This is a genomic window from Candidatus Burkholderia verschuerenii, assembly GCF_001189365.1.
Taxonomy (GTDB): domain Bacteria; phylum Pseudomonadota; class Gammaproteobacteria; order Burkholderiales; family Burkholderiaceae; genus Caballeronia; species Caballeronia verschuerenii.
The window spans coordinates 1-47,028 of the sequence record NZ_LFJJ01000176.1 but is presented as its reverse complement, the minus strand read 5'-3'; the positions used below and the strand labels follow the sequence as shown (position 1 = coordinate 47,028).

38 protein-coding genes and 9 pseudogenes are annotated in these 47,028 nt (G+C 62.9%); 25 read left to right on the top strand and 22 right to left on the bottom strand.

The window, feature by feature from the left end; translation table 11 throughout:
* Together BVER_RS23200 and BVER_RS23195 are read left to right on the top strand one after the other, a co-directional pair.
* Nucleotides 1–1,829: dipeptide ABC transporter ATP-binding protein (locus BVER_RS23200; RefSeq protein WP_050455284.1), on the top strand; the 1,829-nt coding region annotated here is incomplete at its 5' end.
* A 70-nt stretch (nucleotides 1,830–1,899) separates the two neighbouring features.
* A complete protein-coding gene (locus tag BVER_RS23195; RefSeq protein ID WP_050455283.1) occupies nucleotides 1,900–2,298 on the top strand; it encodes a hypothetical protein in 399 nt (132 codons plus the stop codon).
* A 567-nt stretch (nucleotides 2,299–2,865) separates the two neighbouring features.
* Here the strand turns inward: BVER_RS23195 and alaE are convergent.
* From alaE to aspT (BVER_RS35780), 4 genes and pseudogenes are all read right to left on the bottom strand, one after another.
* Nucleotides 2,866–3,330 carry an L-alanine exporter AlaE gene (gene alaE, locus BVER_RS23190; protein WP_050455282.1) on the bottom strand — a complete coding sequence of 155 codons (465 nt, stop codon included), beginning with the start codon at nucleotides 3,328–3,330 and terminating at the stop codon, nucleotides 2,866–2,868.
* Between the two features lie 585 nt (nucleotides 3,331–3,915).
* The gene (locus tag BVER_RS23185) at nucleotides 3,916–4,761 is read right to left on the bottom strand and encodes an aldo/keto reductase (protein WP_050455281.1); all 846 of its coding nucleotides are present in this window, start codon (nucleotides 4,759–4,761) and stop codon (nucleotides 3,916–3,918) included.
* 67 nt (nucleotides 4,762–4,828) lie between these two features.
* Nucleotides 4,829–6,513 (bottom strand): annotated as a pseudogene (gene aspT / locus BVER_RS23180) (aspartate-alanine antiporter).
* A gap of 19 nt (nucleotides 6,514–6,532) precedes the next feature.
* Nucleotides 6,533–8,207: pseudogene (gene aspT / locus BVER_RS35780) on the bottom strand (aspartate-alanine antiporter).
* A gap of 503 nt (nucleotides 8,208–8,710) precedes the next feature.
* Between aspT (BVER_RS35780) and BVER_RS23170 the strand changes: the two are divergent.
* Both BVER_RS23170 and BVER_RS23165 read left to right on the top strand, forming a co-directional pair.
* The gene (locus BVER_RS23170) at nucleotides 8,711–9,709 is read left to right on the top strand and encodes a LysR family transcriptional regulator (protein WP_050455286.1); all 999 of its coding nucleotides are present in this window, start codon (nucleotides 8,711–8,713) and stop codon (nucleotides 9,707–9,709) included.
* Nucleotides 9,710–9,785: 76 nt separating this feature from the next.
* On the top strand, nucleotides 9,786–10,736 hold the full coding sequence (locus BVER_RS23165; RefSeq protein WP_050455280.1) for a 2-hydroxyacid dehydrogenase: 951 nt from the start codon (nucleotides 9,786–9,788) through the stop codon (nucleotides 10,734–10,736).
* A gap of 3 nt (nucleotides 10,737–10,739) precedes the next feature.
* Here BVER_RS23165 and BVER_RS23160 read toward each other — a convergent pair whose 3' ends face one another.
* The gene (locus BVER_RS23160) at nucleotides 10,740–11,249 is read right to left on the bottom strand and encodes a plasmid fertility inhibition factor family protein (protein WP_050455279.1); all 510 of its coding nucleotides are present in this window, start codon (nucleotides 11,247–11,249) and stop codon (nucleotides 10,740–10,742) included.
* Between the two features lie 210 nt (nucleotides 11,250–11,459).
* Here BVER_RS23160 and BVER_RS30520 point away from each other — a divergent pair.
* From BVER_RS30520 to pdeM, 4 genes and pseudogenes are all read left to right on the top strand, one after another.
* Nucleotides 11,460–12,467, top strand: a pseudogene (locus tag BVER_RS30520) (ligase-associated DNA damage response exonuclease); the annotation flags it as partial.
* 40 nt (nucleotides 12,468–12,507) lie between these two features.
* Nucleotides 12,508–14,163, top strand: a complete 1,656-nt coding sequence (locus tag BVER_RS23150) for an ATP-dependent DNA ligase (protein WP_050455277.1) — start codon at nucleotides 12,508–12,510, stop codon at nucleotides 14,161–14,163.
* Complete coding sequence (locus BVER_RS23145) at nucleotides 14,160–16,787, top strand: ligase-associated DNA damage response DEXH box helicase (protein WP_050455276.1); 2,628 nt, start codon at nucleotides 14,160–14,162, stop codon at nucleotides 16,785–16,787. Before BVER_RS23150 ends, BVER_RS23145 begins: the two co-directional genes overlap by 4 nt.
* Before the next feature lie 7 nt (nucleotides 16,788–16,794).
* Nucleotides 16,795–17,460 carry a ligase-associated DNA damage response endonuclease PdeM gene (gene pdeM / locus BVER_RS23140; protein WP_050455275.1) on the top strand — a complete coding sequence of 222 codons (666 nt, stop codon included), beginning with the start codon at nucleotides 16,795–16,797 and terminating at the stop codon, nucleotides 17,458–17,460.
* 19 nt (nucleotides 17,461–17,479) lie between these two features.
* Here pdeM and BVER_RS23135 read toward each other — a convergent pair whose 3' ends face one another.
* A complete protein-coding gene (locus tag BVER_RS23135; protein ID WP_050455274.1) occupies nucleotides 17,480–17,911 on the bottom strand; it encodes a hypothetical protein in 432 nt (143 codons plus the stop codon).
* A gap of 330 nt (nucleotides 17,912–18,241) precedes the next feature.
* On the opposite strand from BVER_RS23135, the gene BVER_RS23130 reads away from it, so the two are divergent.
* Together BVER_RS23130 and BVER_RS23125 are read left to right on the top strand one after the other, a co-directional pair.
* On the top strand, nucleotides 18,242–19,402 hold the full coding sequence (locus BVER_RS23130) for an MFS transporter (RefSeq protein ID WP_050455273.1): 1,161 nt from the start codon (nucleotides 18,242–18,244) through the stop codon (nucleotides 19,400–19,402).
* A gap of 43 nt (nucleotides 19,403–19,445) precedes the next feature.
* Complete coding sequence (locus BVER_RS23125) at nucleotides 19,446–20,606, top strand: MFS transporter (protein WP_050455272.1); 1,161 nt, start codon at nucleotides 19,446–19,448, stop codon at nucleotides 20,604–20,606.
* Nucleotides 20,607–20,610: 4 nt separating this feature from the next.
* On the opposite strand, the pseudogene BVER_RS23120 reads toward BVER_RS23125, so the two are convergent.
* Nucleotides 20,611–21,333 (bottom strand): annotated as a pseudogene (locus tag BVER_RS23120) (MFS transporter); the annotation flags it as partial.
* Between BVER_RS23120 and BVER_RS23115 the strand changes: the two are divergent.
* A complete protein-coding gene (locus tag BVER_RS23115) occupies nucleotides 21,326–21,970 on the top strand; it encodes a M26 family metallopeptidase (protein WP_232316720.1) in 645 nt (214 codons plus the stop codon). The pseudogene BVER_RS23120 and the gene BVER_RS23115 sit on opposite strands and share 8 nt — an antisense overlap.
* A 173-nt stretch (nucleotides 21,971–22,143) precedes the next feature.
* Here BVER_RS23115 and BVER_RS23110 read toward each other — a convergent pair whose 3' ends face one another.
* From BVER_RS23110 to BVER_RS23090, 5 genes and pseudogenes are all read right to left on the bottom strand, one after another.
* Nucleotides 22,144–24,330 carry a two-partner secretion domain-containing protein gene (locus BVER_RS23110; RefSeq protein ID WP_050455270.1) on the bottom strand — a complete coding sequence of 729 codons (2,187 nt, stop codon included), beginning with the start codon at nucleotides 24,328–24,330 and terminating at the stop codon, nucleotides 22,144–22,146.
* A 160-nt stretch (nucleotides 24,331–24,490) separates the two neighbouring features.
* Nucleotides 24,491–25,261, bottom strand: coding sequence for an ABC transporter substrate-binding protein (locus tag BVER_RS23105; RefSeq protein WP_050455269.1), 771 nt, complete (start codon nucleotides 25,259–25,261; stop codon nucleotides 24,491–24,493).
* A 43-nt stretch (nucleotides 25,262–25,304) separates the two neighbouring features.
* Nucleotides 25,305–26,101 (bottom strand): annotated as a pseudogene (locus BVER_RS23100) (ABC transporter ATP-binding protein).
* A complete protein-coding gene (locus BVER_RS23095; protein ID WP_050455268.1) occupies nucleotides 26,094–26,807 on the bottom strand; it encodes an ABC transporter permease in 714 nt (237 codons plus the stop codon). Before BVER_RS23095 ends, BVER_RS23100 begins: the two are co-directional and overlap by 8 nt.
* Nucleotides 26,804–27,499 (bottom strand): ABC transporter permease, encoded by a 696-nt coding sequence (locus tag BVER_RS23090; RefSeq protein WP_050455267.1) that lies wholly within the window; start codon nucleotides 27,497–27,499, stop codon nucleotides 26,804–26,806. Before BVER_RS23090 ends, BVER_RS23095 begins: the two co-directional genes overlap by 4 nt.
* A gap of 195 nt (nucleotides 27,500–27,694) precedes the next feature.
* On the opposite strand from BVER_RS23090, the gene BVER_RS23085 reads away from it, so the two are divergent.
* Nucleotides 27,695–28,777: a M14 family metallopeptidase gene (locus tag BVER_RS23085; RefSeq protein ID WP_157056182.1), complete on the top strand. Its 1,083-nt coding sequence runs from the start codon at nucleotides 27,695–27,697 to the stop codon at nucleotides 28,775–28,777.
* Here BVER_RS23085 and BVER_RS23080 read toward each other — a convergent pair whose 3' ends face one another.
* On the bottom strand, nucleotides 28,778–29,635 hold the full coding sequence (locus BVER_RS23080; protein WP_050455265.1) for an IclR family transcriptional regulator: 858 nt from the start codon (nucleotides 29,633–29,635) through the stop codon (nucleotides 28,778–28,780). It abuts the gene before it with no gap.
* A gap of 265 nt (nucleotides 29,636–29,900) precedes the next feature.
* Between BVER_RS23080 and BVER_RS23075 the strand changes: the two are divergent.
* Nucleotides 29,901–31,067: pseudogene (locus tag BVER_RS23075) on the top strand (aminotransferase class V-fold PLP-dependent enzyme).
* 110 nt (nucleotides 31,068–31,177) lie between these two features.
* Here the strand turns inward: BVER_RS23075 and BVER_RS23070 are convergent.
* Entirely contained in the window at nucleotides 31,178–31,657 is a 480-nt protein-coding gene (locus BVER_RS23070) for a GNAT family N-acetyltransferase (protein WP_050455264.1), read from the bottom strand.
* Nucleotides 31,657–31,944, bottom strand: coding sequence for a hypothetical protein (locus BVER_RS23065; RefSeq protein WP_157056181.1), 288 nt, complete (start codon nucleotides 31,942–31,944; stop codon nucleotides 31,657–31,659). Before BVER_RS23065 ends, BVER_RS23070 begins: the two co-directional genes overlap by 1 nt.
* A gap of 200 nt (nucleotides 31,945–32,144) precedes the next feature.
* On the opposite strand from BVER_RS23065, the gene BVER_RS34430 reads away from it, so the two are divergent.
* From BVER_RS34430 to BVER_RS23060, 3 genes are all read left to right on the top strand, one after another.
* Nucleotides 32,145–32,297: a hypothetical protein gene (locus BVER_RS34430; RefSeq protein WP_157056180.1), complete on the top strand. Its 153-nt coding sequence runs from the start codon at nucleotides 32,145–32,147 to the stop codon at nucleotides 32,295–32,297.
* Nucleotides 32,294–32,482, top strand: coding sequence for a hypothetical protein (locus BVER_RS34425; RefSeq protein WP_157056179.1), 189 nt, complete (start codon nucleotides 32,294–32,296; stop codon nucleotides 32,480–32,482). The genes BVER_RS34430 and BVER_RS34425 overlap by 4 nt, the downstream gene beginning before the upstream one ends.
* Nucleotides 32,483–32,563: 81 nt before the next feature.
* On the top strand, nucleotides 32,564–32,851 hold the full coding sequence (locus tag BVER_RS23060) for a hypothetical protein (protein WP_050455262.1): 288 nt from the start codon (nucleotides 32,564–32,566) through the stop codon (nucleotides 32,849–32,851).
* A gap of 188 nt (nucleotides 32,852–33,039) precedes the next feature.
* Here the strand turns inward: BVER_RS23060 and BVER_RS36555 are convergent, their stop codons facing one another.
* From BVER_RS36555 to BVER_RS23025, 6 genes and pseudogenes are all read right to left on the bottom strand, one after another.
* On the bottom strand, nucleotides 33,040–34,662 hold the full coding sequence (locus BVER_RS36555) for a M20/M25/M40 family metallo-hydrolase (protein WP_440588105.1): 1,623 nt from the start codon (nucleotides 34,660–34,662) through the stop codon (nucleotides 33,040–33,042).
* A 10-nt stretch (nucleotides 34,663–34,672) separates the two neighbouring features.
* Nucleotides 34,673–35,407, bottom strand: coding sequence for an amino acid ABC transporter ATP-binding protein (locus BVER_RS23045; RefSeq protein ID WP_050455260.1), 735 nt, complete (start codon nucleotides 35,405–35,407; stop codon nucleotides 34,673–34,675).
* Nucleotides 35,388–36,036, bottom strand: a pseudogene (locus BVER_RS23040) (amino acid ABC transporter permease). The gene BVER_RS23045 and the pseudogene BVER_RS23040 overlap by 20 nt, the downstream one beginning before the upstream one ends.
* Before the next feature lie 5 nt (nucleotides 36,037–36,041).
* Nucleotides 36,042–36,776, bottom strand: coding sequence for an amino acid ABC transporter permease (locus BVER_RS23035; RefSeq protein ID WP_083452309.1), 735 nt, complete (start codon nucleotides 36,774–36,776; stop codon nucleotides 36,042–36,044).
* An 85-nt stretch (nucleotides 36,777–36,861) separates the two neighbouring features.
* Nucleotides 36,862–37,668, bottom strand: a complete 807-nt coding sequence (locus BVER_RS23030) for a transporter substrate-binding domain-containing protein (protein ID WP_083452308.1) — start codon at nucleotides 37,666–37,668, stop codon at nucleotides 36,862–36,864.
* On the bottom strand, nucleotides 37,665–38,444 hold the full coding sequence (locus BVER_RS23025) for an alpha/beta fold hydrolase (RefSeq protein WP_050455259.1): 780 nt from the start codon (nucleotides 38,442–38,444) through the stop codon (nucleotides 37,665–37,667). Before BVER_RS23025 ends, BVER_RS23030 begins: the two co-directional genes overlap by 4 nt.
* A 135-nt stretch (nucleotides 38,445–38,579) precedes the next feature.
* Here BVER_RS23025 and BVER_RS23020 point away from each other — a divergent pair, with 135 nt between their 5' ends.
* From BVER_RS23020 to BVER_RS23005, 4 genes are all read left to right on the top strand, one after another.
* Nucleotides 38,580–39,449, top strand: coding sequence for a helix-turn-helix domain-containing protein (locus BVER_RS23020; protein WP_050455258.1), 870 nt, complete (start codon nucleotides 38,580–38,582; stop codon nucleotides 39,447–39,449).
* 102 nt (nucleotides 39,450–39,551) lie between these two features.
* Nucleotides 39,552–39,914 (top strand): hypothetical protein, encoded by a 363-nt coding sequence (locus tag BVER_RS23015; protein WP_050455257.1) that lies wholly within the window; start codon nucleotides 39,552–39,554, stop codon nucleotides 39,912–39,914.
* A 54-nt stretch (nucleotides 39,915–39,968) separates the two neighbouring features.
* On the top strand, nucleotides 39,969–40,661 hold the full coding sequence (locus BVER_RS23010) for a DUF3027 domain-containing protein (protein WP_157056177.1): 693 nt from the start codon (nucleotides 39,969–39,971) through the stop codon (nucleotides 40,659–40,661).
* A 162-nt stretch (nucleotides 40,662–40,823) separates the two neighbouring features.
* Nucleotides 40,824–41,132: a hypothetical protein gene (locus tag BVER_RS23005; RefSeq protein WP_157056176.1), complete on the top strand. Its 309-nt coding sequence runs from the start codon at nucleotides 40,824–40,826 to the stop codon at nucleotides 41,130–41,132.
* A 358-nt stretch (nucleotides 41,133–41,490) separates the two neighbouring features.
* On the opposite strand, the gene BVER_RS23000 is transcribed toward BVER_RS23005, so the two are convergent.
* Nucleotides 41,491–42,201, bottom strand: a complete 711-nt coding sequence (locus tag BVER_RS23000; RefSeq protein ID WP_050455254.1) for an IclR family transcriptional regulator — start codon at nucleotides 42,199–42,201, stop codon at nucleotides 41,491–41,493.
* Between the two features lie 167 nt (nucleotides 42,202–42,368).
* On the opposite strand from BVER_RS23000, the gene BVER_RS22995 reads away from it, so the two are divergent.
* From BVER_RS22995 to BVER_RS22975, 5 genes and pseudogenes are all read left to right on the top strand, one after another.
* On the top strand, nucleotides 42,369–43,070 hold the full coding sequence (locus BVER_RS22995; RefSeq protein ID WP_050455253.1) for an RraA family protein: 702 nt from the start codon (nucleotides 42,369–42,371) through the stop codon (nucleotides 43,068–43,070).
* A pseudogene (locus tag BVER_RS22990) lies at nucleotides 43,070–44,018 on the top strand (NAD(P)-dependent oxidoreductase). Before BVER_RS22995 ends, BVER_RS22990 begins: the two are co-directional and overlap by 1 nt.
* A gap of 29 nt (nucleotides 44,019–44,047) precedes the next feature.
* Entirely contained in the window at nucleotides 44,048–44,977 is a 930-nt protein-coding gene (locus tag BVER_RS22985) for an SMP-30/gluconolactonase/LRE family protein (protein WP_050455252.1), read from the top strand.
* A gap of 57 nt (nucleotides 44,978–45,034) precedes the next feature.
* Nucleotides 45,035–46,411 carry an MFS transporter gene (locus tag BVER_RS22980; protein ID WP_050455251.1) on the top strand — a complete coding sequence of 459 codons (1,377 nt, stop codon included), beginning with the start codon at nucleotides 45,035–45,037 and terminating at the stop codon, nucleotides 46,409–46,411.
* 78 nt (nucleotides 46,412–46,489) lie between these two features.
* A pseudogene (locus tag BVER_RS22975) lies at nucleotides 46,490–46,906 on the top strand (porin); the annotation flags it as partial.
* Between the last annotated feature and the right edge of the window lie 122 nt (nucleotides 46,907–47,028).

Genomic DNA, 47,028 nt, shown 5'->3' with positions numbered 1-47,028 from the left:
GCGGCAAGTCGACCGCCGCGCTCGCCGTGCTGCGCTATTTGCCGCGAAACGGACGCGTGAAGGCGGGCAAGATCGCCATCGGCGAGCGCGACGTTGCCTCGCTCGATGCCGACGCGCTGCGCGACATGCGCGCGAACGCCGTCTCGATGGTCTATCAGGATCCGGGCCGCGCGCTGAATCCGTCGCTGACGATCGCGCGGCAGGTGTCGGAGGCGTTCGAGGCATCGGGCGCATCGGCGCAGGACGCGCTCGCCCGCACCGCCGATATCTTGAAGCGCGTGCGGATCGCATCGCCGGAACGGGTGATGGACAGTTATCCGCATCAGTTGTCGGGCGGCATGCAGCAGCGCGTCGCCATCGCCATGGCGCTCGCGTGCAATCCCGGACTTCTGATTCTCGACGAACCGACCACCGGGCTCGATGCCACTGTCGAAGCCGAAGTGCTCGATCTGATCGCGCAACTGCGCGCCGAACTCGGCACCGCGGTGCTGTTCATCAGCCACAACCTCGCGGTGATCGGGCGCATGTGCGATCGCGTCGGCGTGCTGTACGCGGGCAAACTCGTGGAAGAAGGCACGACCGCCGATGTGTTCGCCAAGCCCCGTCATCCTTACACGGTCGGCCTGCTGCGCTGCCTGCCGCGCGAAGGTCGCGCGAAGGAAACCGGCCGTCTCGACACGATTCCCGGCTCCTTGCCGCTGCCGGGTTCCGTGACGCAGGGCTGCATTTTCGCGGCGCGCTGCAAACTCGCTGACGAGCGATGCCAGAAGGATGCGCCGCCGCCCTATCGCATTGCGGCGGCGCACGGCGATCAGATGTCGCGCTGTCACTATCACGAGCGCGCCGAGAGTCTGCCGCGCGCGACCGACGAAGCGCCCGTGCCCGTCGCCCCGCTCGATGCACCGGCGCTCGCGCTATCGGCGCGCAATCTGTCGAAGACCTTCCGCGTCGGCGATGAAGACGTGCGCGCGGTGCACGATGTATCGCTCGATCTGGTGCAGGGCGAAACGCTCGGGCTCGTCGCGCCGGACAAGGGCGCGATGCTCAAACTCGACGGCAAAAGTTTGCCGGAGCGCGTGACGCATCGCAGCGAGGAGCAGGTGAAGTCGCTGCAGATCGTGTTCCAGAATCCCGATTCGGCGCTGAACCGCGCGCATTCGGTGCGCCAACTGATCGCGCGATCGCTGACGAAGCTGGCCGCGCTGCACAGCGACGCGAAGGAACAGCGTCTGCAGAAGCTGACCGAAGCGGTGCGTTTGCCGGAGCGTTATCTGAGCCAGCGCACGCGTCAGTTGTCGGGCGGGTTGAAGCAGCGCGTCGCGATTGCACGCGCCTTCGCGGGCGATCCGCGCGTGGTCGTGTGCGACGAACCGACCTCCGCGCTCGACGTCTCCGTGCAGGCCGCGATTCTCAATCTGCTTGCGGATTTGCAGCGCGAGCGGCGCGTCAGTTACGTGTTCATTTCGCACGATCTGCATGTGGTGCGCTATCTGTCGGATCGCATCGCGGTGCTGTATCTCGGGCGCATCATGGAACTGGGTGCGGCCGCCGATGTGTTCGACGGGCCGCAGCATCCGTACACCGAAACGTTACTGTCGTCGGTGCCATCGATCGACGGGACGCATGCGAAGCGCATCCGTTTGTCGGGCGAATTGCCGAGCGCGTCGAATCCGCCATCGGGATGCGTGTTCCATACGCGCTGTCCGCGCAAGATCGGCGAGATTTGCGAAACCAAGACGCCGCCGTGCCGCGATGCGGGCAACGGCCACGCGATCCATTGCCACATTCCCGTCGATGAGCTTCGCGTTTTGCAGACGCAGACCGCGTGAAGTTTTGAACCAATGGAAGCTTAAATCGCTCTCATCGATTCATGTTCCGTTAGACGAGGATTCAATCGCGATGAAACTGTCTCTTGCTCTCGTTGCGTCGCTGGCGCTTGGGGTTACGTTGAGCGCGCAGGCTCAGAATGCGCCCGCTACCGATCCTTCCTTTTCCGCTTATTCGCTTGCGCAGCAATGCAGCCAGAAGTCGGATAACACGGCGCAGGGGCAATGTGTCGGAGCGGTGCGCGGGATCGTGCGCGGGTATCAGTATGGGGTGCTCTTTTTGTCGCAGCGGGCTTCGTTGTCGGATGCCGAGACTAAGCGTGTTTCTCTATGTCTCACCGATACGCAGGTGTCTTCTATTGTTGATGATTTTCTTGCCGATGCTAAGCAGGTTAGTGAGGCGGATCTTAAGCGGACGCCGGCGGAGGTGGCTGTGTTGGGGTCGGTGCATGGGCATCATGCTTGTAGTTGAGGTTATCGTGGCTTTTTATTCTGTAGCCGCCTTCCCGGCGGGGGGTTACTTTCTTTGCGGCGGCAAAGAAAGTAACCAAAGAAAGCCGCTTGCCGATCCTGAGCACCTTCTTGAGCGGCCCCGGCACAGGAATTTAGACTTGGCACGGCAGTAGCGAGTGGCTTCATTGTCTGTCCGGGCGCTGGTTCCCATGCGATCAGCGCTTTCTCGCCCACCTCGGTAACGATCCCCTTCGGCTTACTCCGGCCCGCTCGCGCGGCCGGTTTTGGACCGTACGGGCAACCGGCAGGTGATCAGCGAAACGACCTTACAGGCGGCATCGGTTTGATCGTTATTCGGCCCTACCTTGGTCAGGACTTCTGCTTTGCAGTATCAATCTCGCCGTTGGTCGGGCCCTACCTTGGTTTGCACTTCTGCTGCGAGGCGACGGTTTTTTCGTTTTTCGGCTCTACCTTGGTCAGGGCTTCTATGAAGATTTGCTTGCTCTCGGGGCGTGTGCTCTGATTTCGTCGCGTGTTTGAGTCGTGTCGTTTTGTTTGGGTTCTTGCCGGACCTTCGCTTGCTTCCCTAGCTATTCAGGCTCATCGGGCGTGCGCCGCCGGGTGGTAGGCCGAAGAGTTTTCGGACCGCGTTGAGAAAAGCGCCGTACGGACGTCCCAGTACGAGCATCATGACCGTTGCGCCGACGACACCTCGCCACAGGCCGCTTCCGCGCGCGCCGCTGACCACGATTATCACCGCGTAGATGGGAACCTGAAAACTCACGAGCGCGACGCTATCCCAGAAGAGTTGCGATACGTGTCCAGAACCCGCGCGGCGCATAACGAAGTCACGCCAGATTCCATACGGACGTCCGACCGGAACCATCAGAATCGCGCCCAATATGCGCGCGTGCAGAACCTGATCCCAGCTCATCCCCGCGATGAAGCGCTCATTGATCACGCCCGTCGTGGTGAAGAAAAGAATCAGCGCCGCCGTATCCGCAACAAACGCGCGCCGACGATAAGACCGGTCAGAGTAGAGGTCAGACATATCGCAAGGAAAAGCAATGGAAGCTAAACCATACCGGCAAGCGCGAATGCGCGCTGACGACTAAGCAAACTCAACAATGAGCCAGGTAACGCGCGTCAAATGACCGAGCCAAGCAACGTAGCAAAGCAACCGTCGGCTGCGCCCGCACGACCCGAGCACAGTACAAGATGGTTGCGAAGAGCTTGCGCGACGCCACCAAAAGCGCGTGAAGCATCGAAGCCCAACCCAAGGTAGGGCCGAATAACGAAGAAACCGATGGCATATTCGAGGTCGTTTCGCTGAACATCTGCCGGTGGCCCAAACGGCCCTAAACCGGCCGCGCAGCGAGGCCGGAGTAAGCCGAAGGGGACCGTTACCGAGGTAGGCGAGAAAGCGCGGATCGCATGGGACCCATTAACGGGACAAACCGCGAGAACACTCGCTACTGCTGTGCCAAATAGAAAGTCCTGTGCCGGGGCCGCTCAAGAAGGTGCTTAGGATCGGACAAGCGGCTTTCTTTGGTTACTTTCTTTGCCGCCGCAAAGAAAGTGCCCCCCGCCGGGGAGGCGGCTACTGAACATCCCAACCGAAAAACAAAGAAAGACATCAGAGCATCTCAAGCCCCCTCTTCCGCGTAGGCCCCCGAAACTCCCGATCAACCTGCGCCAGCTCATCAGCAGAAAGCGCTAAGGAAAGAGCAGCAAAATTCTCCCGAACATGCCGAACATCGGAAGCTTTAGGAATAGCAAACACGGCATCCTGCTGAAGAACCCAGGCGAGCGCGACCTGAAAAAAAGAAACGCCCCGCGCCAAAGCAATAGCCTCCAAAACGCCGCCACGCGGCAACCGTGCATGATCGACCGGACTATAAGCCATCGCCGGCATCCGCCACTCCCGCATCCAAGGCAGCAAATCAAACTCCGGCCCACGCCGCGCGACGTTATAAAGAATCTGATCCGTCGCGCAAGCATCGCCGCCATCGAGCGCGAAGAGTTCCTCGAGATCGTCGACATCGAAATTGCTCACGCCCCAGTGACGAATCTTGCCATCGCGCCGCAGCTTCTCGAACCCCGCGACGACGCCCGGCAAATCCTCCCCGCCACGCCAGTGCAGCAAATAAAGATCGATGCGATCCGTCTGCAGCCGCCGCAAACTGCGCTCGCACGCCGCGACCACGCCGCGCTCGCTGCCGTTATGCGGATACACCTTGCTGACGATAAACAACTCGTCGCGCCGATCGCCCAGCGCTTCGGCGATGAGTTTCTCGCTCTCGCCATCGCCGTACATTTCGGCGGTATCGATGAGCGTCATCCCGAGGTCGACGCCCTCGCGCAGCGCCGCGATTTCGGCCTCGCGCGCGTTCGGGCGTTCGCCCATTTCCCAGGTGCCCTGGCCGAGCTTCGGAATGGTTTCGCCGTCGGGCAAGGTGACGGTGGATTTTGCATTCGTCATGAGTAGCCTCCTTGTTCGTCCGCCGATTATGGCGCAAGGAGCTAACGCAAGGAACACGCCAGAACGATCACACCAGCCCGACGACCAGCGGCCCGAGCAAGGTCAGCAGCACGTTCGCGAGCGCATAGGTGACGGCGAACGCGGCCGTCGGCACCGCGCTGTCGGCGCGATCGAGCACGCCGCCGAACGCGGGATTCGCACTGCGCGAGCCCGACAGCGCGCCCGCGAAAATCGCCGCGTTGTCGTAGCGCAGCACGTAGCGGCCGAACAGCATCGTCAGCAGCAAGGGGAACAGCGTGACGAAGACACCGAGCAGAAAGATCGTCAGTCCGCTCTGCTTGACCGTGACGACCGCCTGCAGGCCCGAATTCAATCCGACCACAGCGACGAACGCGGCCAACCCCAGATCCTTCAGCAACTGCGACGCGGCGGGCGGCATCACGCCGTACATCGGATGCTTGCCGCGCATCCAGCCGAATACGAGGCCCACCAGCAGACAGCCGCCGCCCGAGCCGAGCGTGATCGGAATGCCGCCCACGCGCACGACGATCAGACCGAGCAGCAAGCCGATCACGATCCCCACGCCCATATAGATGAAGTCGGTCTTGTTCGAATACGGCAGCTCGTAACCGGCGGCATCGACGGCGCGCTTCGTATCCTGCGGCGAACCGAAGAAGGTCAGCACGTCGCCGTGTTCGAGTTGCGTTTCGGGCAGCACCGGCAAGGGCATGCCGACGCGCGAAATCTCCTGCAGATACACGCCGTGCCGTATGTCGCGATCGACCGTCGCGCGCACGGCGGCAATCGTCGTGTGATTCATCCCGCGTTTAGTGAACACGCCCTGCCGCTTCTGCATGACGAGGCTCATGCCGTCGGAATCGGCGACTTCCTGGCCGAGCTGCGCCGCCGCGCCGACCATCACCTCGCGACGTCCCACCACCAGCACGATATCGTCCGGCTCCAGCATGATGTCCGGACGCGGCTCCAGCGGCCGCCCCGCGCGCCGGATGCGCTCGACCGTGATCATGTCCTGCTCGGCGATCTCGCCGATGGTCCGTCCCGCCGCGCTCACGCCAATCCGATACGCCCGCCCGACCAGCGACGGCAGCGCCGACACCTGTCCCGCCGACGGCCCCGCCGCGCTGCCCGCCAGCGTCTTCTCCGCCTCGATCAACGCTTCGCGCAAGCCCTGCCCCATGAACTTCGGCAGGATATTGACGCACACGATGATCGCGCCGAGCGAGCCGAACACGTACGTCACCGCGTATGCGATCGCCACGTCGGCCTGCAGCGCCTTGGTCTCCTGCGCCCCGACAGGCCGAGCCGCGCGATCGCGTCGCCCGCCGTGCCGATGATCGCCGATTGCGTCAGCGCGCCGCCCGCCAATCCCGCCGCGAGTCCCTTGTTGAGCCGGAATACGCGCGCGCAGACGATCACCGTGACGAGCGCCGACACCGCGAGAAACACGGCCATCGCGATTTCGCGCAAGGTCCGGCGATTCAGCGAATTGAAGAACTACGGCCCCGAGTCGTAGCCGACCGCGTAGATGAACACTGCGAACATCACCGATTTCACGCCGTTGTCGATCTGCACGCCCACCTGACTCACGACGACCGCCGCCAGCAGCGATCCGCCGACGCCGCCCAGCTGAAACTTGCCGAAGTTGATCTGCCCGATCAGATAACCCACCGCGAGCGACAGAAACAGCGCGGTTTCAGGCGTCTTCTGGAAAATCTGGTGCAACCAGTCCATGACGTCCCCTTGTCACGTCTCATCCGATCTTCGCGACGAGCCCGACCACCAGCGGCCCGAGCAACGGCAGCAACACGTTCGACAGCGCATACGTGATGGTGTAGCCGATGACCGGCGTCGCATTGCCCGTCACGCCCGACAACGCGCTGATGGCGGGCGTGCTGCACTGCTGGCCGGCGATCGCGCCGAGCAGCATCGGCACGTCGAGTTTGAGCAGCACGCGCTCGACGAACAGCGACGCCAGCGCCGGCCCCAGCGTGATGACGATGCCCGCCACCGGCAGCGCGACGCCGTACTCGCGATCAGCCGCAGCGCATCCGCGCCCGCCGACAAACCGACCGCCGCGATAAACGTGCACAGCCCGAAATCCTTGATGATCTGCGCGGCCGCCGACGGCAGCGAGCCGATCAGCGGATGACGCGAGCGAATCCAGCCAAACAGCAGTCCCGCGAGCAGACAGCCGCCGCCCGTGCCGAGCGTGAGCTCGACGCCGCCCACGTTCGCCGACAGCCTTCCGATGCCGATGCCAATCAGCACGCCGAGCCTGAGAAACACGAAATCGGTCTTCTGCGTCGCGCGGATGATGTAACCGAGCCGCGCCGCGCGCGACGTCCTCCTTGTTGCCGACCAGCGTCAGCACGTCGCCGCGATGCACCTGCGTGTTCGGCAGCGCGGGAATCGTGCTGTCGAGCCGCGTCACCGCCGCGACGAACACGCCGCGTCCTTCGGCGGGCGTCGCGCGGGCGCGCGCCTGAGCGAGCGTGAGACCGTGCATCTCGCGGCGCGTCAGCATCACATCGGCTTTTTGACGAACACATCCGACACGCCGCCGTTGAACACTTCCTCGCCGATGACGGGAATCGCCTCGATCACCGCCTCGCGCCGCCGCCGATCACGATGCGATCGCCTTCCTTCAGCACGACCGTCGGTTGCGCCTTGATGACGGAGCGGTCGCGCAGCACGCGCTGCACGCTGATGTTGTTGCCGAAGCGCTTTTCCAGATCGCCGATACTTTCGCCAGACGCCATCGTCACCTTGAGCTCGCGGCCGGCGAGCGGCGGCATCGCGAGCGACTGGCCTTCGGCGAGCGCGCCGTCGCCGCCGAGCTTGCGCCAGACGCGTTCGGCTTCGTCGCGCAGATTCACGCGCAGGATCAGCGGCGCGATCTGGCTGCAAAACAGCACGATCGTGACCAGCCCGAACAGATAGCTGACGCTGTACGCCGTGACGATGTTGGCCTGCAAACGCGCGGTCTGCGCCGCGTCCAGCCCGAGCCGGCCGATCGCCTCCGACGCCGTGCCGATCACGGCCGATTCCGTCGCGCCGCCCGCAAGCAAGCCGGCGGCGGTGCCCGCATCGAGCCTGAGCAGCGTGGCGGCCGCGAGCACCAGCGCGACCACCACGACGACTTCGACCAGCGACAGCGCGCCGTAACGCCATCCGCGGCCGATATTGGCGAAGAATTGCGGGCCGCCCGTAAATCCGAGCGCGAATATGAACAGTGCGAAGGAAATATTCTTGAGATCCGGCGAGATGCGCGCGCCGCTTTGCTCGAGAATCAGCGCGACGATCAGCGTGCCGCATACGCCGCCGAGCTGAATGGGACCGAATTTGAACGATCCGATGAAGAAGCCTATCGCGAGACTCGCGAATAGCGCGATTTCTGGTTGCGTCGCAAGCAAATGCCATAGCATGATTTCGCGCCTTTCCAAAAATATATTTCGCCGCCGTTATTCCATCCTATATACAACGTGAAATGCATTTATATCGAATTCAAATATCTCGAACAGTAGGACGATTGATTTCTCTTTTTCAAGTTAATTATTGCTGCTGATATATTACGTACGGCCCCAGCACGATCAACCAAATTAAGCAAATCCTCAACTTTCATAATAACAATTTATCGTCCGCGGTTTGTATTTATAAATGGTGGTTTAACATACATCGGAACCGATGACAGAATCCTTTCTTCCTCGCCGCCCCGCCGCAAAAGTGATTTCTTCTCACCGACCCCAACATCGCAATAATCTGCTCTTTCGGTAACTTTTGCTCTTTTCGAGGCATGTTGATTCTGATATTGCAATATCGTCAGGGTGTCAATATTATCCGCTACACGAGCTTTTCAAAAAGTCGACACGCCCGTCATACAGGGCCCAAGTCGATGACCGAAGATGGCACAAACCGAGAGGGCAACAAGATGAACCAGATCCACGCAATGCGCGTCTTCGTTCGCGTCGCGGACACTGAAAGTTTTCGTCGCGCCGCGCAACAACTCGATGTCTCCAATGCGCTGGTAACCCGGGCAATTGCCATGCTCGAAGCGCATTTGAGAACCCGCCTGATTAATCGCACCACTCGCAACCTGTCCTTGACGGAAGCAGGCACGCGTTATCTGGAAGGCTGCCGTGCATTACTCGAAGAATTGGATCATCTCGAATCGACTGTCACGCATACGGAGGGTGAACCGAGCGGCACCCTGCGCGTGGTCGCTTCAAGCGCACTATCGTTACTGACACTCACGCCATTAATCGATGGATTCAGAAAACAGTATCCAAAAGTTAATGTCCGGCTCACGCTCGCTGAAAGACATGTCGATTTAGTCGAGGACGGATATGACGTCGAAATCGTCACGGCATTCATGGTGACGAGCACCGCGCTGGTCGAACGTCCGATCGGGCTGAACGCGCTGGTGCCGGTCGCCACGCCCACGTTCATCGCCGAACACGGGCTGCCGGCCGCGCCCGCCGATCTGCAGAACATGCCCACGGTCGGCCTGCCCAACGACATCCGCAGTTCGTCCTGGCACTTCCGCCACAAACACGGCTCGTCGGATCAGGTCACGCTCACGCCGGTCTATTCGGTCAACAGCGCGCTGATGGTACGGCTCGCCACGCTGCGCGACATGGGCGTGTCGATCCTGCCGGAAGGCATCGTGGCGGGCGACCTCAAGGACGGCACGCTGGTGCGCCTGCTGCCCGAGTACTCCATCGACGATCCGGAAATGAAAGTGTCGATTGTGTACCCCGGCCGTCAATATCTGCCCGCCAAGACCCGGTTCTTCATCGACTATGCTCTGGAAAAGCTGACGCAGGAAATCAACACCGCCGCCGCGAAGCCCGACGAAGTGTTCCGGCAGCCGCCGCCTCCGTTCAATTCGGCGACGAATTCCAGCGCGGCGCAAGCCATTGCTCACTGATCGCGCGTCACTGGCCGCGTAGCGGTTCAGGTTGGCCAGTACACGTCACTCGACCCGACCGGACTGGCCAACCAACATGACCGCCTCGAATCCCACCCGGCTGATTCTCTTCAGCGCACGTCAGTACGATGCCGACACCTTCGCGCAGGCGAACACGTCGTTCGGCATCGAGCTGGATTTTCAGGAAGCGCATCTGGACGCCGAGACGGCCATCCTCGCGAGAGGATTCACGGCCGTCTGTCCGTTCGTCAAAGACAGCGTCGACGAGGCCGTGCTCGAACGTCTGCACGAAGGCGGCACGCGCGTGATCGCGCTGCGTTCGGCGGGCTTCAATCACGTCGATCTGAATGCGGCGAAACGGCTCGGCATGATCGTCACGCTCAACCGGCGGCTGCATCGCGCGGTGGCGCGCACCCGCGAAGGCGATTTCTCGCTCAACGGACTGCTCGGTTTCGATCTGCACGGCAAGACCGTGGGCGTGATCGGCACGGGCATCATCGGGCGCGTGTTCGGCAACATCATGGCGGGCTTCGGCATGCAGCTGCTTTGCTACGATCCCGGCAAACCCGCCGACGATCTGCTCGCGCGCGGCGCGCGTTATGTCGAACTCGACGAACTGCTCGCCAATTCGGATGTCGTCTCGCTGCACTGTCCGCTGTTGCCGTCGACCTATCACCTGATCAACGAGCACGCGCTCAACCGCATGAAGCGCGGCGCGATGCTCATCAACACCGGCCGCGGCGGACTGGTCGAAAGCCGTGCGCTGATCGGCGCGCTCAAGAGCGGCCAGCTCGGGCATCTCGGACTCGATGTGTATGAAGAAGAAGGCGGCCTGTTCTTCGAGGATCACTCGGATCATCTGCTGCAGGACGACGTGCTCGCGCGTCTGCTGATGTTCCCGAACGTGATCGTCACCGCGCATCAGGCGTTTTTCACGCGCGAGGCGCTCATCGAGATCGCGACAACCACGCTCGGCAACGTGCAGGCGTGGGTCTCGGGCGCGCCGCGCAACATCGTCGACGCCTGACTCTTAAACGAGTTCGCCGTATTCCGCGTCCGAGCTATCGGGCGCGGAGCACATCTCTCGAAGCAGATCCGCTTCGCGCTCGTGCACTTCCACCGGCATGCATAACGCGCCCGCGTGCGCCATGTAGCGCGCGCGATGCTGCCCGTTGCGAAACGCGACCACGCCTTCCCGATGCACGCCGATCAGGCCGAGCAAACCGCCCGACCGTCGCGCGGTGATGGTCACGTAAGGCATTTCCGGCACGCGGGGATTATCCGGATCGAGGAACTCGCGGATGCCGCGCACCTTCCCGGCATGCCAGTCGTCGACGCCTTTTAGCACGTAGTCGGTGTCGTCGCGATCGGCGCACGCGAGCAGCTTGCGCACATCGACGAGCACGACCTGATGACGTGCTCCCACCTCGGGAAATACCCGCTTCAGGCGCACGAAGTCATACTGGGGATGGCTTTGGAGCCTGACGATCCAGACCGCTTCTGCGGCGGTCGGCGCAACCATCGTGTCCATGTTCGGCATCTAAAGAGAACTGCGGTTCGCGCGCCCCGTGCGCGCTCGACTCGCGTACAGCCTCACTAAACAGAAGCTAAGGCCAATTAAACTTTTACACCCTAGCCGTCAAACGTGAAAGAGCCATGACGGGCACGTCACATGCTTTTGTTGCCCGAAACGAACACAGCAACAACGCCCGCAGGCTCAGGCTTCACGCGGCTGTCACGCAAACGATAAGTGGACAACTCTTCTGACCTCATCGTCGCGCGTCCCGAAGGGCTTTACTGTCCGCCGGGCCGCTTTTATATCGATCCCTGGCGGCCCGTCGAGCGCGCCGTCATCACGCATGCGCACGCGGATCACGCGCGTTTCGGTCACGCACATTACTTGTGCGCCGAACCGGGACGCGGCGTGCTGCTTTCGCGTCTGCCCGATATCGACGTGCAAGGTCTGCCATACGGTGTAGCAATCGACGTGAACGGTGTGCGCGTATCGCTGCATCCGGCCGGTCACGTGCTCGGCTCGGCGCAGGTTCGCGTCGAGCACGGCGGGCGCGTGTGGGTCGCATCGGGCGATTACAAGGTCGAGCCCGATCCGACCTGCGCGCCCTTCGAACCGGTGCGCTGCGACACCTTCATCACCGAATCGACCTTCGGCCTGCCGATCTATCGATGGGATCCGTCGCAAGTCGTGTTCGACGGCGTCGACACATGGTGGCGGCATAACGCGGCGCAAGGACGCGCGTCGGTGCTGTTCTGCTATTCGTTCGGCAAGGCGCAGCGCGTGCTCGCCAGCGTCGATGCGGGCATCGGTCCGATCTTCTGTCACGGCGCGGTCGAGCCGTTGAATCGCGCGTATCGCGAAGCGGGCGTGGCCTTGCCCGACACGCGGCCGGTCAGCGATATCGCCGCGAAAGACAAGGCCGCGTTCAAGGGCGCGCTGATCGTCGCACCGCCGTCCGCGCAAGGCAGCACGTGGATGCGACGCTTCGGCGATTACAGCGACGCCTTCGCCTCGGGCTGGATGCGGCTGCGCGGCACGCGGCGTCGCAAGGGCGTCGATCGCGGCTTCGTGCTGTCGGATCATGCGGACTGGCCGGGACTGCAACTGGCGATCGGCGCGACGCAGGCGGAACGCGTGATCGTCACGCACGGCCAGATCGAGCCGATGGTGCGATGGCTGCGCGAGCAAGGACTCGACGCGAGCGCGTTCCAGACCGAATACGGCGACGATGTCGTCGAAGCCCCGATGCATCGCCCGCGGAAACCACGGAGCGCCCGACGACATGAAACGCTTCGCCGCGCTCTATACCGCGCTCGACGCCACGACGTCGACCAACGAAAAGCTCGAAGCGCTGATCGCGTATTTCTCCGCCGCCGAACCGGAAGACGCGGCGTGGGCATCGTACTTTCTGGCGGGTGGCAAACCGCGCCAGTCGGTGCCGACGCGTCTGATGATCGGCTTCGCGCGCGACCACTCGGGCTTGCCGGAATGGCTGTTCGAGGAGTCGTATCAGGCGGTCAGCGATCTGGCGGAAACCATCGCGCATGTGCTGCCGCCCGCCACGCGCGAATCCGAACTCGGGCTGGCGCAATGGATCGAGGAACGCGTGCTGACGCTGCGCGGCGCGGATCCCGCCGAACTGCGCGAACGCCTGCTCGGCTACTGGGACGAACTGAACTGGGGCGAGCGCTTTCTGCTGACCAAGCTGATCGGCGGCGGCTTTCGCGTCGGCGTCGCGCGGCAACTGGTGGTGCGCGCGCTCGCGCAGGTCGCGGGCGTCGATCACAAACGCATCGCGCAGCGGATGGTCGGCTGGACCGATTCGCGGCAGGCGCCGAGCGCGGCGCGTTATCTGCGGCTGATCGCGCCGGAATCCGCGGGCGAAGATGTCGATACGCCGCACGAAAGCGATCTCGGCTTGCCTTACCCGTTCTTTCTCGCGCATCCGTTGCAGACCGATCCGGCGACGCTCGGGAATCCGTCGGACTGGATCGTCGAATGGAAATGGGACGGCATACGCGCGCAACTGGTGAAGCGCGGCGGCCGCGTGTGGATCTGGTCGCGCGGCGAGGATCTCGTCACCGAACGCTTTCCGGAGCTGGCGCAACTGGGCGAAGCCTTGCCCGATGGCACCGTGATCGACGGCGAAATCCTCGCGTGGGAACCGGGCGCGAGCGCGCCGCTGCCGTTCGCGCGTTTGCAGCCGCGCATCACGCGTAAGTCGCTGACGAAGAAAGTGCTCGCCGATTCGCCCGCCGCCCTGCTCGCCTACGATCTGCTCGAAGAAAACGGCCGCGATCTGCGCACCGACGCGCTGCACACGCGTCGCGCGAAGCTCGATGCGCTGGCTCGATCGCTGGCGGTGGATGTGCTGCGCGTGTCGCCGATGGTCGCCACATCGGACTGGCAGGCGCTTGCCGTGCTGCGCGACGAAAGCCGCGCGCGCGGCGTCGAAGGTCTGATGCTGAAGGAGCGCGCGTCGATGTACGGCGTCGGCCGCACGAAGGCGTCCGGGACGTGGTGGAAATGGAAGATCGATCCGTATTCGATCGACGCCGTGCTGCTCTACGCGCAACGCGGCCACGGACGGCGCGCAAGCCTTTATACCGATTTCACCTTCGCCGTCTGGGACGAAGCCGATGGCGTGCGCACGCTCGTGCCCTTCGCCAAGGCCTATTCAGGCCTCACCGACGAAGAGATGCGCCGAGTCGACGCGATCGTGCGCAAGACGACCGTCGAAAAGTTCGGGCCGGTGCGCAGCGTCACGCCGACGCTCGTCTTCGAGATCGGCTTCGAAGGCATTCAGGCGAGTCCGCGCCACAAGTCGGGCATCGCGGTGCGCTTTCCGCGCATGCTGCGCTGGCGCACGGATAAATCGATCGACGACGCCGACACGCTCGCCATGCTCAAAGGCTTTCTCGACGAGGCCATCGCATGAGCGCCGACGATATCGCCGATACGCCGACGAAGCGCCGCAATCCGCGCCCGCGACGCATTCCGCGCACGAAAGCGGCGCAAGCGAAACTCGATGCCGCCGCCGAGTTGTTCAAGCCCGCGCCGCTGAACTACGACGAAGCGAAAGCCGCCAAGCCCATCGAAGACCGCATCGCGCGATGGTTCGCCGAACGCGGCTGGACGCCCTTCCCGTTTCAGCGCGACATGTGGCGCGAAGTCGAACGCGGCGCGAGCGGCCTGCTGCACGCGACGACCGGCGCGGGCAAGACATGGGCCGTGTGGCTCGGCGCGCTGGCCGCGTTTGCAGGACCGCCGCGTCGCAAGACAAAAGCGAAAACAAAAGCGAGCGAACGAACCGCCGCACCGCTCACCGTCCTCTGGATCACGCCGATGCGCGCGCTCGCCGCCGATACCGCCCGCGCGCTGCAAACCGCCGTCACGTCGCTCAACGTGCCGTGGACGGTCGGACTGCGCACGGGCGATACCTCATCGAGCGAACGCGCGCGACAAAGCCGGCGCATGCCATCGGCGCTCGTCACGACGCCCGAAAGCTTCACGCTGATGCTGACCCGCGCCAACGCGCGCGACGAACTCGCGCATGTGCGGATGATCGTCGTCGACGAATGGCACGAACTGCTCGGCAACAAGCGCGGCACGCAGACGCAACTGGCGATCGCGCGGCTCGCGCGCTGGCGTCCCGACGTGCAGATCTGGGGCTTGTCCGCGACGCTCGGCAATCTCGCGCTCGCGCACGATGCGCTGCTGCATCCGGTGCGAACGCGGCGCGTCGTCGTGCAGGGCGCGCAGCCGAAAACGCTGGTCGTCGATACGCTGATTCCCGACACCATCGAACGCTTTTCGTGGGGCGGCCATCTCGGCGTGCGGCAAGTCGGTCCCGTCGCCGATGAAATCGAGCATGCGCAAAGCTCGCTGGTCTTTACCAACACGCGCTCGCAGGCGGAACTCTGGTATCGCGCGCTGCTTGAGCGGCGTCCGGAATGGGCCGGTTTGATCGCGCTGCATCACGGTTCGCTCGATAAGGAAGTGCGCGACTGGGTCGAACTCGGTCTGAAAAACGGCCAGTTGAAAGCGGTCGTCTGCAGGTCGAGTCTCGATCTCGGCGTCGATTTTCTGCCGGTCGATCGCGTGTTTCAGATCGGCTCGCCGAAGGGCGTCGCGCGCCTGATGCAGCGCGCCGGGCGATCCGGCCACGCGCCGGGACGCGTCTCGCGCGTGACGATCGTGCCGACGCACGCGCTCGAACTCGTCGAGGCGGCGGCGGCGCGCTGGGCGATCGGCGAGCATCGCATCGAAGGACGCGACATGCCGCTGAAGCCGCTCGACGTGCTTGTGCAGCATCTCGTCACCGTGGCGATCGGCGGCGGTTTCACGTCCGCCGACATGCTCGACGAAGTGCGCACCGCCTACGCGTATCGCGATCTGACGCAGCAGGAATTCGACTGGGCGCTGGCCTTCGTCGAGCGCGGCGGCGCGTCGCTGGCGGCGTATCCGGACTATCACCGCGTCGTGAAGGGCGACGACGGCGTGTATCGCGTGCCGCGCGAGGATCTGGTGCGGCAGCATCGCAACAATGTCGGGACCATCGTCTCCAACGCGACCATCAACGTCGCGTATATGACGGGCGGGCGCATCGGCGCAATGGAGGAAACCTTCATCTCGCGTCTGAAACCGGGCGATGTCTTCACCTTCGGCGGACGCACGCTCGAACTGATCCGCGTGCGCGACATGACCGCCTACGTGAAGCGCGCGACCTCCTCGCGCGGCGCGATGCCTTCATGGCCCGGCAGCAAGATGCCGCTGTCATCCGAACTGTCGGACGCGGCGCTCGTTATGCTCGCGCGCGCGAGCGACGGCGTGTATGACGAACCGGAAATGCGCGCGGTCAAACCACTGCTCGACTTGCAGGCGAAGTGGTCCGCGCTGCCGGGACCGGGCGTGCTGGTCGTGGAAAGCGTGCGCTCGCGCGAAGGGCATCATTTCTTCTGCTATCCGTTCGCGGGACGCATGGCGCATATCGGCCTGGGCTCGCTGATCGGCTGGCGCGTCGCGCGCGATCAGCCGAGCACCTTCTCCATTTCGATGAACGATTACGGCTTCGAATTGCTGTCGGCGCGCCCGTTCGACTGGGACGCGCTGATCGCCGACGGCCTGTTTTCGCCGGAGAATCTGGAGCACGACATTCTCGCGAGCCTCAATGCATCGGAGTTGTCGGCGCGGCGGTTTCGGGAAATCGCGCGCGTGTCGGGGCTGATTTATCAGGGGCATCCGGGACAGCAGAAAAGCGCGCGGCAATTGCAGGCATCGAGCGGACTGTTCTATGAAGTCTTCCGCAAGCACGACAGCGACAATCTGCTGCTCGCGCAGGCCGATCAGGAAGTGATGCTGCAAGAGCTCGAACTCGGCCGATTGCGCGCGGCGCTCGAACGCATGAGCGCGAGCCGCCTCGCTCTCACGCATCCGAAGAAGCCGACGCCGTTCGCCTTTCCGCTGATCGTCGGGCGATTGCGCGAGAAAGTCAGCACCGAAAAGCTCGCGGATCGCGTCGAGCGTATGCTGGCGGATCTGGAAAAAGCGGCGCAATCATAGGAGCAACATGGCGGTAGAAGCACTGACGATCGACTTACACGGGCACGCGCTCGTGCTCTCGGCAGAACGCGCGGCATTCGATCCGCGCGCGATGACCCTCTTTATCGCCGATGCCCATTTCGGCAAGGACGCCGTGTTTCGCGCGCGCGGCATTCCGGTGCCCGCGGGCGCGACCGGCGAAACCCTCGCGCGTCTCGATACGCTGATCGCGACGCACAAGCCCGCGTGCGTCGTCTTTCTCGGCGATCTTCTGCACGCGCGCGAATCCCACGCCGACGAAACCCTGCGCGCGCTCGAAGCGTGGCGCGAGAAGCATCGCGGCTTGCGGCTGGTGCTGGTCGAAGGCAATCACGACCGGCACGCGGGCGCGCTGCCGGCGTCGTTCGGCATCGAACTGGTGAAGGAACCGTATCGGCTGGGGCCGTGGGCGCTTTGTCATCATCCGCAGCAAGTGGACGATGCGTACGCGCTCGCGGGTCACGAGCATCCGGTGTATCGGCTGAAGACGCGGGTCGATAGCGCGCGCCTGCCGTGCTTTCGCTTCGGTGCGCGCGCGGGCGTGCTGCCGGCGTTCGGCGCGTTCACCGGCGGCTTCGAAATCAACGACGACGCGCGCGGCGAGGCGGTGTATGTCGTCGCGAGCGAACGCGTATTCGGCGTGCGCGCGTCTTAGCGCGCCTTAGTGATAGATCTCAGTGATAGATGGACGTCGACGACTGGAGCTTCGTCAGCGCGCCGCGCTGAAAGCGATACCAGCCCTGCGAGCCCTGCATCACGACCTCTTCGCCCTGCCAGAACACGCGCTGCACCGTCATGCGCTTGCCGGTGCGCTGCACCAGCGGCGGATTGCGGCGGAAGTCGTACAGCACCGGACCGGCTTCCGTCTGCACGAGCGTGCGCGCGAGCTTGCCGCTTGCATCCGCCGGCGCGTCGAAATGCGCCAGCGTCTTCGCGTCGAAGCGATCGAAAATCTGCCGGTCGTAGGTGGCGACAAAATCGCGATCGTCGCGCACGAATTGCAGTTCGCCCGAAGGCGTCGCGAACGGACCCATCGCATTGCTCTGCGCCTGCACATTGGCGGCGACACACAGACCGGCGATTAGCCCAAACAGAATTTTTTTCATTTGATGCGGATCAATAAGTTGCTGCGAATTTCCAACAGTAGCCGGCACAATCTACTGATGTTTCATGCGCAACGATCTGACCACGACGCCGCCTCGCGCGAAACATCCATCGTGCTTGATGCGACATGACGCAAAACTCCTGCGCCGCCGCGCCCTTCCTTAAAAATATCGTTCGCCGCGCAGTATCGCGCGGCCCGGCAACACTTAGGGTTTCTACCGGCATCTCAAAAATGGTTTAGGTAGAATCCGAGCTTGTATCTGTAATCCGCCTTACGGCCTGCGCCGCCAGCCCGACGACGCGCCTTAAGCGTGACACTCCGCGCGCTCCCCATGCCTCTTCCGCTCCTCGCTCTCGCCGTTGCCGCGTTCGGCATCGGCACGACCGAATTCGTCATCATGGGCCTCTTGCCCAACGTCGCCCGCGATCCCGGCGTGACGATTCCCGCCGCCGGCATGCTCGTGTCGGGCTATGCGCTCGGCGCGCCGATTCTCGCCATCGTCACCGCGAAGATGCCGCGCAAAAAGGCGCTGATGGGGCTGATCGCGGTGTTTATCGTCGGCAATCTGCTGTGCGCCATCGCGCCGAATTACTGGGTGCTGATGGGCGCGCGCATCGTCACGACGTTCTGTCACGGCGCGTTTTTCGGCATCGGCTCGGTGGTCGCCGCCGATCTCGTCGCGCCGAATCGCCGCGCGCAAGCCATCGCGCTGATGTTCACCGGCCTCACGCTTGCCAACGTGCTGGGCGTGCCGCTCGGCACCGCGCTCGGTCAGGCGGCCGGATGGCGCGCAACCTTCTGGGTCGTCACGCTGATCGGCCTCGTCGCGGCGGACGCGTTGCAGGTTTGTTTGCCGAAGCATATCGAGATGCGCGAAACCAGCATCCTGCGCGAATTCGACGTGCTGAAGAACCCGCAAGTGCTGATGGTGCTCGGCATCAGCGTGCTCGCGTCGGCCAGCCTGTTTTCGGTGTTTACGTATATCACGCCGATCCTCGAAGACGTCACGGGCTTTTCGCCGCATGCGGTCACTTACGTGCTGCTGCTGTTCGGTCTCGGCCTGACGGTCGGCAGCACGCTCGGCGGCAAGCTCGCCGACTGGAAGCTGCTGCGCTCGCTGTTGTCGTTCCTGATCGCGATCGTCGTGATCCTGACGATTTTCGCCGGCACGATGCACGAGCCCGTCTCCGCGTCGATCACGATCTTCCTGTGGGGCGTGCTGGCGTTCGCGATCGTGCCGCCATTGCAGATCCTGATCGTCAACCGCGCCAGCGACGCGCCGAATCTCGCCTCGACGCTCAATCAGGGCGCGTTCAACCTCGGCAACGCGACCGGCGCGTGGCTCGGCGGCTGCGTGATAAGCGCGGGCGCGCCGTTGACGGCGCTGCCGTGGGTCGGCATCGGCATGGCGGCCTGCTCGTTCGCGCTGACGCTGTTGTCCGCGACGCTCGACAAGCGCGCGCGACGGTTGTCGATCGGACAAGCTGCCTGATCTCTGGTGCGCTGCTTTTGTCCGCTGCGGTAAATTGCGGTCGATGAACCGCATTCTCTCGAAGGATTTTCTCGCGCTGATTCTGAGCGTCGCCGTGGTCGGGCTGGGCCTCGGCGCGACGCTGCCGCTGACCGCGCTGGCGCTGACGCAAGCCGGTCACGGCTCGGACGTCGCCGGCCTGATGACGGCGATGCAGGCAGGCGGTGGCCTCGCCGTCGCGCCGATCGCGAGCCGCATCGCGATGCGTTACGGCGCGCGCGAGACCATCGTCGGCACGGTGATCGTCGCGGCCTTCGCGACCATCGCGATGCAATTCTCCACCAACCTGTGGCTGTGGGCCGCGCTGCGCTTCCTGTGCGGCGCGGCGCTGATGCTGCTGTTTACCATCGGCGAAGCCTGGGTCACGCAACTCGCCGACGACTCCACGCGCGGGCGCGTCGTCGCCATCTACGCGACCGACTTCACGCTGTTCCAGATGACGGGTCCGGTGCTGATCAGCGCGATCGGCGACTGGACGTCGATGCGCTTCGCGATCTGCGGCGCGGTGTTTCTGCTGGCGCTGCCCGCGCTTGCGATGATCCGCGTCTCTCCGCACGCGCTCGATGCCGACGAAGGCGAGCACGGCGACTGGCGGCAAGTGCTGCCGCGCATGCCGGCGCTGGTCATCGGCACGGGATTTTTCGCGCTGTTCGATACGCTCGCGCTCTCGCTGATGCCGCTGTTCGCGATGTCGCACGGCATCGACGCGAAAGTGGGCGTGCTGTTCGCCTCCGCGATCCTGCTCGGCGACACGCTGATGCAGTTCCCCATCGGCTGGCTCGCGGACCGCATCGGGCGCGCGAAGGTGCATGCGGACGCGGGCGTCGTCGTGACGGTGCTGCTGCCGTGGCTGCCGTGGGCGGTGGCGTATCCGTGGATTTGCTGGCCGCTGCTGTTCGTGATCGGCGCGGCGGCGGGCAGCGTCTACACGCTGTCGATCGTCGCGTGCGGCGAACGCTTTCGCGGCGCGGCTCTGGTATCGGCGACGGCGATCGTCGGCGCGTCGTGGAGCGTGGCGAGCTTCGGCGGCCCGATCGTCGCGGGCGCGCTGATGCGGCGCGTCGGCGCGGATGCGTTGATCGCCGTGCTGACGGTCGCGGCGTTGGCGTTTCTGGTGGCAGCGTGGTGGGAACGGCGCGATGCGCTGCGCCGTCGCATCGCCTGACGACTCACGCCGTTCGCACCATTCCGCCCTTCTCCCGCCGCGCCCACGCCAGCACCACGACCAGCAGCGCTGAACACGCCACCGGCGCGGCCGCCGCATGAAACAGCGCGACGTTGCTCCAGCCGAGCGCGATCATCTGTCCGCCGACGAGCGGGCCGATCACCGATCCCACCCGCCCGATGCCCAGACTCCAGCCGATGCCGGTCGAACGCAGCGCCGTCGGATAGTAATTACCGGCGAGCGCATTGACCGCGGGCTGACCGCCGACGATGCAAAAGCCGCTCGCGAACACCGCGACGAACAGCCAGAGCTGCACATGCGCGACGCCGCCGATCATCCCGACGCACACCGCGCCGACGCAGAAACACGCCAGCAGCACGCGCACGAAGCCGAAGCGCTCGATAAACCAGCCGAGCATCAGCGTGCCGATCACGCCGCCCGTCTGCAATAGCGTGCCAACCAGCACGGCCATGCCGGGCGAATAACCGGCGTCGCGCATCACGGTGGGCAGCCAGTTCGACAGGAAGTACACATCGATCAGGTTCATGAAGCTGATCGCCCAGAGAATCAGCGTGACCGGGCCGCGTCCGGCGCGGAACAGTTCGGCCACGGGCGCGCCGCCGCTCGCCTTTTAGCGCACGACGAGGCGCGTGGTGTCGTCGATGCCCAGGGACGGATCGAAGCTCGCGAGCCATTGCCGCGCGCGCGATTCGCGGCCTTTGAGGACCGGCATCGTCTCCGCGCTGTACGACATGACCGGCAAGTGGACGCCCGGTACCATCCGCTCGAATGCCGCATGGAGCCCCGCGCCTTCGAGCGGGCTGAGGACGCAGGTGACGGCGTATAAGCTCGTCAATAATTTCGACGATCTGTCGAAGATACAGAACGACATGGCCGGGACCTACGCGCTCGGCAGCGCGCTCACGACCGATCTGAAAGACACCTCGCAGTTTCCCGTGCTGGGCCAGGCGTCACGCACGGCCTTCACGGGACAGTTCGACGGCATGGGCCATATCATCACGAACTGGAAACACAACGGCACGGAGCAGGCCGACAAGTCCGACGATGCCGATGTCGGTCTCTTCTGGCGGATCGGTTCGGGCGGCACGGTTCGCAACCTCGATCTGTATGTCAACGTCGACGCGGCCAATACGTATCTCGGCGCGCTGGCGGGCGTGAACGACGGGCTGATCGCCAACGTGCATACCGACGGATTTGTCGACTCGACGGGCACGCGGGCGACGGGCGGTATCGTCGGCCTCAACAACGGCACGATCGAGCACTCGTCGAGTTCCGCGGCGGTGGCGGGCGCCGGTCCTGTCGGCAATATTGCCGGAGTCAATCACGGCACCATCGTTCCGTAATGGGTCGGGTCGAGGCCGCTTCGCGTGGCCTCGACCCGCTCGCCCGTGCGCTCATTGCTCCGTTTGCCAGCGCAGGATCGGATGTGTGCCGCCGGCCGGCATGACCCAGACGCCGTCGGCGCCGAAGTTCCAGCTCGGCCCGAAGCTGGACGCCGTGCTCATTTGTTCGGTCGTCAGTCCTTGCGCATTCGGCACCGCCTTGCCGGATCCGACACCCGAGTAACCGCTGGTCTGCACGTTCCAGAAGACATTGTTATTGATGGTGCCCGTGTTGTTCTGCGCAAGCGACCCGGCGGGACTCGTCGGGAGTCCGTCGATACCGAAACGGTCGAGAAGGACTCCTCGATCGTGCCGCTATTGTCGTTCGCCAGACCACCCGAGCCGAACGTGGCGCCGGCCGATCCGGTCGCGTACGACTGCTTGATCAGGCCGCTGTTGGTTCCGGCGATGCCGCCCGGATGCGCGTGCGATCCGCCGCTCGCGTCGCCGGAAAACCACGACTGGACGATGGTGCCCGTATTGCTTCCGGCAATGCCGCCGATGCCGCCGATCGACCCGCTGTCCGATGCGCGCTGAATGGTGCCGTTGTTAATGCCGGCGATTCCGCCGCCGCCCATGTAGTTCACGTAGCTCCAGACGTTGCCGGTGTTGTGGACGTTCGAGATGAGCCCGTCGTTGATGCCCGCCACGGAACCGACGTACGAGTTGTAGCTCATCGCGACGGTGTTCGTCAGGTTGAGATTGCGGACGACGCCCGATGCGCCGATGGTCCAGAACATGCCGACGTAGGCGTCGTCGCCGGAGCCATCGCCGAGCAGCAGGCACGTGATGGTATGGCCTTGGCCATCGAACTGCCCGGTAAAAGCCGTGCGCGACGACTGGCCGAGAACGTCGGAGACCACGCCGAGATCGGTGCCGTCGATGTCCCTGCCGAGCGCGTAGTTGCCGCCCATGTCATTCTGCACCTTCGAGAGATTGTCGAAGGAGTTTACGAGCCGGTACGCGGTGACTTGCGTCTTGAGTCCGCTGAAGGGCGCGGCGCTCCACGCCGCATTCGAGCGGATGGTGCCGGGCGTCCATTTGCCGGTCATATCGTACAGGGCCGCCACGGCGCCGGTGCTCTTCGACCAGTCGATGGTGCCGCGGTTGGTCACGCTGCCGCCGTTGTCGACGCCGCTCGCGTCGGCGCGCAAGGTGAGATTGCCGGTGCCCGCGTTGCCGAGTGTGGCCATCGGGCCGACCGTGACGGAGAGGTAGGCATTGGCGCTGAGCGATGCATCGCCGGACCAGCGCATCGTCTGTTCGAGCACGATGTCGCCGAGCGTCGCATCGAGTGCGATGGAGGTGCCCTGATTCAACTGCTTGAGCAAGGTGGCGGCCGTGCTCGGCCCGATGTTGAATAGCGGCGCGCTTAGATTCCATTGCGCGGCGTGGATATCGGCATCGTCGAGATGAAGCGCGCTGCCGGCCGTGTCCACCGTGCCGCCGCTGCCGTCGGCGTTCTTCGCGAAGACGCTGGTGTGGACGTGCGCTGTGCCCTTCGGCGCGACGAGCCACACATGGCCGTCGCGTGTGGCGGTGCCTGTCGCACGCAGCGCGTTATCGTGGCCGGCCAGCGCGAAGACGTTGCCGTCCGCCGCCTGCAATGCGATTTGCGCCGCCGCGATACTACCTTTGTTGACGGCGTCGCCGTGGCTCGCGGCCTGCACGTAGGTTTGCGGCGCGGCGGAGGAGTCGTGGATTAGCACCGTATCGCCTGCCGCGAGTTCGGCCGAACCCTTCGGCGCGCCGATCGAGCCATCGTTCTCCACGAGCGTGCGCGAGATTAGGAACACGTCGCCGCCGGTCGAACTGATCTTGCCGAGGTTGACGACCGTACCTGTGCCGGTTCCAGAGAAAGAGAGATCGCCGCCGGCCATGAAGGCATCGTTACCGGTATCGAGTGCCGACGCGACGAAGCGGCCGCCCGTCGTCACCACGCCATTCTTGCCGATCACCACGCCCTGCGGATTGACGAGATAAAAACTTCCGGTCGACTTGAGGCTGCCGTCGATCATCGACTTGCCCGAACCCGTGACACGCGAAAGCGTTGCGCCTGAACCGTTGTCGACGTTGACCGTGTTGCCTTGTCCGATGGAGAAGCTGTTCCAGTCGATGATGCCGCGCGCGGAGCTTTGCGTGATGTTCACCTGATTCGCGCCGATCGCGATGCTGCCGGTGCCCGCCACGAATTTTCCGCCGCCCGGCAAAGGACCGGAAGCCGACGCTTCGGAACACCAAACACATAACGCTGCGCTGATCGACAGCGCCATGCGCGCCTGCTTGGTTAAGACGGCGTGACGCGATGCGACGTGATGCATGGTCTCTCCGGAAGATGAGCGCGAGGCGGGCTGCCGCGGCGCTCAATCAGCATAGGAAAGATTTCGTGGTTTTCAATAAGTCTTTCTTGAATACGCGAAGCACTGCCAAAGTGCGGTATGTCGACGCGCGTTCGTTCGATCCGATGGCCTGCTGCCAGAATCAACTGCCGTAAGGATCGAACTGAAAATACTTCGCGGCGAGCTGCTTATAGGTGCCGTCCGCCAGCATCTCCGCAAGCGCCTTGTCGATTTTTTCCTTCAGATCGGTATCGGATTTTCTGATGCCGATGCCCGCGCCGTTGCTCGCATACACGTTGCCGCCGCTGAACTTGAAGTCGGCGCCTTGCGGTGTGCGCAGAAAGCCGTATTCGCCAACGGCTGCATCCGTAAAGCAGCTATCGAGACGGCCTGCGGCGAGGTCCGCGAACACCTGGTCGAAGTTCGGATAAGAGACCACGCGCGCCCCGGCGGGCGCCCAATGTTCCTTCGCATACGATTCAGGCACCGTCCCTTGCTGAACGCCGATCGACTTTCCTTTCAAGGATTCGGCGATCGGCTCCAGATTCGCATCCTTGCGCACGATCAGCTTGTTCGGCGTCTTATACAACCTCGATGTGAAATCGATCACCTGCTTGCGCTTGTCCGTGATCGACATCGACGCCAGAATGGCATCGAACTTCTTGGCCTGAAGCGCCGGAATCATGCCGTCGAAGTCGTTCTGCACCCACTCGCATTTGGCGTGGATCCGTTTGCAGATTTCCGTGCCGAGATCGATATCGAATCCGACCAGCTTGCCACTCGCGTTGCGCGAGGAAAACGGCGGATGCGACGGATCGATACCGTACCGCAGCGTGGACCAATCCTGCGCGTTGCCAGATGACGAAGCAAAGGCCGCCGCGCAAAAGAGCAGGGTCGAAATGAGTTTTTTCATGGTTGAAAGTCTGCGGCTGATGATCCGATGATGATAAAAATGCTCAGGCTGCCGACAGGAACCGCCGCAACCGGCTGCTCGCGGAGTTGGCGAAGAGATCGGTGGGTTTGCCTTGTTCTTCTATACGTCCTTCGTGCAGGAAAATGACTTCGCTGGAGACATTGCGGGCGAAGTTCATTTCATGCGTCACCACGATCATCGTCCGTCCTTCCGCTGCGAGCTTCTGCATCACTTTCAGTACTTCGGAGACGAGTTCGGGGTCGAGCGCGGATGTCGGTTCGTCGAACAGCAACACGTCCGGATTCATCGTCAGGGCGCGGGCAATCGCCACGCGCTGTTGCTGTCCGCCCGAAAGATGCGCGGGATAACGCCGGGCGATGTCGGCACCCAAACCCACTTTGTCGAGGTTGGCCCGGCCGTATTCTTCGCCTCCCGCTTGCTGAGTCCGAGTACGTGAATCGGCGCGTGCATGACGTTGTCGAGCACCGTCATATGCGGCCAGAGATTGAAATGCTGAAATACCATCGCGAGCTTCGAGCGGATTCGGCGCAACTGATGTTTATCGACCGGTCTCAACGTGCCGGTCTTGTCCTGCTTCATGCGGATTTCCGCCTGATCGACAAAAATCCGGCCTGCCGACGGATGTTCGAGCATGTTCATGCAGCGCAGCAGCGTGCTCTTGCCCGAACCCGACGAGCCGAGAATGCTGATGACATCGCCGGCGCGAGCGCTGAGCGACACGTCCTTGAGTACTTCATGCGCACCAAAGCTTTTGTGGAGGTCGTCGACCACGAGCTTGGCCGTGGCGTGCGACTGATCGGTCGAAGCAACGTTAGTCATTTTGCGGTTTCAGGTAAGCGAGCCAACGGTTTTCTGCCTGTCGAAACAGCCAGACCAGCGAGAACGTGATGCCCGAATAAAGCAGGAAGGCGATGCCAAATGCAGCAAAGGATTGGTAAGTGGCGGAATTCACATCGCGCGCGACCTTGAGCAGATCCGGCACGGTTGCGGCGAACGCAACCGACGTCGAATGGAAGACCAGAATGACTTCGTTGCTGTAACTCGGAAGCGATCGCCGCAATGCCGACGGAAGAATGACGTGCAAATAAAGCTGAAGCTTCGACATGCCCGCGGCAAGGCCGGCTTCTATTTCTCCCGCAGGCGTCGCCTTGATCGCGCCCGCGAAAATCTCGGTCGTGTAGGCACACGTGTTCAATACGAAGACGAGCAGCGAGCAGTGCATGCCATCGCGAAAGAACGCATTCGTGAGCGCGTGATTGCGGATCACTTCGAGGCTGAACACGCCCGTATAGCAAAGCAGCAACTGCACGAACAGCGGCGTGCCGCGAAACAGATAGGTATAGAGCCAGACTGTGCGTGACACGATGCGGTTATCCGAACTGCGTGCAACGGCCATCGGTACGGCCAGCAGAGAACCGATCACGACGGAGAAGATCAGCAGCCAGACCGTGATGACGAGCCCCGTGTATTGATAGCCATCGGTGTAAAGGTAGTTGCGCCAGTATTCGCGGAATACGTCGATCATAGGGTCACCTTGCGCACGCCGATGTCATAGCGTTTTCCGAGGTAACGCAGCACGAGATTGGAAATCGTCGTGATCAGCAAGTAGACGAGAGCCGCCACGCCGATAAAAAAGAAATAGTGCGTCGTGGTCTTGCCGGCGTCCTGTGCGGCCTTGACGACGTCAGACAGCCCGATGACCGAGACGAGCGCGGTGGACTTGACGATCACCTGCCAGTTATTGCCGATCGCGGGCAGCGCGAAGCGCATCATCTGCGGAAACAGGATGTGCGCGAGGACATGACCGAACGACATGCCGAGCGACGTCCCCGACTCGAGTTGTCCGCGTGGAATCGCGAGAAACGCGCCCCGGAAGGTCTCGGTGAAGTACGCGCCGTGGATCAGACCCAGCACGATCACACCTGCGGCAAAGGGCTTGATATCGATTTGCGACCAGTGCAGACGCTCGGTGATGCCGTTCAGCAGAATCTGGATGCTGAAGTAGAGCAGCAGCATTAACACGAGGTCCGGCGCGCCGCGCACGATCGTCGTGTAGCACTGCGCGACTCTGGCGATCCAGCGGCTGCCGAACAGTTTGGCGGACGCCCCGAGCAAACCGATCGCAAAAGCCAGCGCCAGCGAGCAGATCGCCAGTTGCACTGTTTGCAGCGCGCCGTCAATCACGAGCGCGCCGTATCCGTCGAGAAAGAAACTCATGCACCAGGTCCCGCTGCCAGTTCTGCGTTGAAAAGTGGGCGCGCGAGCATCGCGTGTCCGGTATGGCGCATTTGATCGCAAGCCAAATTCGATGTCAACGATGTTCCGTTAAATGGAACTAAATATAACCTTAAAACGGGATAATATCGCGGTATTGGAACTAGAATGTGCTTACGCCGGCAAAGGAGACGAAACGTGTTACACGAACGCATACCGTTGCTGCCGTCGACGATCGGTACGCAGCGTGAAGTCGTGCGCCTGACATACGGGCCGCAGGGCGCGGACATGAAGGTTTATCTGCAGGCATCGCTGCATGCCGACGAAACGCCCGCCATGCTCACGGCGCATGTGCTGCGCGACTTGCTTCAATCGCTCGAAGACGCTGGCAAGCTGGCCGCGACGATCACGCTCGTGCCGGTCGCGAATCCGATCGGCCTGAGTCAGCATGTGCTCGGCCAGTTCTTCGGATGTTTCGATCTGAACAGCGCGGCGAATTTCAATCGTGGCGTCGCACGCCCGAAGGACGTTTGCGCGCGTCTGGAAGGCCGGTTGCGCGATGACGTCGTGTCGAACAGGCGTGCGATCAAGGATGCGATGCGCGCTTTGCTCGATGCATCGCCGCCCGCGACCGAATTCGATTCATTGCGTTCGACGCTGCTGAAGATGTCGTGCGACGCCGACATCGTGCTCGACATTCATTGCTCGCTGGAAGCCGTCGTCCACCTCTACACGGACGTCGAGGCGTGGCCGCGCGTCGAATCGCTCGCGCGTCATTTGCGGTCCAGGGCTCAAATGCTGTTCGTCGGCGCAGACTTGGGCTTGTTCATCGACTGGGTACGTCTCGCTTGGGCCGACGTACGCGCGCATGTCGGCGACCGTTATCCGATCGGCGAGGGCGCGGTGACAGCCATTATCGAATGCGCGGGCGAGCGCGACGTGTCATACGAGTCCGCGCGGCAACAGGCGCAAGCGATCATCGCTTATCTCGTCGAGCGCGGCGCGATACGCGACACGCCGTCTACGCCGGACGCATTGCTGCATCCGGCCACGCCGCAAGCCGCGAGCGAGCACTTCTACGCGGCGAGCAGCGGGATTGTGGTGTATCGGGCGCGAATCGGCGATGTAGTGGAAATCGGCGATGCGATCTGCGATATCGTCGATCCGATCACCGGAGGCACCGTCACGCTCAGAAGCGGTACGAAGGGCGTGTTCTACATGCGGCGCGCGATCCGCTTTATCACCGCTGGCGCGGAGATCGGCCGCGTGACGGGCGGATAATCAGGAGCGTTTGCGGCGTGCGGGCTTGATCGCGGGTTCGGCGGGTTCGTCTTCCGCTGCATTGTCGCCGTCGATCACGCCGAGCATTTTCGTGATGCGCAGTGCCGCCGCTTGCAAGGTCGGCACCAGCAGCGTGATTTGCTCGAGCGATTTGCGTGCTCTCGGCGCGGAGATGCTCAGGCACGCGATGATGCGCCCGTGCGGGCCCGCAATGGGCACGGCCGCGCCGACCACGCCGATCGCGAATTCGGAATCGTTGGTCGCAAAGCCTTTCTTGCGCGCGAGCTCGATTTCGAGCCGCAGCCGCTCGGGATCGACGATGGTGTAGGGCGTGATCGGCTCCCACGGACCGCTCAGCAGATAGGCCTCGATCTGCTTCTTCTCCATGTTCGCGAGAAACACGCGTCCGCTGGACGTGCAATGCGCGGGCGCGCGATGCCCCTTCTGGAAATTGAGCGTCAACGGCGAGTGACCGATCGCGCTGTCGATATACACGACCTCGGAGCCGCGCATGACGCCGAGGCTCACGGTTTCCTCCGTGCGCCGCGACAGTTCCAGAAGCAGCGCGTGAATCTGTCCATGCAAGGTCGATGCCGCGAGAATGTTCGTCGCGAGCTCGAGCAGGCGAGGGCCGACCTGATAACGGCCGCGGTCGACGCCGTGTTCTAAAAAGCCGAATTCTTCAAGATTGCTGACGAGGCGATGCGCGGTGGTCTTCGGGATGCCGAGCGCCGCGGTAATGTCGGCGGTCGTCACGCGGCCCGCCTGCGCGGCCATTTCGATGATATGAAACGCGCGCTCGGTCGGGGACACTTCCGGTTCGGACGATTCGGCGACGACGGGTTCTTCCTTGCGCATGTGGGCTGAGTGGTCTCGGTTGTGGCGTTCTTTTCGCGGCAAGCGGATGCCTAGGATACTCGATCGGCGTCATGCCCCTGAAGCTAATGCCATCAGTCTATCATTTGCGAAGATATATTCCGATAAAAGGAACTAATTGTTACCAATAATCGGAATTAATTTGACATCGGCTGTCGACGATCGTCTAATGCTCAAGGATTCGGCATGCGAAAGCCGATGAATCTTTCGCTCGCGTGTATTTCGAAGAACGCCTGAGACATCACAGATGATTCCGACCGACAAGCTTGCCGCTGTTCGCGAACAGTTTCCTGTCACGCGCCATCAGTTGTATTTCGATTCGGCGCACCAGACTCCGCTCGCGCAGAGCGTGCGAGATGCGCTCGTCGCTTTTTTTTCCGAAGGACTGGAAATGGCCGGCCCGAAACCCGTCTGGCTTCGTCGTGTCGAGGAAACGCGGGCGAGCGTGGCGGCGTTCTTCAATGCCTCGCCTTCGGAGATCGCGTTCGTCAAGAACACGTCGGAGGGGCTCAACATCGCGGCGAACGCGGTGCCGCTGAAGGCCGGAGACAACGTCGTGCTGATCGAAGGAGACCATCCCAACAACGCCTATGCGTAGCTGAATCTCAAACGCAACGGCATCGACGTGCGATTTGCGCCGGTGCGGGACGACGAGGTCGCCACGGCGAAGACCTTCGAGCCGTATGTCGATGCGCGCACGAAAGTCATATCGCTTTCGCACGTCACGTTCCATGCGGGGCAGGTGCACGACCTGACGAGCATCGGCACGCTGTGCAAGGAGCGCGGCATCTATCTGATCGTCGATGCGATGCAGTCGGTCGGCGTGATTCCGCTCGATGTGAAGGCGCTGAATATTTCGGTGCTGGCGGCCGGTACTCACAAAGGCTTGCTGGTGCCGCAAGGCCTCGGCGTGCTGTATATCGCCGATGGTCTCGACGAACTGCAGCCGGCCTACCTCGCGATGTCGAGCATGGCCAATCCGCCGTCGGACTATGTTGCGCGCCCCGACGACATGGCCGTGCGCAAGGACGCGCTGCGCTTTGAATTCGGCAACGTCAATCTGCCCGACGTGCACGCGCTTTCCGCCGCGATCCGGCTTATCCAGAGCATCAGCGTGGCGGCGATCCAGAGGCACGTGCAGTCGCTCGGCGATCTGCTGCTCGAACATCTCGATACGCTGGGCGTAAGCGTGGTGGGTCCGCGGGCGCGTAGCGGGCGCAATCACATTTATACGCTGGCACTTCCGGTCGAAAAATGGGCCGCGTTCTTCGAGCACAAAGGCGTGCGCGTCTCGCCGGAGCGTGGCGGCATCCGCGTGTCGTTGGCGATGTTTAACACGGTTGGCGACATCGAAAGGCTGGTGGACGTGATTCGCGCCGGACTGCAAGCGGACAGCGTGGCACTAAGCCGGTAGCGCCGAATGAGCGGTCAGGACCATCCAAGCAGTGATCCTGTTTGCACGATGGCGGATGGCGACTTCAATGCCCGACAACTTCGGCGTGTAGAAGTTTTTAGCTAGCGCGTCTACGCGATCGCGTTCAGGCTTTTTTCGAAACAGCAACGACCGGCTTGCACACTACTCGGTCCGCAGCGTTCGGTCGGAACAAATTGATTGTGCTCGAAGAATCGCAATGCGCGCCGATTCATCGCGGATACTTCGACCACGATCGTGTGATATCCCTTTTCGAGTGCATCCGCTTCGAGCTTCTGCAAAATCGAGCGGGCGATGCCCATGCCGGGCGTCCGCGAGTACAAGCGTTTGAGTTCCGCTATACCATAGTCGAAGCGCGTAAAGCCGCCACATCCGATCGGAACCTGCTTCCTGTTCCGCGCGACCAGCAGAGTGGAACGAGCTGAATACATTTCTTCGAGAAGAAAGGGCGTAGATGCGGCATTGCCGGCGAATATCGCGAGCATGGCGCTCACTTCGTCGAATAATCCTTGTGCGTCGAGTGACCGCGGATCTTCGCGGTTGATCGTTACGTGAGTTTCCGTTTGCTTCATCACCCGCCTCCCGATGGCTTATGAATCCGTCGGAGCAAACTTGAGGCCAGGCTGACACGAGCATCTCGCGACATCAATTCGATGCGACGGATCGTCATGTTCCGATCTTCAATTTGAGCGTGCCGGTATTCCTTCAGGACAACCAGACGCTTTAGCCCCAGCAGCGTTTCCTCACTTGCCTCGGAAAATCGCTTCAACTCGATTGCCTGCCGACGAATGCGTTTGTCGAGCACCGCTATGTGGGCGTCGACCTGTTGCAGGTGATGTGTTTCGTCTGCGAGATCCATGACCGTCTCCGCCTGGCGATGACGCTGCGTGAGCAATCGCCATGCTCGCGAACATGAGTGTCGGGTACGGGGATAGCTGGCAGGTCCGTGGACAAAGCCCCCACAAAGTTCGGCATGGCGTTTGCGCATGAAGTTATTGAACGTGCAGCACGACCGCTGTATGTGCGTAAAGCTAATTTCGCCAACTATGGAGAAGCGCAATGAATGCAACGAAGAAGAAGCTAATGGTCTCTGCTCTCATGCTCGGTCTGTCCGCTGGTGTGTATGCGCCCAGGCGAGCGGCGGCGCGGGTGGAGAAGGCGCGGGTGCTGGCGGACCGGCCGGAGCGGGCGGTAACGGATCGGCGGCGATGAGCAAGGGTACGGGCACCGCCGGTATGGGCGGCGCGAACGACGGATCAACCGGAGCAGGCGCGCCGGTAAGAAGTGGCATGGGAAATGGCACCAATCAGGGACCGTCGTCGGGAAGGTCGAGCACGCAGATGAAATCGCACGGCACGCAATCTGGCACCGGCTCGTCGAATCAAAGTGGTTATTGAAACCGGCTTTCTAGGGGTCGTCGAGTGACGATTGCAGCAAGGTAGTCACATCGACCTGAGGATGCTCACGCGGAAACTGCAATGAATCGCCTTTTTGGAATCGGCCCGAAGCGGGTCTTCGCGTGCATTTGCCTATGCGGACCGTTGTTCGCGCACGCTCAACCATCGGGCGCACCGCCTGCCACGCCCCCAACGTGGGGCGGAATAAGCGGTAAGTCGGCCGGTTATGTCGGCGGCGGCGCGGCGGGACAAGCGGGCACCGACCCGGCCACCTTGAAGCGCACAGAGGAACAACGTCTTATCAAGAAACATGAGCAGTCCGGCGCAAGCGATGCGGATAAGGCGCAGCGCAAGGACTACAAGGAGTGATCGAGCAGAGTCATAGCCGCCAGGTGCACGGACGTGCCAGTGCGCACGATCGTAGCCGCCAACCATTCATGCTCCGCACGCTGTTGCGCGCCAATAGGATGCGTGCGACACCAAGCGAATTCCAAACAGCGATCGCGGTTCGCCGACTCTAAAAAGCCAACGAACCCGCACACGCACAACCGCGTTAATCAAGCCACCAGATCCTTGGCAAAGCCCGATGCGAACGCATTCAACGCATCGATCAAAGCCGAGTCGTTGTTCGCGCTGGCCAGGCGAAGTTTGACCGCATCGGCGGCGAGCGCATCGACGAAGCCGTGCAGCGAATCGTTCGTCATCGCGATGCCTTCATGCCGCTCGAAAAACGCCGAGGCTTTTTCGGCCAGCAGGATCAGCGCGGCCGCGTCGCCGCCCGGCTGACGGGCGCCGTCGCGGCACTGGAGCGCGAACTCCCTGATATCGGCCAGGCCCAGGCCGCGTCTCGAAAGCGATGCCGCTGCCAGTTCAAGATTCATCATTGCTTCTCCACAAGTAAGGCGTCGCGCGTCGCGACTGATCAGACGAAGGCGTCGATGCCCGCGTACAGCAGCTCGACCCCGTCCATGAAATCGGCGAGGCGCATGGCCTCGTCTGGATTGTGCGAACCGTTCTGATTGCGCACGAAGATCATCGCGCTGCGGATGCCGCCTTCGGCGAACATCGCGGCGTCGTGACCCGCGCCGCTCGGCACGTGCTGCGCGGGCAGATTCAGCGCGCGCGCTTTGTCTTCGAGCAGCGCGATCCAGCCTGCGTCCATCGTGGCGGGTGCGGTCTGCAACAGCGCGCCGGTTTCGAAGCGCACGCCATTGCGATGCAGCAGTCTCCGCGAGCGTGTGCTCGAACGCGTCGAGCACGCGCGTCAGCACATGCCGGTCCGCGCTGCGCGCCTCGAAGCTGAAATCGACTTCGCCGGGAATGCGCGAGATCGCGTGCTCTTCCGCGCGCGTGCCGAACACGCCGCAGGTCATCACGAGGTCCGCGCCATCGGCGAGCACGGTTTTCCAGTACGCGTCGAGCGCGCTGACGACGTGGGCCGCGGCGAACACCGCATCGTGACGATGCTCGCGCGGCACCGCGCCCGAATGACCCGGCTGGCCGATGCAGCGCACGTTCCGGTAGCGCACATTGCCGCGAATCGACGGCACGATGGCGACGGCGCGCCGGGCATCGTCGAGCAGCGCGCCCTGTTCGATATGCAGTTCGATGTAACCCGCGACATCGTCCGATGCGAGCAGGATCTCGCCCGCCGCGATGGCGTCGACATCGGTGCCGACTTCGCGCATGCACGCGGCGAGCGTGGCCCCGTTCGAGCGATGCCGCGCGTCCAGCGTCGCGCGCGGCAAACGCCCGAAGAGCGCGCTCGATCCGATATAGGCCTTCCCGAACCACGCGCTTTCTTCGCCGCGCAACGCGAGCACATGAAGCGGATGCGCGCCGCGCCGTCCTTCGTCGCGTTGCCGCATGAGACACAGCAGGCCCGCGACGACGCCCGCGAGGCCGTCGAAGTTGCCGCCTTCGGGCACGGAGTCCATATGCGATCCGCACAGGATCGGTCGTGCGCGCGGATCGTCGGGCAACGAGAACGTGACGTTGCCCGCGCGATCAGTGCGCGACGCGAAACCTTGTTCATCGGCGAAATCGGTCAGCACGCGGAGCGCGCGGCTTTCGCCCGCGCCGTAGGATTCGCGCGTGACGCCGAGACGTCCCGCCGTGGCCGCGCGCACCGTGTCGAACAGATGTTGCGCGATCTGCGCGTAATGAGCGGATGCGTTCATGCGAGCGGACTCATGCATCATGCGCGGCCGCGAGAAACTGGCGCAGTTCGTCGGTGCGCGGATTTTTGAACAGCACATCGGGCGCGCCGCTTTCGTGAATGCGCCCCTGATGCAGGAACACGACGCGATCGCAGACCTCGCGCGCGAAGCGCATCTCGTGCGTGACCATCACGAGCGTCATGCCGCCCGCCGCGAGTTGCTTCATCACGGCGAGCACTTCCTGCACGAGTTCCGGATCGAGCGCGGACGTGATCTCGTCGCACAGCAAGGCCTTGGGCGACATGCACAGCGCGCGCGCAATCGCCACGCGCTGCTGCTGGCCGCCCGACAACTGATCGGGATAGGCATCGAACTTGTCGCTGAGACCCACGCGTTCGAGCTGGAAACCGGCTTGCCTGCGCGCTTCGGCGGGCTTCATGCCGAGCACGATCATCGGCGCGAGCATCACATTGCGTCCGATCGTCAGATGCGGGAACAGGTTGAACTGCTGAAAGATCATGCCGACTTCGAGTCTGAGCCGTTTGAGCGCGCTTGCGTCGTCGGACATTCGCGTGCCGGCCACGTCGATACTGCCGCCGTCGATGCTCTCCAGCCCGTTGATGCAACGCAGAAGCGTGCTCTTGCCCGAGCCGCTCTTGCCGATCAGCGAAATGACTTCGCCCGTGCCGATGTTCAGGTCGATGCCCTTGAGCACTTCGTTTCCGCCGAAGCGCTTGGTGACCCGGTCAATTGCGATAAGGGGCATTGAAATGGTTCTCCAGATGGCGGCTCAGCGCCGAAAGAGACCAGCAAAGTAGGAAATACAGCAGCGCGACGAGTCCGAAGGTCTCGAGCGGTCTGAAGGTCGTATTGCTGATCATCGTGCCCGCCTTGGTCAGTTCGACGAAGCCGATGATCGAGGTGACGGAAGTGTTCTTGACGATCTGTACGCAGAACCCGACGGTCGGCGAGATCGCTAGACGGCAGGCCTGCGGCAACACGATGTAGCGATATTGCTGGGCGCGCGTCATTGCAAGCGACGCCGACGATTCCCACTGACCGCGCGGCACCGCCTCGATGCAGCCGCGCCAGATTTCGGCGAGGAACGCCGCACAGCAATACCGCCGCACCGGCTGCGAGCCACGCGGGCACGTCGAAGCCGAACAGCGCGATGCCGAAGAACACGATGAACAGTTGCATCAGCAGCGGCGTGCCCTGAAACAGTTCGATGAAGCCCATCGCCGCGCCGCGCGCCACACGAGTCGGCGCGAGACGCAGCCACATGATCGCAAGGGCGAGCGCGCCGCCGCAGACGAAGGCCACGCCGGAAAGCGCAACGGTCCAGCGCAACGAGGCGAGCAGCGCGCGCAGGATGTCCCATAAGGAGAAGTCCATGCGGCTTACCTCGCAGGGCGGGTTGCGCGGCTCGCGCCGCTCATGCGGCTCGACGCGAGGCCGGCACGGCGCGGCATCGCGCGAGCCGTCACGTAACGGTGTCCGAGCGCGCGCAATGCGTAGCGCAGGACGATGGCGAGCAGCAGATAGGTTAGCGTCGTCGCCGCATAGGTTTCGAAGGAGCGGAAGGTGCGCCCCTGAATGAAGTCCGCCGCGTGCGAAATCTCCATGAGCGCGATCTGCGAGCAGACCGATGTCGTGAGCATCATGATGATGAACTGGCTCGTCAGCGCGGGCCACACCTTCTGCAACGCGGGCCGCAGCAACACATGGCGGAAAGTCTGCAGGCGCGTCATCGCGAGACTCGCCGCCGCTTCGTGCTGACCGCGCGCCGTCGCCGCGATCGCGCCGCGCAGAATCTCCGTGCCGTATGCGCCGAAGTTGACCATCACGGCGAGCAGCGCGGCGTCGGTCGCATCGAGTTTGATGTGCAATTGCGGCAGTCCGAAGAAAATAAAGAACAGCTGAATCAGGAACGGCGTGTTCCGAAAAATTTCGACATACATGCGTACGAGAGCGCGCGCCGCCGGCTTGCCTTCCGCGTGGATCCACGCGCCGGCGATGCTCAGCGCGAATCCGCCGAGGCCGCCCGCGACGCTGATCGCGAGCGTCATCGCCACGCCCTGGGCGAGCAGGGGCAGATACGGCGCGATGGCGCCGAAATCGAATTGATAGGACATGATCTAGAGCTATCCGGAGCCGGACGCGGCAGAAGGGCGGTTCATTGCCTCATCGCGATTGCGCGGCTGAGGCAATGAATGAGCATCAGGGCTTGGCGTCGAGCGGTTGCTTGAGCCACTGGCGCGACAGCGCGTCGAGCTGGCCGCTCGACTTTTGTGCCGCGATGATGGTGTTGACGGCTTCCAGCATCGGGCCGTCGCCCTTGCGCACAGCGGCACAGACCGGCGAATCGATCAGCAGCAGCTTCTGCGCGAAATGCTTCCGCGGATTGTCGGCCAGCAGTTTCGCGCCGACGATGTTGCCCGTCGCGAGATATTCCGTCTGCCCAGAGAGGAACGCCGCGACCGCCGAACTGTTGTCCTGATAGCGCGAGAACAGCGTGCCGGCCGGCGCGTTCTTCGTGATGAAGAGGTCTTCCTGCGAACCGGTGACCACGCCGATCTTCTTGCCCTTCAACGCCGCGACATCCGGCAACGCATCGGCTTGCGGGCCGAACACCGCCGTGTAGTACGGCGCGTAGGGCGAAGTGAAATCGATCACTTCGGCGCGCTGCGGATTCTTGCCGAGATTCAGCACGAGATCGACCTTGTTCGTGACGAGAAACGGAATCTTGTTGGCCATCGTCACGGGCACGATTTGCAGCTTCACATGCAGCGCGGCGGCGGTCAGCTTCGCCACTTCGACGTCGTAGCCGTGCAGTTCCATATCGCTGCCGACCGAGCCGAACGGCGCGTAATCCTGCGGTACCGCGACGCGGATCACGCCGGTCTTCTTCACGGTGTCGAGCGTGTCGGCCTGCGCGTGCGATGCGTGGCTCATGACCGCCATCGCGCCGGCGATCGACAACAAGGCTGCGCCAAGACGGCGCTTGAACGTAACGGCGAGACTCATCGTGCGAACTCCGGAATGGACTTCAGGAAGGCGTGGAAGGCTTCATCGAACGCGGCGGGGGTTTCGAGCATCGGCGAATGGCCGCTGTCGTGCATGGCGGCGAGCGTGCTCTTCGACAGGCCGTCGAGCAGGCGCTGCGCGTGCTCCATCGTGCGGCCGGAATCGTGCGCGCCCCAGACCACCAGCGCGGGCAGATTGACGCTCGGCAGATGCGGACGCATATCGGTTTCGATCAACGACGACTGGATATCGATCATCGCCGTCAGCGGCGCGGCCTTGGCGCGCTCCACATAGCCGTCGAAGAACGGTTGCGGCAGGTCGCGGAACCAGTGCGCGCTGATGTCGCGCATCGTGTCGATGCCGTCGTTCTCCAGTTGCGCGAGCAGCGCGCGGCCGAGCGCGTGATTGGTCATCGACGGGCCCGTGCAGACCAGCACGATGCCGCCGAGCTTTTCCTGATAGCGAACCGCCGTCATTTGCGTGACGACGCCGCCCATCGAATGGCCGACGACGATCGGCGTCGGCAGTTCGAGCCGGTCGATGAAGGCCGCGACGCGGCGCGCCAGCGCTTCGATCGTGAAGCCGTCGGGCGGCGCGTCGGAGCGCAGGAAGTTGTCGATGGCGAGACCGCGATATCCGGGCGGCAGCGCGTCGATCGTGCGTTGCCAGAGTTCGGACGAGCTGCCGAAACCACCGTGCAGAAAGATGACCGGGCGGCCTTCGCCACCGCTATCGGTGTAATGAACGCGGGCGCCGTCGAGTCGGATGATGGGCATGAACTTCTCCTGGTTGGATGGACCGAGTATCGGGCGGCAAAACCGGCGGGCCAACGCTCATTTTTATGATTTGACGCATATTTATGGCCAATGTAACTTTTTTGAGTCACAGATCCGCACAACACGAGTCGTCCGATGGAGAGCTTCCGCGCGATTGGGGAACGCCTGAAATGGCATCGCCAGCAAATGAAAATGACCGCCGACGAGGTGGCCGAGGCGATCGGCGTATCGAGAGCGCTGCTGCATCGGTACGAGTCGGGCAACATCGTCAAGCTGGAGACGCTCGAGAAATTCGCGCGCGTGTACGGCATGTCGCCGAGCACGCTGCTCGGGCTCGGCGCTGAATATCTGTCCGATGGATTCCGGTTTTTCGAACGCGTCGCGAGTCTGGAGGAGAAGGCGGACCGCGTGTCGGTCGTGTTCGGCCCGCTGATTTACGTGCTGAGTTCCGCGGGCTATGACCGGTCGCTTGCGCGCAGCCTGCACGATCCGCAGGATATCGATCCGCTCACGCCCGCCGAAGGCAAGCGGCTATTGCAGGTTCTGGAGCGGCGCAAGGCGATCTTCCGGTTCCGGCAACCGGCGATGGTCAATATCGTGCCGTTGAGCCGCATCGAACGGTATCTGGCGAACGGGCTCGCGGTGACGGCCGACAAGCCGTACGCGGAGCGCGCCGAACTCAGACGTGAGGCCGCGCGCGAAATCGGTCATATGGCCGACCTGATCGCGTCGCCGCCGATGCACGTGCAGATCGGCCTGACGACGCAGCCCTTGCCGACGTCGGGCTATCAGATCATCCACGCGGAAGGGCGGCGTTATCTCGTGAACAGTCCGTTCCGGATCGGCCAGCCGACGAATCTGCGCTACGGCGTGGGTACCATCACGGAAGATCCCGAAGCGCTCGACAAGCACGACCACCTGACGAGCACGCTATGGCACGCTTCGCTCAAGGGCAGTCAGGCTGAGAACGAACTTCGGCGGCTCATCAAAAAGTGTTCGGATTGAGCGCGCGCGATCGCGCCGGGAGCGCGGAAACGGTTGACGCTCAAGTATCCGTCTGACGTGCCGTTAGTCCGACAGCCTGGATCCGTTTGAGCGCGTCGCCCTATGCATAAAGTCCGTCCCCTTTCCGTCAGCATCATCGCGTGGTTCTCCGTGGTCACCGGCGTCCTCCAACTGCTTCAAACCGCAGTGACGAGTACTCCGCCGGCTGTGGGCACCGTCCTCGGCACGTTCGGAGCGGTCAATACCGGATTGCAGATCATCAGCGGGCTGTGGATGTTGAAGGGCGACCGGCACGCACGGACGCTGTTTGCCGCGACGCTCGTAGCGGCAACCTTAGTGGTGGCGTCTATCCTGACGCTTGTCGGGCAGTTCGGTCTTATCCTTCTGGTTTTGCTGTATGCAGGGACGTTGCTGTATTTTCTGTATCGTCCATCGGCGTCAGCATTTTTTTCGAAACGCGCGTGATGTGCAGATAGTCGCAGTCCGTCCGAGCCAATTGGCGAACCTTCGAGCAAACTTTTGACAACAGAACGCGACGTAACTGATGGCTTCCTCGACTTGACGTCCGGTCTCCAGGGCCTCGACGTTTCGCTTCCCTGGAAAGGCGCGGGCTCTGCGATTTTTCTGGAACTCGGCGAGGTTGTATCGCCCACCGGCAATCGACAGTATGGGCGAGGCGAGGCATGCATCGCGGTGGAATGGGACTGGCGAGTCGAGGCTCGCGGGAAGGTTCTATACGGCAGTTCCAACACCGGCCCGGAGATCGCAAACGGAATCGCCGGTCTGCGCACAACGAAGATCGCGAATCTGACCGTCGAAGGCGCGATACCCGAGTTGACCGTCTCGTTCGACAACGGCCAGATCCTCCGCACCATGTCGATGCTCGCCGGCGATCCTAACTGGCATATCAGACTTGCGTGCGGCAACTGGCTTCATGCCCGCGAAGGCGCGGTCTTTGACGGTAGCCGCGAGTACGAGATGTCGGACGCCGAGCGGGCAAGCTTCGACGCCGCCGAAAGTGCGGCGACCCGATGGGGTCGACCTTCGCGGCAACCGTTGGCCGGGCAATGTTCGGCGTGCCGCTGGTTCGTTCGGCTCGATGGAGACGGCCACTTGCTCGACTACGGTGCGTGCATCGCCGGCGACGGACCGCTGGACGGGCGCGTTGTGCATCTCAATAGCGGATGTCCTGCTTTTACCCGGGCGGAATAGGACAGATGCGATTTTTTAATCGGCATGGCTGAAGGAAGAAATGGACAGACAAGCCGCACTTGAGAGCTTGATAGCGGGCGATATTTTTCACGCTCACTTCACGCAGTGGCGTACGTCCGGCGAGGACGCAGAGGGCCGAGTCTCGTCTGTCTGGTCACGGATGTGAGCGTCGAGCACATCATGGCGAGAACGATCTCGACGCAGGTGCGCTTCACGTTCGATCGAAAGACAGGAAGCAGTGACGCATGGGAGCCGGCGGTCTATCGTCCACTTTTCGAAGACGCGCCTCTCGTGGCGTCGATCGATTCGATTGCGCCTTTGCCGTCGGCCATCTACAACGGCTTGCTGTCGCTGGACCGGCACATGCGTCTAGCACTTTACAGCTCCATGCCGAACCGGACTCACCTCACGGACGAGCACAAAGAAGCGCTGATTTTCACAAGCGACTTTTATCGTCAGAATCCGATTTAGGATCGCGTATCAAGGAAGCCTTGAAACACTTCAAATCAAACATCGAATGAGCGACAAAGAATCGGACATGCCTACATGGCGCTTCGTCTTGCTTGTCGTGATCGGCGTGGTGCTTATTAGCGTCATCATGAAGATCATTACTCCACCGGGGTAAGTTCGTACGCACCTTGATCGAACTACCGAGGACATTGTTGCAAGGATCGTCGCAACAGGCATCTTTAAGCTGTCGAAAATGTTCAAGGGTCACGCTCATTAGAGACGATCTTGAACGTTTCGATATCACAGGATTCCTCATCGAAGTGCGTCACGCGTCTCTTTCGACAAACAACGCGCCATTGAAAAATTCGCTGCGGTCCGATCAAACGCCGTAAAACCTGCTGCAGAGACTCGCGCTTGCGCCCAGCCGTCGCGATAGATCGGCCGCCGCGTCCAGTTGTGCGCGATCGAGCGCGCCGCTCGAATGGGCCGCGCTGAGACGCGAGGCCGGACCGGACAGCGACAACGCGGCCATGAACTTGTCGCCCGCGCCGAAAATGGGCGTCGCGAAAGCGGCGGTGTGCACATCGCGCGCGCCCGCGGTGAAGAGCGGCAAGGCCGGTTGCTCGTCGTAAATCGGCTCGCCCATTCCCCAGAAGCGAATCACCTGGCTGATGGCCGTATCGTCGAGCGGGAGCGACGTGCCCGCCAGCCGGGTCTCGCGCAGACCTTCGGATGGCTCCACTCTGAACAGGCAAAGCCGCTCGCCGTTTTCGTGCACATAGTAGGATGCGCTCTCTTTCGTCAGCGCCGCGAGCGCATGCAGCGCCGGCTCGACCACCGACGAAAGATGAAACGACTGCTCGTAGAGCTTGCCGAGATACAGCACGCGATGCCCGAGCGAGTAGTTTCCCGTCTGCAAGCGCACGACATAACCCATTCGCTCGAGCGAGTTCATCAGCCGGTACACGGTCGTCTTGTGCATGCCGGAGACCTGAGCCAGCGCCGCCAGCGACTGCGATTCGGCGCCCGGCCTGAAGCAGTCCAGCAGCGATAGCGCCTTCTCCACGGCCGCCACACCTTCGTTTCCCATTTCCGCTTCCCTCGTATCGGTCCGGGATTATTTTACACAGTAAAACTGCGATTTACACCGTAAAAGTGTAAACGCTACTGGCCGCTCGCCTGTTCGCTGTCTTATAGTGATTTCACTTTGTACACATTAGTTGTACATAGTATAACTCACAAATCGAGGTGAGATTCATGAGCGCAGCATCCGCCAGTCATTCCCTTATCAATCGCAGCATCGAACGCGTGTCGCCTGAACTGGTTCAGGCCGCCGCGAAATTCCAGGCAGCCATCCTCGCGGATGTCGCGGGCCGTCGCGGCACGCTGCACGGACGCGTGCAGTCGCTTTCCCCGTCGATGAAGGTCGCAGGCCCCGCGATCACGGTCGAAGTGCGCCCCGGCGACAACCTCGCGATCCACGCGGCGCTCTCGATCGCGAAGCCGGGCGACGTGATCGTCGTCGACGGCAAAGACGATCTCTCGTGCGCGCTGATCGGCGAAATCATGGCGACGCAGGCCAAGGTCAGCGGCGGCGCCGGCATCATCATCGACGGCGCGGTGCGCGATTCGCACGAACTGGCGAAGGGCGACTTTCCCGTCTTCGCCGCCGGCCTGAACCCGTGCGGCCCGACCAAGAGCGTCGCGGGCGTGGTGAACGCGCCGGCTTCCGTCGCGGGTGCATCGATCAATCCGGGCGATCTGGTCGTCGGCGATGCGGACGGCGTCGTCGTGATTCCCCGCGCCGATGTCGCGCGCATCGTCGAACTCGCGCAGAAGAAGCTGGATGCGGAAACCGCCCGCATCGCCGAAATTCTGAAGGGCGAGCAACTGCGTCCGTCGTGGCACGAAAAGGAACTGCGCGCGTTTGGCATGCTGGCCGAAGGCGAGGCACTGTAATGTCGACGACTTTGCAAAAGCCCGTGGTCCTCGTGACCGCCGCCGATCTCGCGCCGCAAGCGCTCGACATGCTGACCCGCTTCGACATCGTGTTCGCGGGCAAGCAGCCGAGCGAAGACGACATCGTCGCGCTGTGCGAGCGCCACAAGCCAGTCGCCATCATCGTTCGATACGGCAAGATCAACAGCCGCATCATGGATGCCGCCGAGAACCTGCAGGTCATCTCGAAGCACGGCAGCGGCATCGACGTGATCGATCAGGCGGCCGCGGCCGAGCGCGGCATCGCGGTGCGCGCGGCGGTCGGCGCGAACGCGGCCGCCGTGTCCGAGCACGCGTGGGCGCTGATTCTCGCGTGCGCCAAGTCCGTGCCGCAGCTGGACGCCCGCATGCGCGACGGCCACTGGGACAAGTCCACGCACACATAAGTCCGTGGAACTCGAAGGCCGCACGCTGGGCCTGGTCGGCCTTGGCGCGATCGGCCGTCGCGTGGCGGCGGGCGTCGCGTTCGGCATGAACGTGATCGCCTTCGATCCGTACGCGAAGGACGCACCGCACGGCGTGACGCTCGTCCCGCTCGACGAGATTTACGCGCAAGCGGATGTGATGTCGCTGCATTGCCCGCTGACCGCCGAGAACCGCCGGATGCTGAACCGCGACACGCTCGCGCGCTGCAAGCGCGGCGCGATTCTCGTCAACACGGCGCGCGGCGGGCTTATCGACGAAGCCGCGCTCGCCGACGCGTTGGCGAGCGGCCAGCTTCGCGCGGCCGGTCTCGACAGCTTCGACGTCGAGCCGATGACCCACCCGCATCTTTTCCAGCCCATTTCCAACGTGATTCTGACGCCGCACATCGGCGGCGTCATCGATGCCGCTTACGTGAACATGGGTCGCGGCGCGGCGGCGAACGTGCTCGCGGCGCTCGACGAGCACGCCCGCAACGTCGCCTGACTCGCCTGAAATTACGCAGAAGGTTCAGCATGTTCTATCTCACCTCGCCCGAAGTGCGCGCAGCCGAAGTCTTCACGCGCATGCCGGAGAAGTTCCGCAAGCCCGAAGTCCAGACGGACTGGGCGCGCGCGAATCGCGGCGGATTGCCGACGGATTCGTTTCTCGAAGGACCCGTCTGGGATCCCGCCGGTCATCTCTTCGTGACAGACATTCCGCACGGCCGCATCTTCCGCATTTCGCCTGCGGGCGAGTGGGAGCTCGTCGTGCAGTACGACGGCGAGCCGAACGGCATGAAGCGTTTCGACGACGCGCACATGCTCATCACCGACTATCGCAACGGGCTGATGCTGCTCGACATCGAACGCGGGGACGTGCGGCCGTATCTGGAGCGCCGCAACAGCGAGCGCTTTCGCGGCGTGAACGATCTCACCTTCGACTCGAACGGCAATCTGTACTTCACCGATCAGGGACAAACCGGCCTGCACGATCCGACCGGCCGCGTCTATCGCCTCGCGCCGGACGGCAAGCTCGACATGCTGCTCGGCAATTGCCCGAGCCCGAACGGTCTCGTGCTGTCGCCCGACGAGCGCGTGCTGTTCGTCGGCATGACGCGCGGCAATTGCGTGTGGCGCGTGCCGCTGCAAGCCGATGGCTCGGTCAGCAAGGTCGGGCAGTTCTTTACTTCCTACGGTCCGAGCGGTCCCGACGGACTGACCGTCGATTGCGAAGGGCGGTTGTTTATCGCGAACCCGGGACTCGGGCGCGCGTGGGTGCTGAATCACCGCGCGGAGCCGGTCGAAATCCTGACCAGCCCGGAAGGCGCATCGCTCACGAATCTATGTTTCGGCGGCGCGGACATGAAGACGCTCTATATGACCGAATCCGTGTCCGGGACCGTGCTCAAGGCGCAGATGAGCATCGCCGAACCGCTGCCGAAGCGGGCGTCGAAGCCACGCTGAAGCGCGGTTCCATATCAACACATCGCACCGGAGAAGAAGTGCGTTGGAGGAGTCAGCATGACCATGTCGCAAACCATGAGCGCCGCGCGCTCGGGAGACGCCGCGCAAGCGCCGCCCGACGTGCAGATCGGCGATGAGGAATACGCCGCCAGCGAACGCACGCTCGCGAAGGCATTCCGCCGCATCCTGCCGTTCATTTTCTTCTGCTATGTCGTGAGCTATCTCGACCGGACCAACGTCGGGTTCGCCGCGCTGACGATGAACAAGGATCTCGGCCTCACCGCCGAGCAGTTCGGCTTCGGCGCAGGGCTGTTCTTCATCGGCTATTTTCTGTTCGAGATTCCGAGCAATCTCATCATGCAGAAGGTCGGTGCGCGCGTATGGATCGCGCGGATCATGTTCACGTGGGGTCTCATTTCGATGCTGACGGCGTTCGTCGTCGGCCCGAAGAGCTTCGCGGCGGCGCGCTTTCTGCTCGGCCTCGCGGAAGCGGGCTTTACGCCCGGCATCTATCTCTACTTCACGCACTGGTTTCCGGGCAAGTGGCGCGCGAAGGTGACGGCGGCGTTTCTGGTCGGCATTCCTGTGGCCAACATGATCGGTTCGCCGATCTCGGGCGCGCTGCTGCAACTGGGCGGCCTGCATGGTCTGCGCAGCTGGCAATGGCTGCTGCTGATCGAAGGCGTGCCGGCCGTCGTGCTCGGCGTGGCGTGTCTGTTCCTGCTGGCAGATCGTCCCGCGAAAGCGAAGTGGCTCACTGCCGAGGAGAAGCGTTCGCTGGAACGCCGTCTCGCGTTCGAACAGGGCGATATCGGCGCGAAGCACGGCAAGAACCTGCGCGACGCGCTGACCAACTGGCGCGTGTTCGTGCTCGCGTTCGTCAACTTCTGCGGCATCGTCGGATCGATCGGCGTCGGCATGTGGATGCCGCAGATGATCAAGCAGTTCGGCGTCGATCATGCCGTGGTCGGCTGGCTGACCGCCATTCCGTATCTGGTCGGCGCGTTCGCGATGCTTTGGTGGGCGCGCGTCGCCAATCGCGCGGTCAATCGCATTCCGTATGTGGCGGGTGCGCTGGTCATCGCGGCGGTCGCGCTCGCCGCGAGCACCTTCCTCGACGCACCCGCGCTCAAGCTGGTCGCGCTGTGCTTCACGGTGAGCGGCATCCTCGGAGTCCAGGCGACGTACTGGGCCATTCCGTCGAGCTTCCTGACCGGACGCGCGGCGGCGGGCGGGCTCGCGCTGATCGTGTCGGTGGGCAATCTCGGCGGCTTCGTCGGTCCTTCGATGATCGGCTGGCTCAAGCAAACCTCCGGCGGTTTCACCGTTCCGTTGTTCGCCGTCGCGGGCTTTCTGCTGCTCGGCGCGCTAACCATTGCATGGCTCGGCGATCCGGGCGCGGACGCCGGCGAAGCACGCGCGGTTCGCACGTAACTTCGCATTTAACGCACTTGGCGCACGCGTTTTCGCATCACTCAATTAAATCTATAACCCACTCAGTCTGGAGACTCCATGTCGTTCAAGAAGGCCGGCAACCCTGCCAACGTCCCATCCGTTTTCGCGCTCACGGCACTCGCCGGCGCGTGCATGAGCTTTGCCTGCGCGGTGCACGCGCAAAGCAGCGTGACGCTTTACGGCATCGTCGACGTGGGCATCGAACATATCAACAATACGACTGCTGGCGGCGGGGTGACGCGCGAGACATCCGGTAATCTTTCCGGCTCGCGCTGGGGCATGAAGGGCGTCGAAGACCTCGGCGGCGGACTGAAGGCGATCTTCACCTTGGAAGATGGCTTCAACGTCAACGACGGCACGCTCGGCAATTCGACGAGGGGCATCGGCGCGAACGCGACGACGACCACGCGTCTGTTCGGCCGTCAGGCGTGGGTCGAACTCTCGTACAAGGGTCAGCAACTGACCTTCGGCCGATTGCGGTAGGGATGTCCATTACTGAACACCCCCCGCACAGATCCCGGCGTGCCCAATTTAGGCACCGGGCTCCTACCTTGAGTGCTTGACGACAAAGCGCCGATCAGGCCATGGATGAAGAA

What these genes read in the sequence shown, in the direction of transcription:
- BVER_RS23195 (WP_050455283.1), top strand. Translation starts at nt 1,900, where the DNA reads ATGAAACTGTCTCTTGCTCTCGTTGCGTCGCTGGCGCTTGGGGTTACG.
- alaE (WP_050455282.1), bottom strand. Translation starts at nt 3,330, where the DNA reads ATGTCTGACCTCTACTCTGACCGGTCTTATCGTCGGCGCGCGTTTGTT.
- BVER_RS23185 (WP_050455281.1), bottom strand. Translation starts at nt 4,761, where the DNA reads ATGACGAATGCAAAATCCACCGTCACCTTGCCCGACGGCGAAACCATT.
- BVER_RS23170 (WP_050455286.1), top strand. Translation starts at nt 8,711, where the DNA reads ATGAACCAGATCCACGCAATGCGCGTCTTCGTTCGCGTCGCGGACACT.
- BVER_RS23165 (WP_050455280.1), top strand. Translation starts at nt 9,786, where the DNA reads ATGACCGCCTCGAATCCCACCCGGCTGATTCTCTTCAGCGCACGTCAG.
- BVER_RS23160 (WP_050455279.1), bottom strand. Translation starts at nt 11,249, where the DNA reads ATGCCGAACATGGACACGATGGTTGCGCCGACCGCCGCAGAAGCGGTC.
- BVER_RS23150 (WP_050455277.1), top strand. Translation starts at nt 12,508, where the DNA reads ATGAAACGCTTCGCCGCGCTCTATACCGCGCTCGACGCCACGACGTCG.
- BVER_RS23145 (WP_050455276.1), top strand. Translation starts at nt 14,160, where the DNA reads ATGAGCGCCGACGATATCGCCGATACGCCGACGAAGCGCCGCAATCCG.
- pdeM (WP_050455275.1), top strand. Translation starts at nt 16,795, where the DNA reads ATGGCGGTAGAAGCACTGACGATCGACTTACACGGGCACGCGCTCGTG.
- BVER_RS23135 (WP_050455274.1), bottom strand. Translation starts at nt 17,911, where the DNA reads ATGAAAAAAATTCTGTTTGGGCTAATCGCCGGTCTGTGTGTCGCCGCC.
- BVER_RS23130 (WP_050455273.1), top strand. Translation starts at nt 18,242, where the DNA reads ATGCCTCTTCCGCTCCTCGCTCTCGCCGTTGCCGCGTTCGGCATCGGC.
- BVER_RS23125 (WP_050455272.1), top strand. Translation starts at nt 19,446, where the DNA reads ATGAACCGCATTCTCTCGAAGGATTTTCTCGCGCTGATTCTGAGCGTC.
- BVER_RS23110 (WP_050455270.1), bottom strand. Translation starts at nt 24,330, where the DNA reads ATGCATCACGTCGCATCGCGTCACGCCGTCTTAACCAAGCAGGCGCGC.
- BVER_RS23105 (WP_050455269.1), bottom strand. Translation starts at nt 25,261, where the DNA reads ATGAAAAAACTCATTTCGACCCTGCTCTTTTGCGCGGCGGCCTTTGCT.
- BVER_RS23095 (WP_050455268.1), bottom strand. Translation starts at nt 26,807, where the DNA reads ATGATCGACGTATTCCGCGAATACTGGCGCAACTACCTTTACACCGAT.
- BVER_RS23090 (WP_050455267.1), bottom strand. Translation starts at nt 27,499, where the DNA reads ATGAGTTTCTTTCTCGACGGATACGGCGCGCTCGTGATTGACGGCGCG.
- BVER_RS23080 (WP_050455265.1), bottom strand. Translation starts at nt 29,635, where the DNA reads ATGCGCAAGGAAGAACCCGTCGTCGCCGAATCGTCCGAACCGGAAGTG.
- BVER_RS23070 (WP_050455264.1), bottom strand. Translation starts at nt 31,657, where the DNA reads ATGAAGCAAACGGAAACTCACGTAACGATCAACCGCGAAGATCCGCGG.
- BVER_RS23065 (WP_157056181.1), bottom strand. Translation starts at nt 31,944, where the DNA reads ATGGATCTCGCAGACGAAACACATCACCTGCAACAGGTCGACGCCCAC.
- BVER_RS34430 (WP_157056180.1), top strand. Translation starts at nt 32,145, where the DNA reads ATGAATGCAACGAAGAAGAAGCTAATGGTCTCTGCTCTCATGCTCGGT.
- BVER_RS34425 (WP_157056179.1), top strand. Translation starts at nt 32,294, where the DNA reads ATGAGCAAGGGTACGGGCACCGCCGGTATGGGCGGCGCGAACGACGGA.
- BVER_RS23060 (WP_050455262.1), top strand. Translation starts at nt 32,564, where the DNA reads ATGAATCGCCTTTTTGGAATCGGCCCGAAGCGGGTCTTCGCGTGCATT.
- BVER_RS36555 (WP_440588105.1), bottom strand. Translation starts at nt 34,662, where the DNA reads ATGAACGCATCCGCTCATTACGCGCAGATCGCGCAACATCTGTTCGAC.
- BVER_RS23045 (WP_050455260.1), bottom strand. Translation starts at nt 35,407, where the DNA reads ATGCCCCTTATCGCAATTGACCGGGTCACCAAGCGCTTCGGCGGAAAC.
- BVER_RS23035 (WP_083452309.1), bottom strand. Translation starts at nt 36,776, where the DNA reads ATGTCCTATCAATTCGATTTCGGCGCCATCGCGCCGTATCTGCCCCTG.
- BVER_RS23030 (WP_083452308.1), bottom strand. Translation starts at nt 37,668, where the DNA reads ATGAGTCTCGCCGTTACGTTCAAGCGCCGTCTTGGCGCAGCCTTGTTG.
- BVER_RS23025 (WP_050455259.1), bottom strand. Translation starts at nt 38,444, where the DNA reads ATGCCCATCATCCGACTCGACGGCGCCCGCGTTCATTACACCGATAGC.
- BVER_RS23020 (WP_050455258.1), top strand. Translation starts at nt 38,580, where the DNA reads ATGGAGAGCTTCCGCGCGATTGGGGAACGCCTGAAATGGCATCGCCAG.
- BVER_RS23015 (WP_050455257.1), top strand. Translation starts at nt 39,552, where the DNA reads ATGCATAAAGTCCGTCCCCTTTCCGTCAGCATCATCGCGTGGTTCTCC.
- BVER_RS23000 (WP_050455254.1), bottom strand. Translation starts at nt 42,201, where the DNA reads ATGGGAAACGAAGGTGTGGCGGCCGTGGAGAAGGCGCTATCGCTGCTG.
- BVER_RS22995 (WP_050455253.1), top strand. Translation starts at nt 42,369, where the DNA reads ATGAGCGCAGCATCCGCCAGTCATTCCCTTATCAATCGCAGCATCGAA.
- BVER_RS22985 (WP_050455252.1), top strand. Translation starts at nt 44,048, where the DNA reads ATGTTCTATCTCACCTCGCCCGAAGTGCGCGCAGCCGAAGTCTTCACG.
- BVER_RS22980 (WP_050455251.1), top strand. Translation starts at nt 45,035, where the DNA reads ATGACCATGTCGCAAACCATGAGCGCCGCGCGCTCGGGAGACGCCGCG.